Source organism: Nesterenkonia sandarakina (genome assembly GCF_013410215.1).
Lineage (GTDB): Bacteria > Actinomycetota > Actinomycetes > Actinomycetales > Micrococcaceae > Nesterenkonia > Nesterenkonia sandarakina.
Window position 1 is genome coordinate 1,074,959 of the sequence record NZ_JACCFQ010000001.1, and the last position, 56,912, is coordinate 1,131,870.

At 67.9% G+C, this 56,912-nt stretch carries 51 protein-coding genes (2 of these 51 running past the window's edge); 31 read left to right on the top strand and 20 right to left on the bottom strand.

Going from position 1 to position 56,912, the window contains the following annotated elements; all coding sequences use genetic code 11:
* The 5 genes in view from HNR11_RS05105 to HNR11_RS05120 are tightly spaced (at most 16 nt apart) and all read left to right on the top strand, a layout consistent with a single transcriptional unit that may run on beyond the window.
* On the top strand, positions 1-817 hold the 3' portion of the coding sequence (locus tag HNR11_RS05105) for an HAD family hydrolase (protein WP_179441404.1). Its footprint begins 140 nt before the window's first position; the window shows 817 of its 957 coding nt (coding positions 141-957); the start codon falls outside the window, past its left edge; it ends in the stop codon at positions 815-817.
* Positions 818-1,408, top strand: coding sequence for a glycerophosphodiester phosphodiesterase (locus HNR11_RS05110; RefSeq protein WP_343050591.1), 591 nt, complete (start codon positions 818-820; stop codon positions 1,406-1,408). It begins immediately after the preceding gene.
* A complete protein-coding gene (locus tag HNR11_RS14250) occupies positions 1,405-1,584 on the top strand; it encodes a glycerophosphodiester phosphodiesterase family protein (RefSeq protein ID WP_343050592.1) in 180 nt (59 codons plus the stop codon). Before HNR11_RS05110 ends, HNR11_RS14250 begins: the two co-directional genes overlap by 4 nt.
* A gap of 16 nt (positions 1,585-1,600) precedes the next feature.
* Entirely contained in the window at positions 1,601-2,149 is a 549-nt protein-coding gene (locus tag HNR11_RS05115; protein WP_343050593.1) for an AbrB family transcriptional regulator, read from the top strand.
* Positions 2,150-2,162: 13 nt separating this feature from the next.
* The gene (locus tag HNR11_RS05120; protein WP_179441405.1) at positions 2,163-2,711 is read left to right on the top strand and encodes an AbrB family transcriptional regulator; all 549 of its coding nucleotides are present in this window, start codon (positions 2,163-2,165) and stop codon (positions 2,709-2,711) included.
* A gap of 9 nt (positions 2,712-2,720) precedes the next feature.
* Here the strand turns inward: HNR11_RS05120 and tctA are convergent, their stop codons facing one another.
* The 3 genes from tctA to HNR11_RS05135 are packed head-to-tail and all read right to left on the bottom strand — an operon-like array spanning position 2,721 to position 5,837.
* Positions 2,721-4,226 carry a tripartite tricarboxylate transporter permease TctA gene (gene tctA / locus HNR11_RS05125; RefSeq protein WP_179441406.1) on the bottom strand — a complete coding sequence of 502 codons (1,506 nt, stop codon included), beginning with the start codon at positions 4,224-4,226 and terminating at the stop codon, positions 2,721-2,723.
* Position 4,227: 1 nt separating this feature from the next.
* Positions 4,228-4,812: a tripartite tricarboxylate transporter TctB family protein gene (locus tag HNR11_RS05130; RefSeq protein WP_179441407.1), complete on the bottom strand. Its 585-nt coding sequence runs from the start codon at positions 4,810-4,812 to the stop codon at positions 4,228-4,230.
* Positions 4,813-4,820: 8 nt separating this feature from the next.
* Complete coding sequence (locus HNR11_RS05135) at positions 4,821-5,837, bottom strand: tripartite tricarboxylate transporter substrate binding protein (RefSeq protein ID WP_179441408.1); 1,017 nt, start codon at positions 5,835-5,837, stop codon at positions 4,821-4,823.
* A 264-nt stretch (positions 5,838-6,101) separates the two neighbouring features.
* Between HNR11_RS05135 and HNR11_RS05140 the strand changes: the two genes are divergently transcribed.
* Positions 6,102-6,467 (top strand): universal stress protein, encoded by a 366-nt coding sequence (locus HNR11_RS05140; RefSeq protein ID WP_179441409.1) that lies wholly within the window; start codon positions 6,102-6,104, stop codon positions 6,465-6,467.
* Positions 6,468-6,470: 3 nt separating this feature from the next.
* On the opposite strand, the gene HNR11_RS05145 is transcribed toward HNR11_RS05140, so the two are convergent.
* Positions 6,471-8,228: an alpha/beta-hydrolase family protein gene (locus HNR11_RS05145; protein WP_179441410.1), complete on the bottom strand. Its 1,758-nt coding sequence runs from the start codon at positions 8,226-8,228 to the stop codon at positions 6,471-6,473.
* 224 nt (positions 8,229-8,452) lie between these two features.
* On the opposite strand from HNR11_RS05145, the gene HNR11_RS05150 reads away from it, so the two are divergent.
* The 5 genes from HNR11_RS05150 (at position 8,453) to HNR11_RS05170 (ending at position 14,348) form a co-directional block, all read left to right on the top strand.
* On the top strand, positions 8,453-8,869 hold the full coding sequence (locus tag HNR11_RS05150) for a PLDc N-terminal domain-containing protein (RefSeq protein ID WP_179441411.1): 417 nt from the start codon (positions 8,453-8,455) through the stop codon (positions 8,867-8,869).
* Positions 8,844-10,172 (top strand): sensor histidine kinase, encoded by a 1,329-nt coding sequence (locus tag HNR11_RS05155; protein WP_179441412.1) that lies wholly within the window; start codon positions 8,844-8,846, stop codon positions 10,170-10,172. The genes HNR11_RS05150 and HNR11_RS05155 overlap by 26 nt, the downstream gene beginning before the upstream one ends.
* Positions 10,169-10,849, top strand: coding sequence for a response regulator (locus HNR11_RS05160; protein ID WP_179441413.1), 681 nt, complete (start codon positions 10,169-10,171; stop codon positions 10,847-10,849). Before HNR11_RS05155 ends, HNR11_RS05160 begins: the two co-directional genes overlap by 4 nt.
* Before the next feature lie 116 nt (positions 10,850-10,965).
* Positions 10,966-11,715, top strand: coding sequence for an ABC transporter ATP-binding protein (locus tag HNR11_RS05165; RefSeq protein WP_179441414.1), 750 nt, complete (start codon positions 10,966-10,968; stop codon positions 11,713-11,715).
* The gene (locus tag HNR11_RS05170) at positions 11,712-14,348 is read left to right on the top strand and encodes an FtsX-like permease family protein (RefSeq protein ID WP_179441415.1); all 2,637 of its coding nucleotides are present in this window, start codon (positions 11,712-11,714) and stop codon (positions 14,346-14,348) included. Before HNR11_RS05165 ends, HNR11_RS05170 begins: the two co-directional genes overlap by 4 nt.
* 246 nt (positions 14,349-14,594) lie before the next feature.
* Here the strand turns inward: HNR11_RS05170 and HNR11_RS05175 are convergent, their stop codons facing one another.
* The 5 genes from HNR11_RS05175 to ectA form a co-directional block, all read right to left on the bottom strand.
* Positions 14,595-14,765 (bottom strand): hypothetical protein, encoded by a 171-nt coding sequence (locus HNR11_RS05175; protein ID WP_179441416.1) that lies wholly within the window; start codon positions 14,763-14,765, stop codon positions 14,595-14,597.
* Between the two features lie 101 nt (positions 14,766-14,866).
* Entirely contained in the window at positions 14,867-16,015 is a 1,149-nt protein-coding gene (locus HNR11_RS05180; RefSeq protein WP_179441417.1) for an ABC transporter ATP-binding protein, read from the bottom strand.
* A 305-nt stretch (positions 16,016-16,320) separates the two neighbouring features.
* Entirely contained in the window at positions 16,321-16,719 is a 399-nt protein-coding gene (locus HNR11_RS05185) for an ectoine synthase (RefSeq protein WP_058887964.1), read from the bottom strand.
* A gap of 56 nt (positions 16,720-16,775) precedes the next feature.
* Positions 16,776-18,062 carry a diaminobutyrate--2-oxoglutarate transaminase gene (ectB, locus tag HNR11_RS05190; RefSeq protein ID WP_179441418.1) on the bottom strand — a complete coding sequence of 429 codons (1,287 nt, stop codon included), beginning with the start codon at positions 18,060-18,062 and terminating at the stop codon, positions 16,776-16,778.
* Between the two features lie 121 nt (positions 18,063-18,183).
* Positions 18,184-18,729 (bottom strand): diaminobutyrate acetyltransferase, encoded by a 546-nt coding sequence (gene ectA, locus HNR11_RS05195; RefSeq protein WP_179441419.1) that lies wholly within the window; start codon positions 18,727-18,729, stop codon positions 18,184-18,186.
* A 287-nt stretch (positions 18,730-19,016) separates the two neighbouring features.
* On the opposite strand from ectA, the gene HNR11_RS05200 reads away from it, so the two are divergent.
* Positions 19,017-20,438, top strand: coding sequence for a uracil-xanthine permease family protein (locus HNR11_RS05200; RefSeq protein ID WP_179441420.1), 1,422 nt, complete (start codon positions 19,017-19,019; stop codon positions 20,436-20,438).
* 101 nt (positions 20,439-20,539) lie between these two features.
* A complete protein-coding gene (locus HNR11_RS05205; RefSeq protein ID WP_246310323.1) occupies positions 20,540-20,755 on the top strand; it encodes a CsbD family protein in 216 nt (71 codons plus the stop codon).
* A gap of 133 nt (positions 20,756-20,888) precedes the next feature.
* Here the strand turns inward: HNR11_RS05205 and HNR11_RS05210 are convergent, their stop codons facing one another.
* Positions 20,889-22,415, bottom strand: coding sequence for an amidase (locus HNR11_RS05210; RefSeq protein WP_246310324.1), 1,527 nt, complete (start codon positions 22,413-22,415; stop codon positions 20,889-20,891).
* 87 nt (positions 22,416-22,502) lie between these two features.
* Between HNR11_RS05210 and HNR11_RS05215 the strand changes: the two genes are divergently transcribed.
* From HNR11_RS05215 to HNR11_RS05225, 3 genes are all read left to right on the top strand, one after another.
* Positions 22,503-22,832 carry a rhodanese-like domain-containing protein gene (locus tag HNR11_RS05215; RefSeq protein ID WP_179441421.1) on the top strand — a complete coding sequence of 110 codons (330 nt, stop codon included), beginning with the start codon at positions 22,503-22,505 and terminating at the stop codon, positions 22,830-22,832.
* Positions 22,833-22,840: 8 nt separating this feature from the next.
* On the top strand, positions 22,841-23,779 hold the full coding sequence (gene pheA / locus HNR11_RS05220; RefSeq protein ID WP_179441422.1) for a prephenate dehydratase: 939 nt from the start codon (positions 22,841-22,843) through the stop codon (positions 23,777-23,779).
* Positions 23,780-24,084: 305 nt separating this feature from the next.
* Positions 24,085-25,569 (top strand): endo-1,4-beta-xylanase, encoded by a 1,485-nt coding sequence (locus HNR11_RS05225; RefSeq protein ID WP_179441423.1) that lies wholly within the window; start codon positions 24,085-24,087, stop codon positions 25,567-25,569.
* 51 nt (positions 25,570-25,620) lie between these two features.
* On the opposite strand, the gene HNR11_RS05230 is transcribed toward HNR11_RS05225, so the two are convergent.
* Positions 25,621-26,826: a diacylglycerol/lipid kinase family protein gene (locus tag HNR11_RS05230; RefSeq protein ID WP_179441424.1), complete on the bottom strand. Its 1,206-nt coding sequence runs from the start codon at positions 26,824-26,826 to the stop codon at positions 25,621-25,623.
* Positions 26,827-26,951: 125 nt separating this feature from the next.
* Here HNR11_RS05230 and serS point away from each other — a divergent pair, with 125 nt between their 5' ends.
* From serS to HNR11_RS05245, 3 genes are all read left to right on the top strand, one after another.
* Positions 26,952-28,241, top strand: a complete 1,290-nt coding sequence (serS, locus tag HNR11_RS05235) for a serine--tRNA ligase (protein ID WP_179441425.1) — start codon at positions 26,952-26,954, stop codon at positions 28,239-28,241.
* A 115-nt stretch (positions 28,242-28,356) separates the two neighbouring features.
* Positions 28,357-28,860: a Dps family protein gene (locus tag HNR11_RS05240; protein ID WP_058887972.1), complete on the top strand. Its 504-nt coding sequence runs from the start codon at positions 28,357-28,359 to the stop codon at positions 28,858-28,860.
* A gap of 175 nt (positions 28,861-29,035) precedes the next feature.
* Entirely contained in the window at positions 29,036-29,512 is a 477-nt protein-coding gene (locus HNR11_RS05245) for a ribose-5-phosphate isomerase (RefSeq protein WP_058887973.1), read from the top strand.
* On the opposite strand, the gene HNR11_RS05250 is transcribed toward HNR11_RS05245, so the two are convergent.
* Positions 29,509-30,468 carry a sugar-binding transcriptional regulator gene (locus HNR11_RS05250; RefSeq protein ID WP_179441426.1) on the bottom strand — a complete coding sequence of 320 codons (960 nt, stop codon included), beginning with the start codon at positions 30,466-30,468 and terminating at the stop codon, positions 29,509-29,511. The genes HNR11_RS05245 and HNR11_RS05250 overlap by 4 nt on opposite strands.
* A 149-nt stretch (positions 30,469-30,617) precedes the next feature.
* Here HNR11_RS05250 and HNR11_RS05255 point away from each other — a divergent pair, with 149 nt between their 5' ends.
* The 10 genes from HNR11_RS05255 to HNR11_RS05300 all read left to right on the top strand — a co-directional run bounded on the left by HNR11_RS05255 (position 30,618) and on the right by HNR11_RS05300 (position 44,155).
* On the top strand, positions 30,618-32,345 hold the full coding sequence (locus tag HNR11_RS05255) for a dihydroxyacetone kinase family protein (protein ID WP_179441427.1): 1,728 nt from the start codon (positions 30,618-30,620) through the stop codon (positions 32,343-32,345).
* Complete coding sequence (locus tag HNR11_RS05260; protein WP_179441428.1) at positions 32,345-33,115, top strand: triose-phosphate isomerase; 771 nt, start codon at positions 32,345-32,347, stop codon at positions 33,113-33,115. The genes HNR11_RS05255 and HNR11_RS05260 overlap by 1 nt, the downstream gene beginning before the upstream one ends.
* 109 nt (positions 33,116-33,224) lie before the next feature.
* Entirely contained in the window at positions 33,225-34,178 is a 954-nt protein-coding gene (locus HNR11_RS05265; protein WP_179441429.1) for a sugar phosphate isomerase/epimerase family protein, read from the top strand.
* Positions 34,179-34,267: 89 nt separating this feature from the next.
* A complete protein-coding gene (locus HNR11_RS05270; RefSeq protein ID WP_179441430.1) occupies positions 34,268-35,236 on the top strand; it encodes a 3-hydroxyacyl-CoA dehydrogenase family protein in 969 nt (322 codons plus the stop codon).
* Positions 35,233-36,636, top strand: coding sequence for a GntT/GntP/DsdX family permease (locus tag HNR11_RS05275; protein WP_179441431.1), 1,404 nt, complete (start codon positions 35,233-35,235; stop codon positions 36,634-36,636). Before HNR11_RS05270 ends, HNR11_RS05275 begins: the two co-directional genes overlap by 4 nt.
* A gap of 125 nt (positions 36,637-36,761) precedes the next feature.
* Positions 36,762-38,057, top strand: coding sequence for an ABC transporter substrate-binding protein (locus tag HNR11_RS05280; RefSeq protein ID WP_179441432.1), 1,296 nt, complete (start codon positions 36,762-36,764; stop codon positions 38,055-38,057).
* 367 nt (positions 38,058-38,424) lie between these two features.
* Positions 38,425-39,714, top strand: a complete 1,290-nt coding sequence (locus tag HNR11_RS05285; RefSeq protein ID WP_179441433.1) for an extracellular solute-binding protein — start codon at positions 38,425-38,427, stop codon at positions 39,712-39,714.
* 150 nt (positions 39,715-39,864) lie between these two features.
* Positions 39,865-40,713, top strand: coding sequence for a carbohydrate ABC transporter permease (locus HNR11_RS05290; RefSeq protein WP_157075363.1), 849 nt, complete (start codon positions 39,865-39,867; stop codon positions 40,711-40,713).
* Positions 40,710-41,651 (top strand): carbohydrate ABC transporter permease, encoded by a 942-nt coding sequence (locus HNR11_RS05295; protein ID WP_375139274.1) that lies wholly within the window; start codon positions 40,710-40,712, stop codon positions 41,649-41,651. The genes HNR11_RS05290 and HNR11_RS05295 overlap by 4 nt, the downstream gene beginning before the upstream one ends.
* Positions 41,652-41,788: 137 nt before the next feature.
* A complete protein-coding gene (locus HNR11_RS05300; protein WP_179441434.1) occupies positions 41,789-44,155 on the top strand; it encodes a glycoside hydrolase family 3 N-terminal domain-containing protein in 2,367 nt (788 codons plus the stop codon).
* 139 nt (positions 44,156-44,294) lie between these two features.
* On the opposite strand, the gene HNR11_RS05305 is transcribed toward HNR11_RS05300, so the two are convergent.
* The 7 genes from HNR11_RS05305 to xylA form a co-directional block, all read right to left on the bottom strand.
* Positions 44,295-44,951 carry a hypothetical protein gene (locus HNR11_RS05305; RefSeq protein WP_179441435.1) on the bottom strand — a complete coding sequence of 219 codons (657 nt, stop codon included), beginning with the start codon at positions 44,949-44,951 and terminating at the stop codon, positions 44,295-44,297.
* A gap of 87 nt (positions 44,952-45,038) precedes the next feature.
* Positions 45,039-46,754, bottom strand: a complete 1,716-nt coding sequence (locus tag HNR11_RS05310; RefSeq protein ID WP_179441436.1) for an ABC transporter substrate-binding protein — start codon at positions 46,752-46,754, stop codon at positions 45,039-45,041.
* 91 nt (positions 46,755-46,845) lie between these two features.
* A complete protein-coding gene (locus HNR11_RS05315; RefSeq protein WP_232301721.1) occupies positions 46,846-47,745 on the bottom strand; it encodes a carbohydrate ABC transporter permease in 900 nt (299 codons plus the stop codon).
* A 44-nt stretch (positions 47,746-47,789) separates the two neighbouring features.
* A complete protein-coding gene (locus HNR11_RS05320; RefSeq protein WP_058887984.1) occupies positions 47,790-48,833 on the bottom strand; it encodes an ABC transporter permease in 1,044 nt (347 codons plus the stop codon).
* A 212-nt stretch (positions 48,834-49,045) separates the two neighbouring features.
* Positions 49,046-50,083 (bottom strand): LacI family DNA-binding transcriptional regulator, encoded by a 1,038-nt coding sequence (locus HNR11_RS05325; RefSeq protein ID WP_179441437.1) that lies wholly within the window; start codon positions 50,081-50,083, stop codon positions 49,046-49,048.
* 223 nt (positions 50,084-50,306) lie between these two features.
* Complete coding sequence (gene xylB, locus HNR11_RS05330; protein WP_179441438.1) at positions 50,307-51,752, bottom strand: xylulokinase; 1,446 nt, start codon at positions 51,750-51,752, stop codon at positions 50,307-50,309.
* A gap of 200 nt (positions 51,753-51,952) precedes the next feature.
* Positions 51,953-53,134, bottom strand: coding sequence for a xylose isomerase (gene xylA / locus HNR11_RS05335; protein ID WP_179441439.1), 1,182 nt, complete (start codon positions 53,132-53,134; stop codon positions 51,953-51,955).
* 115 nt (positions 53,135-53,249) lie between these two features.
* Between xylA and HNR11_RS05340 the strand changes: the two genes are divergently transcribed.
* Positions 53,250-54,629, top strand: a complete 1,380-nt coding sequence (locus tag HNR11_RS05340; protein ID WP_179441440.1) for an ROK family protein — start codon at positions 53,250-53,252, stop codon at positions 54,627-54,629.
* 57 nt (positions 54,630-54,686) lie between these two features.
* On the opposite strand, the gene HNR11_RS05345 is transcribed toward HNR11_RS05340, so the two are convergent.
* On the bottom strand, positions 54,687-55,970 hold the full coding sequence (locus tag HNR11_RS05345; protein WP_179441441.1) for an aldose epimerase family protein: 1,284 nt from the start codon (positions 55,968-55,970) through the stop codon (positions 54,687-54,689).
* Positions 55,971-56,216: 246 nt separating this feature from the next.
* Here HNR11_RS05345 and HNR11_RS05350 point away from each other — a divergent pair, with 246 nt between their 5' ends.
* Positions 56,217-56,912: the 5' portion of an HAD family hydrolase gene (locus tag HNR11_RS05350; RefSeq protein WP_425488256.1), read on the top strand. 168 nt of this gene lie beyond the right edge of the window; 696 of the gene's 864 nt are visible here — the first part of the coding sequence; it begins with the start codon at positions 56,217-56,219; its stop codon lies beyond the right edge, outside the window.

Consider the following 56,912-nt stretch of genomic DNA (forward strand, 5'->3'; position numbering starts at 1 on the left):
CTTCCAGGCGGCCCAGGCGGCCGGGGTCCAGGTCGTGCTGGTCACCGGCAGGCCGGTGCGCTGGCTCAAGCACATCAGCCAGACCCTCGGCGCCCTGGGCACCGTGATCGCCTCCAACGGTGCGGTGATCTATGACCTCGCCGCGGACCGGCTGATCCACGAGTCCGCGCTGAACGCCGAGGCGCTGTTCAGCGTGAAGGACATGATCGCCCAGATCGATCCGCAAGCCTCCTTCGCCGCAGAGACCCTGCAGCACCTGCACATGGAGGAGCCCTTCATCGCCGGCTCGCTGTTCTTCGAGGAGGACCGCCGCCGGGCCGCCGGCGTCACGGAGGAGGACCTGCGTCTCGGGCCCCTGGATGAGACCCTGGAACGTGACGGGCTCACCGACGCGGCGCAGACCCCGGGCAGCGATGTCACCAGCGCCCATGTCACCGACCGGGTGGTCAAACTGCTGTGCAAGACCGACACCATGGCCCCGGATGAGTTCCTCGGCCGGGTCCAGGAAAAGGTCGGCGACCTGCTCACCGTCACGCACTCGGCACCGGGGATCAGTCTGCTGGAGCTCTCCGCCCCCGGGGTGAACAAGGCCGCCGGCCTGGCCCGCTACGCCGCGTCCCTGGAGATCGAGCGGGAACGCGTGATCGCCTTCGGGGACATGCCCAATGACATCGAGATGCTGCGCTGGGCCGGGACCTCCTGGGCCGTCGGATCCGCCCATCCGCTGGCCCGTACGGCCGCGAACCACACCGCAGCCTCCTGCGACGAGGACGGCGTCGCGCAGGTGATCGAGAAGCTGCTCGCCGGGGAGCTCTAGATGACCCGGCCCTACCGTAGGCACCCCTACCGGGACGTGGCGTACCTGCTGAACACCCGCCCGGGCCCGCTGCACCACCGGCCTCTGGCCTTCGCCCACCGAGGCGCGGATCCGCGCCGGGAGAACACCATGGGCGCCTTCCGCCGGGCGGTGGAGCTGGGATACCGCTACCTCGAGGTCGACGTGCGCACCTGCGCCGACGGGACCCTGGTGGTCTTCCACGACGAAGAGCTTGATCGCACCACCACCGGCAGCGGCCCCGTGAGCGAGAAGACCTGGGAAGAGCTCGCCGGGCTGCGCGTCGGCGCCGAAGACGAGCTGGCCGAACCGATGGTGCGCTTCGAGGAGCTGCTGAGCGCCTTCGAAGACGTGCACCTCAACGTGGACCTCAAGGACGCGGCCGCGGTGGGAGAGTTCGTGCGGCTCATCGAGAAGCATCAGGCGCATGACCGGGTGCTCGCCGCGAGCTTCAACGATGCCCGCCGGCACCACGTGCAGAGTCGGCTCACCCGGCCGATCGCGACCTCGGGCGCCTCACCGAGATCGACTGTGTCCAGGTCCCGATCTCCCAGGGCAGGCTTCGCGTCGTGACGCCACGCTTCGTGCAGCGCTGTCACCGGGCGGGGCTGCAGGTCCACGTGTGGGTGGTGGACGATCCCCGTCAGATGCACGAGCTGCTGGACATGGGAGTGGACGGTCTGATGACCGACGACGCCGAGGCGCTCGCCGAGGTCATGCGAGAACGCTCCGTCTGGCCGCAGCGCTGAGCCGGGCGAGGAAGTCGTGACCGCCCGGGGTGCTCAGTCCCGGGGTGCTGAGTCCCGAGGACTGCGATTGTGGGGGGTCGTGAAGCTGCTGCTGGGCGGGGTGAGCGTCGGCTCCGCCCTCGAGCTCCTCGGGGTCCCGGCAGGGATGCTGATCGGAAGCATCATCGGATCGGCGTTGGTCAACCAACCCTGGACCCGCCGGATGAAACCGACGCGACTGCCGATCCTGGCACGCCAGATCGGTCTGGTCACCGTCGGTCTCGCCGCAGGGGTCCTGCTCACCGTGGATTCGCTGCTGAACACCGCGGCGATCGCCCTGCCCGTCGTGCTGGCCTATCTGGGTCTGACCGCGCTGAACCTGATCTTCATCACGGTGCTGATGTCGCGCTACCAGGTGGACCCGGTCACCGCAGTGCTGGCGGTGACTCCGGGAGGGCTCGCCGAGGTGACCTCGATCGCGATCGACAAGGGCGCGCAGGTCGCGGTGGTGCTCAGCGTCCACGCGGTCCGGCTCTTCTCCCTGGTGCTGGTGATCCTGCCGATCCTGCTGCTGGTGCTCTCATGAGGACGGTGACCCGATGACGGAGCTGCCCGCACTGCTCGCGGTGATCGCCGGGTCCGCCGCCGCCGCGCTGATCTTCCGCGGCTGTCGGATCCCGCTGTGGCCGATCACCGGCGGTCTGGTGGGAGCCGCTGCCGTGAACCTCGGTTTCGGCCTGGCGGTGCAGGTCCCGGATCTGATCGTGCTCTTCGCCCAGCTGCTGGTGGGCACGGCCATTGGCGCCACGATCGCCCCGGACACCTTCGCCCAGTTCAGACGCTTCCTCGCCCCCGGCACCCTGGCCGTCGCGGCCGTCCTCGCGGCGGGTGTGCTCTTCGGTTGGATGTTCGCGGTGCTAGGCATCCTCGACCCGGCGGAGGCGATGCTCTCGCTGATGCCAGGCGGTGTGGGGGAGATGGTGACCGCCGGGGTGGCACTGGGCCATGACGGCGCGGTGATCATCGGTGCTCATATGGTGCGGCTCTTCACCGTGCTGCTCAGCCTTCCCCTGGTGCTCTGGGCCGCCGTGCGGATCCAGCGACGCTGGGTCACCGGGCAGGACGGGCCCGAGCCGGACCCGTCCTAACCCACCGGTTCAGATGTCCTGGCGACTGCGCTTGCGCACCGCGGCACGCACGGTGAACGCCAGCACCAGGGCCAGCAGACCGTAGATGAACAAGGTGATCGGACTGTCGATCAGTGCCGCGTAGTCGCCGTCGGAGGACAGCAGGGCGTCTCGGATGGAGGTCTCGGCCAGGGGCCCCAGCACCATGCCGATCATCAGCGGGGCCAGGGGATAGCCGTAGCGTCGCATCCCGAAGCCGAGCACGCCGATGCCCAGCAGCAGCAGCAGGTCGAAGACCCGCCCCGAGGTGGCGAAGACCCCCAGCCCGCAGAACAAGGTGATGCCGGCGTAGAGATAGGGCTGCGGGATCAGCAGCAGCTTCGACCACAGCTGCGCGAAGGGCAGGTTGATGATCAGCAGCACCACCATGGCGATGAAGAAGCTCGCCAGCAGCGCCCACACCAGATCGGGGTTGCGGTCGAAGAGCAGCGGCCCCGGCTGCAGGCCGTACTGCCGGAAGGCGGCGAGCATGATCGCCGCGGTCGCCGAGACCGGCAGCCCCAGGGCCAGCAGCGCCCCCATGGCCATGCCGGTGGTCGAGTTCCCGGCGGCCTCCGGGGCGGCCAGGCCGCGGATGGCGCCCTTGCCGAACATCGGGAACCTACGCCGCCGGTCCAGTCGGCGCTCCACGTCGTAGGCCATGAAGGTGGGCACCTCGGAGCCGCCTACCGGGATCACGCCGAACGGCAGCCCGATCGCGGTGCCGCGGCCCCAGGCAGGAGCCGCCTCCTTGAACTCCGCCCACTTCAGCCAGGGCCGCCCGGCGGACCGGGTCTTCAGGTCCCGACGATCCCGCTGCGCCCGCGAGGCCACGTAGAACACCTCGCCCAGCGCCAGGATCGCCACCGTCACGGTGATCAGAGAGATTCCCTCGAACAGCTGCGGAGCTCCCATGGTGAAGCGCTGGGTTCCGGTGACCGCGTCGATGCCCACGGTGGAGATGCCCAGGCCCAGCACCAGCGATGCCAGACCCTTGGGCACCGAGTCGGAGACCACCGAAGAGGTCGCGATGAACGCGAACACCGCCAGCGCGAAGTACTCGGCCGGCCCGAAGTAGCGGGAGAGCTCCGCCAAGGTGGGGGCGAAGAACACCACGATCGCCGAGGCGATGATCCCGCCGATGAACGCGCCGATGGCCGCCGTGGCCAGCGCCTGGGGTGCCCGCCCGTCCATGGCCATCCGGTGGCCCTCGAAGGTCGAGGCGATCGCGGAGGCCTGCCCCGGGGTGTTCATCAGGATCGCCATCGTCGAGTCGCCGAAGAGCCCACCGAAGTAGACCCCGGCGAAGAGGATGAACGCCGCCGTCGGGTCCAGGGCGAAGGTCATCGGCAGCAGCAGCGCCACCGCCATCGAGGAGCCCAGGCCGGGCATCACGCCCACGGCGGTGCCCAGCAGACACCCCACCACGACCCAGAGCAGATTCATGGGGGTCAGCGCACCGGCGAACCCCTCCATCAACAGTGACAGTGATTCCATCTCAGAAACCGCCTCCCAGGATGCCCGAGGGCAGGTTCAGACCCAGCGCGACCCCGAAGGCCAGGTACACCACGGAGCTCATGAACAGCCCCACCAGCACGTCGAAGAGCGGCCGGCGGGACCCGAAGCCGCGCGCGGCGCACCAGAACAGCAGCCCGCCGGCGAGGATCCAGCCCAGCCAGGGCAGCAGCACGGCGAAGGCGAGGAAGCCCCCGACCGTCCAGCCCAGCGCTGTGAAGTCGGAGTGGAACCGCCAGGACCGCCCGGACGCGTTCTCTGGGTGCTCAGGGTGCCGCAGCACCCCCAGGGCGATGATCCCGGCCAGCACCAGTCCCAGCACCCCGAGGATGCCGGGGAAGAACTGCGGACCCGGGAAATCGGCGTCGCCGGCGTCCATTCTCGCCACCCCGATGAGGATGTAGAGGCTGAACCCGGCGATCACGGCGGGCATGATCAGCCCGGAGCGCCCGTACCAGAAGGTGCCTTCCCCGGCGGGGGCCGGGCCTGGCAGGTCGGACTTCTCGGCAGGCGCGCCGGAGCCGACCGAGGCCGAGGGCTCCTCGTGCGCCGCAGCGGACGCTGGCATCGAGCCGCTCACTGTTCCATCTCCTCGAACAGGCCGCCGATGCGCTCGGTCTCCTCGGCGATGTACTGATCCAGCTCCTCGCCCTGCAGGGGTGCCTCGCGCCAGTAGTTCCGTTCCACGGTGGCCTTCCATTCCGGGGTCTCAACGGCCTCGTCGATCACCTCGGTCAGGGCCTGGACCTCCTCGTCGGTGGCGCTGGGCGGGGCGAACAGCGCCCGCCAGTTGGTCAGGGTCACGTCGTAGCCCTCCTCGGCCAGGGTCGGGATGTCATCGACCCCGTCGAGGCGCTCCTCGGCGGCCACCCCGAGCACCCGCAGCCGGCCGGACTCGACCTGGGGGTACATATCAGCGAAGCCGCCCGCGGCGGCGACGGCGGTCCCGTTGAGCAGCGCCTGGATCGCTTCGCCGCCACCGTCGGAGGGGATGTAGGTGGTCTCGCTGGGCGCGATGTCCGAGACCAGAGCGATCTCGGTCATCACCAGCTGGTCGAAGGAGCCGCCGCCGGTCCACGGCGTGCCGCTGGGGTCCTGCTGCCACGCCTCGACCAGGTCTCCCATGGTCTCGTGGGGTGAATCGGCCGGAACCACGACGATGTCGTACTCCTCGAGCACCTTGGCCACCGGGGTGACGTCCTGGAGCCGGGAGGGGGTGTCGAACTGGATCTGGGCCGCGATCTGCCCGGTGCCGCCGACCATCAGGTTGTTCGCCTCGGGCAGCTGTGCGACGTTGCCGATGGCGATGGTGCCACCAGCCCCGGGCACGTTGATGACCTGGACGTTGCTGACCAGATCGTTGGTCTGCAGGCTCTGCTGCAGCTCCCGCTGGAAGGTGTCCCAGCCGCCGCCGGCCGCCGCCGGTGCGATCAGCGTCATGTTCCCGCGCACATCGGTGCCCCCGGAGGCGGACTGGATGGAGAAGAACGAGGCGGCCGCCACGCAGCCCACTGCGACGACGGCGAATGCTCCGGTGAGGATCTTCTTGGTGCGCGATGGCGGTGCGGCATCTGGTATGGCCTGCTGGGTCATCAGTTCCCTTCGGCGCCGATCAGCGTCACTGCGGATCGGACTCTCTCGTGTAGTGCGGCGCGCACCGGATCGTCAGTGACCGGTGTCACGCCATAGGGCGGTATCCTACACAGGTCGCGCAGCGCTCTTGCAGTCCCGAGGTCAGACTTCCACTTCGTGGTCGCTGCAGCGGATCGCGCGGATCTTCGACACCGCATTCGCGCCCTCTCAGACACCCCCTCGACCCACGCTTCGACCCCACCTTCGATCTCCAAGGAGCACCTGATGACCGTTCTCGTCGCCGGCACCGACACCGCCGAGGGGCAGGCCGCCTACGCCTACGCGCTCCAGGAGGCGGCGCGACGCGGTGAAGAGCTGCTCTACTTCGGGCTCAGCGGAGAGCAGCCCTCCCCGCAGACTGCCGCCGAGGCCGGAGTCCAGCAGAGCTACGCGCAGCCGGACGCGCGCGGCAAGGACGGCATCGGGGACCTCCTGGACACCGCCGAGCGCACCGGGGCCTCGGTGATCGTGGTCGGGATCCGGCAGCGCACCCCGGCGAGCAAGTTCATCATGGGCTCCGCGGCGCAGCAGATCATCCTGCAGGCCAACACCCCGGTGCTCTGCGTGAAACCCGGCATGAAACCCCGCTGAGCCTCACTCCCAGGACGGGTTCTGGGTGTCGATCTGCTCGACGACGGTCTGGACCGCGTCCAGCTCAGCCTGGCTGCGCCCATGTCCGGGGAGCACCTGCGCCCACCCGTCCACGGCGACGTCGCCGAAGTTATGGCCGTGGCTCGGCGGGACCGCCTCGCTGACCAGCATGTCCGCCACCAGGTGCGCGAAGGTGACCCCCGGGATCCAGCGCATCGAATCGCTGACGTCGGGGCCGCGGCCCCCGGCGGCTGAAGGCCCCTGGAGCCATTCCGGGGACCTCAGGATCACCGCAGGGTCCAACCAGGTGATCGGATCGGTGGCGTGCTGGAGGTAGCCCAGGCGCGGCTGTTGCCAGGCCCCGCCGAGCGCGGCGAAGTCACCGGGCTTGGACTGCCAGCGCACCTGCTCGCCCTCCCGGTAGACGGGCTGCCAGACCGGGCTGCCCGGGTCCCGGTTCGCCTGCAGGGTGGCCCAGGGCTCGGTGTTCGACGGAGGCCCGGTGAACAGGGCCGCGTCGGTGCGGGCCAGCAGGTCATCGAGGTCCTCGAAGCTGCCGGACATGCCCAGCGCCCCGAGGCTCAGCCCGTAGACCACCAGTCTGGGCCGCTCCGCCTCGGGCAGCTCCCGCCAGCGCTCGTGCACGGCCTCGAAGAGCGCCCGGCTGGAGTCTTCCGGGAGCTCGGGATCGAACAGGAAGGAGACCCAGCTGGGCTGGGTCGAGTACTGCATCGACGCGCTGGCGACGTCCCCGGCGTAGAGGTACTCCAGGGCCGCGATCGCCTGCGGCTCGAGCCAGCCCGAGCCGGTGGGTGTGGCCAGAAGCAGCACCTCGCGGTCGAACCCGCCGTGGCGCTCGAGCTCCGCCACGACCAGCTCGGCGCGGGCGTGGAGGTCCGCACCTTGGGAGAGTCCCGCGTAGACCCGCACCGGCTCCTGGGCAGCGGTCCCGGTCACGGCGCTGATCTGCGCCGCGCTGGGGCCACCGCCGGCGAAGGCTCGTCCCTGCCGGCCCAACCCGTCCCAGGCCAGAGCGGAGTCCGGGCCCCCGGAGCGGCCGGGGAGCACCGGGGCGGTGATGCCTTCGGGGGTCGCCGCATCACGGTCCTGATAGACCTCCGCGACGACGCCGAGCCCACCGCCGAGAAGTCCCAGGACCAGCGCCAGGACCGCCACCAGGCCGGTGGCATGTGAGGCCCAGCGGGCCTGCCGGAGGGATCCGCCGCGGCGAGCCACCTGAGCACCCGCCGCCTGCCGCAGCGCCCTGATCCCCCGGACGATGCCGAAGAGCAGCAGCAACGTGGTGAACATGCTGATCAGGAACGCGAGGTGTCCGGCGCCGTCGACCGGTTCCATCTCCACCAGTGCGCGGACCTCGTTCTGCCAGGACACCACGAGCGCCCCATAACCGAGCACATAGACCAAGAACCCCACCCCGATGGCAGCGGCCAGGCCCGCCGCGCGAAGCGGCGACCGGCTGCTCTGCGCAGCCGGGCTGGTCCCGGCAGGTGGATCCGTTGCCGCCCCGGAGGCTGACCGCCCACCGTGCACACGCCGGGCGAGGATCCGCGCTGCGGCACGCACCGCGAACCCGAGCTGGAAGCCGATCATGAACCACAGCCCCGCCATGACCCCCTGGAAGACCGTGGGGCGGGGCACCAGGGAGGGGGTCAGCGCGAGGGACGCCAGGGCCAGGGCAAGGATCAGGTTGATCAGGTGCGCTCGCAGAAACTCAGCGCCGCGCGCGGAGAACCCCGCCATGTCGTCCCGCCTCTCGTGAACCACCTCGGCGCGGCCCTGGACCAGGAGCTTCCAGCCCAGCAGGTCGATCCGTGAGCGAAGTCTAGGCCTGTCGGGCCCGTTGCGGCAGTGCCCGCTTCAACCCCGGTGAGCCTCACCCGCCCCGGGTCTGCTTCCTCTCACCCGGTCCTGATCTGGTCCTGCAGTATGAGGACCCGCCCAGGCACGGCTTCTAGACTGAGACGGTGAATCCTCCCGTCTCCGCCGTTGCCGCGCGCCTGCTCGCCCAGAGCAATCCGGTCTGGTCCTGGGCGCTCGGTGTCGCCGCAGTGGGACTGATGGTGGCGGCGCTGATGGTGCTCATCCAGGAGCCGCGGCCGAGGGGCCGGAGAGTCGCGATCTGGGCCCTGCTGATCTTTGCGCTGCCCATCCTGGGGCCTGCGACCTATCTGATCGTCGAGACCATCCGGTACCGAAGACAGCATGGCCGCCCAGAGAAGGGCCTGGTCGAGAAGTACGCGCCCGAAGAGGCGGCGCAGCGCCGCGCGCAGGCTCGGCGGGAAGCGGCCCGGCCGGAAGGCTCGTACTTCGAGGAGGGCCGCAGCGAGGAGGACCGGCGAGCGAGGGAACGAGGTGATGACCGTGGCGCCGCTGCTGACTGATACCCAGGAGGCCAAGACCCGCACCCGGCAGCGTCTGATCGATGCGCTGGTCAAGGTGCTTCCAGTGCTGGTGCTGCTGCTCCTGTCCCACTCCGGCGGCATACGCTCCTTCAACGAGATCGGGATCGAGGTCCCCTGGTACGCCGGGATCCTCATCGAGATCCTGTGCATCCTTCCGCTGGCGTTCTCGCGCACCAATCCCGGGGCCGCCGCCGGGTTCATGGCGGTCTTCTGCGCGGCGCAGCTGCTGATCGGCGCGGCACCGAGCGTCTCTGCCCTGGCGGTGCCGTTGATCCTCTATGCCTGCGCGAAATACGGCACTCCCCGCGTGTCTTGGAGCTATCTGGCAGTGGCCCTGCTCGGTGCGGCAGCCCTGGCGGCCTATGTCATGTACGTCGACATGTACTACATGCAGCAGTACGAGTACTACCGGGACTGGTCCGATTCGCTGGCCAGCGCGGCGCTCTTTGCAGGCTTCGCCGCTGCTGTGTCCCTGGTCTTCTGGCTGGCCGGGCACCTGGCGGGGCGCCGTCGTCGTGAGCTCGGCGCCATCTCCGAGCGCAACCAGCTGCTGATCCGGGAGCGGGACCAGGAGGCCCGACTGGCCGCCGATGCCGAGCGGATGCGGATCGCCCGAGAGATGCATGACGTGGTCTCTCATTCGATGTCGGTGATGATCGCCCAGGCCGACGGCGGCCGCTACGTCCTGGCGCAGAGCCCGGAGCGCGCCGAGCAGGCGTTCACCACGATCAGCCAGACCGGGCGGGAGGCGCTCACCGAGATGCGCCGGATGCTCGGGGTGCTGCGCGAGGAGGACGGTGCGCTGCAGAAGCGGCCGGCCCCCGGGGTCCAGGACCTGCCGCAGCTGATCGACGACGTCGCCGCCTCGGGGCTGCCGGTCCGGTTGCACATGCTCAGCGAATCCATCCCGCAGCTGCCCGAAGGGGTGGGGCTGGCGGCCTACCGGATCGTGCAGGAGGCGCTGACGAACACGCTGAAACACGCAGGCCCGCAGGCTCAGGCGGAGGTCTGGGTGGCGACGGCGGCGCAGCCTTCGCCGGCGCTGATGCTGGAGGTCCGCGACTCCGGCCGGGGCTCGGCCGCGACCGACGACGGCGCGGGCTCCGGGCTGCTCGGAATGACCGAGCGCGCCCGGCTCTACGGCGGCACCGTGACCACCCGCGCCCACGCCGGCGGCTTCGACGTGCTGGCCCGGTTCCCGCTGACCCGTGGAGCCGGTGAGGCGACAGCCAGAACCACTGCCGAGGCGGCGCCGCCGAACCGCACCGAGGAGACCCGATGACCGGCCCGGAACCGATCACGGTGCTGCTCGCCGATGACCAGGCGCTGCTGCGCGCCGGATTCGCCATGGTGATCGACTCCCAGTCGGATCTGAAGGTGGTGGAGCAGGCCGGCAACGGTCAGGATGCTGTGGCGGCCGCCGGCGCGCACCGCCCTGACGTGGTGCTCATGGACATCCGGATGCCGATCATGGACGGGCTGGAAGCCACCCGCAGGATCACCGAGGACCCGGCGCTCTCGAAGACCCGAGTGATCGTGCTGACCACCTTCGACACCGACGAGTACGCGCTGCAGGCGCTGCGCGCCGGCGCCTCCGGCTTCCTGCTCAAGGATGTGCTGCCGGAGTCCCTGCTGGAGGCGATCCGCACCGTCACCGCCGGTGGGGCCGTCATCGCCCCGACCACGACGCGCCGGCTCCTGGACGCCACGCTGCGGGAGCCGCACCACCGTCGCAGTCCCGACGCCGAGCAGCAGCTCCGGCTGGACCGGCTGACCAACCGGGAGCGGGAGATCCTGCTGGAACTCGCCACCGGGGACTCCAACACCGAGATCGCGCACCGGCTCTTCGTCTCCGAGGCCACGGTGAAGACCCACGTCGGGCAGGTGCTGGCCAAGCTGGAGGTCCGGGACCGGGTGCAGGCCGTGGTCTTCGCCTATGAGACCGGGCTGGTCGCCTGAGGTCATCCTGGCGGTGCCTCGTCACTGCTGGCGATGGTCCTCATCCTGCAGGATGAGACCCAGACCGGCCTGTGGTCCGATGTGGGAGCATACCGCTGGTTCCTAGTGTGGAGAGCATGATCACCACACTGACACCAGCCCTGCGCGCCAGGGCGCTGAAGAAGACCTACGGCTCCGAGGACGCGGCGGTCCACCCGCTGCGCGAGCTCTCCATCGAGTTCCCTGCCGCGAAGTTCACCGCGGTGATGGGCCCCTCCGGCTCCGGGAAGTCCACCCTGCTCCACGTGCTGGCCGGGCTGGACACCGCCGACGACGGCGAGGTGATCCTCTCCTCAGCGCGGGGGGAGACCACCCTGACCGGGCTCAGCGAGAAACAGCTGACCCGGGTCCGCCGCGAGAGCATCGGCTTCATCTTCCAGGCCTATAACCTGGTCCCGGCGATGACCGCGGAGGAGAACATCCTGCTGCCGATCAACCTGGGCGGCGGATCCGTGGACCAGGACTTCTACCGCCAGGTCATCGACCGGCTGGGACTTGGTGACCGGCTGGGACACCGTCCCTTCGAGCTCTCCGGCGGACAGCAGCAGCGCGTGGCCGTGGCCCGCGCCCTGGTGGGCCGACCCGCGGTGATCTTCGCCGACGAGCCCACCGGCAACCTGGACCAGAGCGCCGGGGCCGAGGTGCTGGGCCTGCTGCGCACCGCGGTGGATGAGTTCGGTCAGACCGTCATCATGGTCACCCATGATGCCAACGCCGCGGCACAGGCCGATCGCACCGTCCTCCTGGCGGACGGCCGGGTGGCCGGGACGCTGGAGAAGCCCACGCCCGAGCAGCTCGCCGCCGCCCTGATCGAGGCTGGACGATGAGCCGGAATCCGGTGCTGCAGGTGAATCTGCGCTCGGCCGGGAAGAAGCTGTTCGCGGCCGGCGCCGCCGTCGCCATCTCGGTGGCGTTCATCGTGGCGGGGATCCTGATGGTGGGCGCCTTCAACAGCAGCCTGACTCAGCAGCTCGAGGCTGAGGCCGCCGGAAGCGATCTGATCATCGAGACCGTCGGGCTCTCCGCCTGGGACGAGGAGACCGACGAGCCGCTCCGGGACGACGTGCCGCTCGCCGAGGCGATCGGAGAGCTCGACGGGGTCGCGATCGCCGATGCGATCGGATCCGGATACATCAGCGAGGTCGCCGCCGACGGCAGCGCCAGGACCGGCTTCCAGGTGGGTGAGCAGTCTCAGACCCGCGAGGGTGAGATCATCCAGGGTCGGGAGGCTCAGGCCGAGGATGAGATCGTGATCAGCTCCGCCGCGGTCGAGGGCCCAGGTCTCGAACTCGGCGACACCCTGAGCGCGCAGGACTTCGTCTACGCCGAGGATGCCCCGGAGGACGCAGAGCCCACGGTGGTGCAGGAGGACTACACCGTGGTCGGCGTGCTGGACACCCAGGGCTCGCCCCGCGGCTACCTCACTGCCGAGGGGATGGATCGGATGCCCTTCAGCCCCGGCCCGGAGGAGATCCGAGTGCAGCTCGACGCCGAGGGCGACGTCCTAGCGGTCCAGGCTCAGATCCAGGACCTCATCACCGAGCAGGCCGCGGGCCTGGATGAGGACCGAGCCGCCAGCCTCGCCGCGCTCGAGGCGCAGACCACCGAGGAGATCGTAGATGCTCGCATGGCCCAGCAGGCCGGGAGCGCCAGTCTGCTGGCCTACCTCGCCATCGGCTTCGGCAGCATCTCGGTCTTCGTCTCCGGGCTTGTCATCTCCAACACCTTCCAGGTGCTCGTCACCTCCCGAGTGCGCACGCTGGCTCTGCTGCGTGCCATCGGTGCCACCACCGGGCAGCTCAAGCGCGCCACCCTGCTCGAAGGCGGACTGCTGGGACTGCTCGGCGGTGCGGCCGGGGTCGTGCTGGGCGCCGGGGCGGCGCTGGGCTTCTCGGCCATCGCCCGCGCCAGCTTCGCTCCGGAGCTGCCGCTGGCCACCCCGACGCTGCTCGCCGCCCTGATCGGGCTCGGACTGGGCGCCACGGTCACCGTGCTCTCGGCCCTGCTGCCCGCGATCAAGGCCGGACGCGTCCCCCCGATGGCCGCGCTGCGCCCGGTCGGTCTGACCCCGGGAGCCCGACGGCCCTCAGCGGTGCGCATCGTGATCGGACTCATCCTCACGCTGGGAGGCTTCGCCGCAGTGCTGGCCGCCGCCCTGCTCGCCGCAGGGGAGAACGTCCCGCTGGGCCTGCCCGCACCGCTGGTCGGTGTCGCCGGCGCCATGATCGGCTTCTCGGGAGTGCTGGTCCTGGCCCGCCTGGTGGTGCCGCCTCTGGTGGCGCATGCCGGTGCGCTTCTGGGCAGGGTGCCCGGGCTGCGGGTCAACGCGCCGCTGGCCGGGCAGAACGCCCGGCAGGTGCCAGGCCGGACGACGGCGACCGCCTCGGCCCTGCTGGTCGGGGTCACCCTGGTGGGCACCATGATGGTGGGCGCCTCGACGGCGCAGACGGTGCTCTACGACGAGCTCGCCGAGAGCTACCCGGTGGAGGCGTCAGCCGCTGCTGTGGACGGCGAGCTGGCCGCGGACCTGACTGAGAGCGACCTCGTCGAGTCGTTCACCAGCGCCCAGGGTGCTGCGGCCACCGTGTCGGGGGAGCTTGGCAGCGCAGAGGGCCGAGTGGTCCTCGTGACGGAGGAGACCTTCTCCGGAGTGGCCCGCACCGAGGGCCTCGCCCCCGCAGTCGGGGAGGCGCTCGTTGCTCCACAGCTCAACGGCGAGGTCCTCTCCGGCGACGGCGCGGAGCTGGAACTCACCCCGCACGGCACGGGTTCCTCAGGTGCCGCAGAGCAGGCCATCACGGTGGAAGGCACCGTCACCTCATGGCTTCCAGGGGGCACGGTGCTGATCACCGAGAGAACCCTGGCCGAGGTCACCTCCGCGCACGACGGGTCCGCCTGGACATTCGAAGATGCGCAGGGCCTGACTCTGATCCGGTTGGCCCAGGGCGTCGGACCGGAGGAGTCCTATGGTCTGTCGGGGCTGCTGGGAGACCATGCCGAGGAGTTCAACGACGTCGGGGCGCTGATGCGAGCCAGCTTCGCCCAGGTCATCGACACCGTGCTGCTGATCGTGCTGGTCCTGCTCGGCGCCTCGGTGCTGGTCGCGGTGATCGGGGTCAGCAACACGCTCTCGCTCTCGGTGTTGGAGCGTCGTCGGGAGGCGGCCCTGCTGCGCGCTCTCGGCATGAATCGCCGCTCGGTGGGACAGATGATCAGCATCGAGGCGCTGCTGCTGGCTTCCGCTGCGCTGCTGATCGGCACGGTCCTCGCGGTGTTCCTCGGCTGGGCCGGTGTGGCCTCGATGGTCGCGCGGTCGGACTGGACCGTGATGGTCGATGTGCCATGGCTGCGACTGGCGATGCTCTGGGGAATCACGCTGCTGGCCGCCGCGCTCGCAGCGCTGCTCCCGGCACGGACGCTCTCTAAGGTGGAGCCCGCGGCGGGACTCAGCGAGGACTGAGCCGCCACCGCTCACGACCCGGGGCTCCGGTGCGGTGGGGGCGCAGCGCACTCGACACAGCAAGAGGGCGGGATCCGATCATCGGATCCCGCCCTCTCGAGGTCTTGCTCGGCTCAGTGGATCAGGTCAGCAGGATGACGATGATCACGATGAGCAGGATGCCGGTCAGGCTGATCGGAAGAATGCGTCCCATGGTTTTCTTGCCTTTCGATAGTGGTGCGTCTGGTCGGTCTTGAATGCTCTGCGCTAACGTCTGCGCACTGCCCCGATGATGAAGAGGACTCCCACCACCACCAGGATCGCGAGCACGATGTTGGCCACAAGGCTCAGGATCACGCCAAACAGCCAGAGGGCGATCCGGAGGACCACCAGCACCAGCACAATGGAAATGACAATAGATAACGCTCTATTGGCCATGACCCCCACCCTACGTGTGCTCACCTGTGCAATTGCTGGGCGCCACGGCCGGTCCAGGGATCAGATTCATCCCAGCCTGCCGCGGCATCCCTCTGGGCCGCTCAGTCCTCGGCGTCCGCCAGGGCCTCCACGTCGGAGATCGAGGCGTGGGGAGTGCCCTCCGGGACGTGGCCGTTCAGGCGCAGGCCGGTCTCGTTGTCGAAGAGATGCACATGGTGCGGGTTCGGCTTGATCGTGACCCGCTCCCCGCGCATGGGAGGACGGCGCCCGTCCACCCGGACGATGAAGGGCTGGAAGCTGCTGATGCCGTCGGGGGTGCCGAAGATGTAGGCGTCGGCGCCGAGCTCCTCGACCAGGTCCACCGTCATCGGAAGACCGGAGCCGTCGCTGGTCAGCTCCATGTCCTCGGGGCGCACACCCAGGGTGACGTGATCACCGTGGGCCTTCTCCAGGTGGCCGTCCGGGATCGGCAGGATGTCATTGCCCAGCACCACGCCCTGGCCCTGGATCTTGACCTGGAACAGGTTCATCGCGGGGGAGCCGATGAAGCCGGCGACGAAGACGTTGGCGGGCGTGTCGTAGAGGTTGCGCGGCGAGTCGACCTGCTGGAGCACCCCGTCCTTGAGCACGCAGACGCGGTCGCCCATGGTCATGGCCTCGACCTGGTCGTGGGTGACGTAGACGGTCGTGGTCTGCAGCTCGCGGGTCAGTGCGGCGATCTGGGTGCGGGTCTGCACACGCAGCTTGGCATCGAGGTTCGAGAGCGGCTCATCCATCAGGAAGACCTTGGGAGAGCGCACGATCGCACGGCCCATGGCCACGCGCTGCCGCTGACCGCCGGAGAGCGCCTTCGGCTTGCGCTCAAGGTAGGGGACCAGGTCCAGGATCTCGGCAGCCTTCTTGACCCGCTCGGCGCGCTCCTCCTTGGAGACCCCGGCGATCTTCAGCGCGAAGCCCATGTTCTCGGCCACCGACATGTGCGGGTAGAGGGCGTAGTTCTGGAAGACCATCGCGATGTCGCGGTCCTTGGGCGAGACGTGGGAGACGTCCTCACCACCGATCATGATGGCTCCCTCGTTGACCTCCTCGAGGCCGGCCAGCATGCGCAGTGCGGTGGACTTGCCGCAGCCGGAGGGTCCCACCAGGACCAGGAACTCGCCGTCGGCGATCTCGAGCTGGAGCTGGTTGATGGCCGGCCGGGCGCCTGGGGTGTAGATGCGGCTGGCGGAGGCATAGGTGACAGAAGCCATGGTGATATGTCCCTTTCACGGGCAGGTACGTGCCCGACGATCCGTTGTGAAGGTGATTGTGGTGACGCAGGACTCACGTGTGGTGGGTCACATGTCTTGTGCATCACATCACAGCTTCAGACAGAAGTCCAAAACCCCCGCACCCCGTCTGGCGGTCGACGCCGGGCTGCCGCGCGGCCTGAGATCCAGGCCAGACACGACGACGGCGCCCGCCCACCTGCTCCACGGTGTCTTCCGTGGTGCAGGCGGACGGGCGCCGTCGGATGCTGCGGCTCAGCGCCGCTGCGGCTCAGTCCTCGAGCTGATCAGGCAGTCTCATCCTCGAGGATCAGCGGGTAGACGCCGTTCTCATCGTGGACCTCGCGACCGGTGACCGGCGGGTTGAAGACGCAGACCACGCGGATCTCCTCCTCCACCTCGACCCGGTGCTTCTCCTGCCCGTCGAGCATGTAGAGGAAGCCATCGGTGATGGTGTACTTCTCTCCGGTCTCCAGGTCGGTCAGGGTGCCCTTGCCGCCCACGCAGTAGACGGCTTCCACGTGGTTGGCGTACCAGAACTCATTGGTGGTCCCGGCGTAGAGGGTGGTCTCATGCAGCGAGAAGCCCACTTTCTCCTTGGCCAGGACCATGCGCCGGGAGCGCCAGTTCTCCTGCTGGATGTCGCGGTCGGTGCCGTTGAGGGCGTCGATGTTCAAGGTGTACACGCGGATCTCCGATCAGTGGCTGTTGCGGACTAGGGGCGGGATGCCCGAGAGCAGGTTCAGCGAGGTGCGCGCAGCCGCGAGGGCTCGCCGAGGTTGCCGGTGGCAGCCAGGACGGACTCCTCGACGATGGCGAGGCCCTTCTGCAGATCCTCGGACTCGATGTTCAGCGCTGGCATGAGCTTGAGCACCTCATCCTGCGGTCCGGAGGTCTCCACCAGCAGGTTGCGCTTATACGCCTCCGCTGCGGTCTTCCCGGCGGTGTCCGGGTTGGGGAAGTGGATGCCGGTGAGGAATCCGCGGCCGCGGATCGACGCGCCGGGGACGTGCTCGGCGATCTTCTCGAGTCCGTCGTGGAGCTCCTTGATGCGCTCACCCAGCTGGTTCTGGAAGCTGTCATCTGACCAGAAGAGCTCCAGGGCGCGTGCCGCGGTGACGAAGGCGAGGTTGTTCCCGCGGAAGGTGCCGTTGTGCTCGCCGCCCTCCCAGACGTCCAGCTCCGGCTTGAACAGGGTCAGCGCCATGGCCAGGCCGTAGCCGGAGATCGACTTGGACACGCAGACGATGTCTGGGTAGAGGCCTGCCTCCTCGAAGGAGAAGAAGCGGCCGGTGCGCCCGCAGCCTGCCTGGACGTCGTCGACGATCAGCAGGATCTTGTGCCGGCGCAGCAGGTCCGCGAGGGACTTCAGCCAGTCCATGCGGGCGGCGTTGAGGCCGCCTTCGCCCTGGACGGTCTCCACGATCACTGCGGCGGGCTTGTCCACGCCGGAGCCGGAGTCCTCGAGGATCTTCTCCAGCCACAGGAAGTCGGGCATGTCGCCGTCGAAGTAGTCGTCGTAGGGGATCTTCGAGGAGTTGGTCAGCGGGATCCCGGCGCCGCGGCGCTTCATCGAGTTGCCGGTGACCGAGAGCGCGCCCAGCGTCATTCCGTGGAAGGCGTTGGTGAAGGAGAGGATGTGCTGGCGTCCGGTGACCTTGCGGGCCAGCTTCAGCGCGGCCTCAACGGTGTTGGTGCCGGTGGGACCCGGGAACATCACCTTGTAGTCCATCTTGCGGGGCTCCAGGATGACCCGCTCGAAGGTCTCCAGGAAGCGGCGCTTAGCGGGGGTCTTCATGTCCATGGAATGGGTGACGCCGTCGTTGGCGAGGTAGTCCACGACCAGGTCACGCAGCTCGGGGTGGTTGTGCCCATAGTTCAGGGCGCCGGCGCCGGAGAAGAAGTCCAGGTAGCGGGTGCCGTCCTCGGTCCACTGGTAGGGCCCGGAGGCCTTGGCGAAGGTGGCGGGCCAGTTCATGCAGTAGCTGCGGACCTGGGACTCTCGCGTCTCAAAGATATCTGTAGCCATGATGCTCATCTGTCCTTACGTTCTGGGGAAGTCGGGTGAATATTCACTCAGAGCGACGGCGTGGCCGCGTTGGGCCGCTCGGGGGAGCGGGTGCGCCGTCGGGTGGGTTTCGGAGGCCGGTTCAGTTCAGCGGGGCCACCGTGTAGAGGTCTTCGGCGGCGTGGACCTCGCCGGATTCATCGGCCGAGGGGAAGACCGCCTCGGAGAAGAATCCGGTGGTGGTGATCTCCGCGCCCCGGTCCCGCGCCAGACCGGTGAACAGCGCGATCGAGGCCGCATTGTCGGAGGTGATGGTGGTCTCCAGCCGGTGCGGGGAGGTGGAGTCCACCAGGGTGCTCAGCATCCGGGAGGCGAGCCGACGTCCGCGGAAGCGGGAGTCCACGGCGACCTGCCAGATGAAGAGAGTCTCAGGGGAGCTGGGGCGTCGGTACCCGGAGATGAACCCTGCGGGCTCGCCGTCGACCTCGGCGATCACCGAGGTCTCTGCGAAGTCCCGCGCCCACAACAGGTAGGCATAGGGGGTGTTCACGTCCAGGACCCCGGTTCCGGCGGCGAGCCTCCACAGGGAGGTGCCATCGGCCACGGTGGGCATGCGGATCTCAACTCGCTCCGGACCCGTGGAGGCCTCGGTGGAGTTCTGGGCAGGACTATCTGCGGTATCAGGCATCGGAGTCCACAGTAGTGAGCCGATATGGAGATTCAACCGCGAAACCCGCGAATCGGCGGCGAAAACCAGGTCCCGGAGCCCGAGAAAAGTATTGTCTCGGGGTTATTCGTGGCGCTGCACCCCAGCCCTGGCAAGGGTATCGAGGGATCGGCGTGTTCTTCGCGGAGAAATTCGTCGAATGTAATCATCGTGTGATTGAAATAGATGTTTCCGAAATGGATCGGGGTGACGCGTCCCATGCTCAGGCTCTGCCGCGACCCCGCTCAGGTGGAGTTAGGGTTGCTGTGATGACTACGCAGAAGAAGCGGCGCCTCCCTGGTTTCGGATGGACGCTCCACGGTGACGGCAAGACGGTCCGACCCGGCGAGGTCGTGACCCCCGACGAGCGGCTGGGCTGGCTGCAGACCACCGGCGTGGGCATGCAGCATGTGGTCGCCATGTTCGGCGCCACCTTCCTGGTACCGCTGATCACCGGCTTCCCGCCATCGACCACGCTGTTCTTCTCCGGGATCGGCACCATCGCGTTTCTGATCATCACCGCAGGCCGGATTCCCAGCTATCTGGGCTCCTCGTTCGCCTTCCTGGCCCCGGTGGGTGCCGCCACGGCCCAGTACGGGATGTCCGGGGCCCTCGGTGGGATCTTCCTGGCCGGGCTCGGGCTCGTCGTCGTCGGCCTGGTGGTGCACTTCGCCGGCAGCCACTGGATCCAACGACTGATGCCTCCGGTGGTCACCGGCGCGATCGTGGCGCTGATCGGTCTGAACCTGGCACCGGCGGCCTGGAACAACGTCAATGAGGCCCCGGTGACCGCGAGCGTGACCATCGTGTCCATGCTGCTGGCGGGGGTGCTCTTCCGTGGGCTGCTGGGTCGGCTCTCGATCCTGCTCGGCGTGGTCGTCGGCTACGTGGTCGCCGTGGTGCGCGGGGAAGTGGACTTCTCCGGGATCGGCGGCGCGGGCTGGGTCGGCCTGCCGGAGTTCACCACTCCGAGCTTCCACCTCGGCGTGCTGGGGCTCTTCATCCCGGTGGTGCTGGTCCTGGTGGCCGAGAACGTGGGCCATGTGAAGTCCGTGGCCCTGATGACCCGGCGAGACCTGGACCCGCTGACCGGCCGCGCGCTGATGGCCGATGGCGCCGCGACCATGCTGGCCGGCACCGGAGGCGGCTCGGGCACCACGACCTATGCCGAGAACATCGGAGTCATGGCCTCCTCCCGGGTCTACTCCACGGCGGCCTACTGGGTGGCAGGACTGTTCGCGATCGCCCTGGCGCTGCTGCCGAAGTTCGGGGCGCTGATCGCCACCGTCCCGGTCGGTGTGCTCGGCGGGGCCGGGACCGTGCTCTACGGCATGATCGGTGTGCTCGGCGTCCGCATCTGGGTGCAGAATCGGGTGAACTTCGCCAACCCGATCAACCTCGCCGTGGCGGGAGTGCCGCTGATCATCGCCATCGCGAACTTCACCATGGTCTTCGGCGAGATCGTCTTCGAGGGCATCGCCCTGGGCAGTTTCGCGGCGTTGGCCATTCATCACGTGCTCAGCGCGATCGCGCGCTGGCGGGGCACCGACGTCGGCTTCGCCACGGACGACGACGACGCCCTGGCCACCCCCTTCAACGCCGAGGACCTGGCCGTCCAAGACACCGCGGCCCAAGACACGGCCGCTCAGGACACGGAGCGCCCATCGGATCCGAGCTCGGGCAGCCGTTGATTGCGGTGCGGCATCGGTTCGCTGTGAGTTCCCTGGAAATGGCGCTCTGCGAGTGACAGTGCCGAATGTCCTCGGTAGCGTGACGAGGGACTTGTCCGCCGATGAAAGGGGTCACTATGGGACTCGATGACAAGACGAGCAACAAGACCGAAGAAGCCACCGGCTCCGCCAAGGAAGGCTTCGGCAAGCTGACCGGCGACAAGGAAGCTCGGGCCGAGGGCAACAGCCAGAAGAATCAGGCCAAGGCCAAGGATGCCGCCCAGGACGTGAAGGACAGCGTCAAGGGCTTCGCCGAAGGCCTGAAGAAGAACAACTGAATCTGATCTCGCCGCGGCTGGGCTGCTGCCGCGGTCGCAGCGAGTGATTCCCAGCGCCGGGTCCGAGTCATCGGGCCCGGCGCTGTTGTGTGTTCCAGCCCCCCCCCGGCGGCGTTCAGTTCTGGGTGAGCGTTCAGTCCTGGGCGAGCGTCGCGGCCAGGGCGAGCAGCTGCTCTTCGGATCCGTGGCGGCCGATCAGCTGGATCGACCAGCTCAGGCCCTGGGCGTCGGTATAGGTGGGCACGTTGATCGCTGGAAGTCCCATCACGTTGACCACCGAGCTGTAGGGGGTGAACCGGCACTGCGCCCGGTAGTTCTCCTCGGGCTCCAGGCCTGCGAACCACCCGATCTCCGGCGGGGCGAAGGCCAGCATCGGCGTGGCCAGCACATCCCAGGGGCCCATGAAGGCCTCGGCGTCTGCGGCGAACTCCTCCAGGGCGGCGATGGATTCGCGCGTCTGCGCCTCGGGTCTGTTCCGCGCGAGCTCGATGAAGTACCGGGTCAGCGGTGCCATCGCGGCCAGCTGATCCGCCGGCGGGTCGAGTTCGCCCAGCGGAGCGGTCCACAGCGCCTGGAAATGCCGATGATAGTCCGCGGGCCAGAACGCCTCCGCGCCGGTGCAGTGGCTGCTGCCCTGCAGGATGTGACCGCGCTGCTCCAACCGGGAGAGTCCCCGCTCCAGGGCCAGGACCGCCGATTCGGCAAGCACGACGTCGAGCTCCGGGGAGAACGGTGACTCGGTGATCACCCCGATGCGCAGCTGCTCCACGCCGTGTTCCAGCGCCTCGTGGACCCGACGCAGCGCGGGCCCTGCAGGGAGTCGGTCAGCGGAGCCGGACCGGTGGAAGCGGTGACCAGCCATCACATCGAATAGCAGGGCGGCGTCTTCGGCGGTGTGGGCGATCGGCCCCGCCACGGCGAGGTTGCGCACGCTGCGGCGCGGGTCGTCGTCGGGAAGCCGGCCGCGTCCGGGCTTCAGGCCGATCAGGCCGCAGGCCGCGGCCGGGATCCGGACCGAGCCGCCGCCGTCGCTGCCAGGGGCCAGAGGCAGCATTCCGGCCGCGACCGCAGCTGCACCACCTCCGGTGGATCCACCGGCCGTCCGTTCCGGGGCCAGCGGGTTCCGCGCCGCGGGTGCCAGCTCGTTCTCCGAGTAGCAGGGCAGCCCGAACTCGGGGACCTGGGTCTTGCCGAGGCTGATCGCCCCTGAGGCGTGGACACGCCGGGCCAGGCGATGATCGTGGGCCGGCATCGTCGCCGGCAGCGCGTTCGTTCCCCGGGTGGTGGGCATTCCTGCCACATCCACCAGGTCCTTGAAGGCAGTCGGCATCCCCAGCAGCGGCGCCCGTCCTGCGAGTTCTCCCATCGCGGCGCTGCGGGAGCCACTGGCGCGGGAGTCCAGCACCGCGCGGCGGACCTCGTCGATCTCAGCGGCACGCAGCAGTGCCGACGCCGGGTCCAGGTGCAGGAAGGCGCCCAGCTGTGACTGATTGCTGGCGGCAGTGATGGCGGTGGTGACCAGGTCCACTGCGGAGACCTCTCCGGAGGCGAGTTCGCGGCGCCACTGCACGGCGCTGACTGCCCGGAAGTCCAGCATCGGCGACGCCGCGCCGGAGGAGGACGCTTCCAGGAGCGGGGCGGGATCTACGGGATGCACCATGGGCTCACTCTATGCCGACCGATCCTGGCAGGGGATAGTCTTGACAGCGCACCAGAGATGTTCCGTCCGTGTTGAAGGAGGCTGCAGGTGGCAGATTTCGAGACCGTCCGCGCCGCAGATGTTCCAGTCGAAGCGAGCCTGTTGGACGTGCGGGAGGGCTACGAGTTCGCCGAGGGCCACGCCCCGGGGGCGCTGCACATCCCGGTCGACGAGATTCCTGCGCGGTTCGAGGCGGAGCTGGATCCCGACGAGGACTATTACGTCATCTGCCGCACCGGCGGGCGCGCCGTGCAGATCACCGCGTGGCTGACCGGCCAGGGCTACTCCGCGGTGTTCGTCGGTGACGGCATGGGGGGCTGGCTCGAGGCGGGGCGTCCCATGGAGTCCTCCACCGGGGAAGATCCCCAGGTCCGTTGAGTCAGCAGATGCCGCCTCAGACCCCCGCCCGGAGGTATTCCTTCCTGGGCCCCGCCGGGACCTTCACCGAGGCTGCGCTGCTTCAGGTGCCTGGCGCCCAGCAGGCGGACCGAGTGCCGGTGGGCTCGGTGCTCACGGCGTTGAACCTGGTGCAGTCCGGCGAGGTCGACGCCGCGATGGTCCCGATCGAGAATTCAGTGGAGGGCGGGGTCACCGCGACTCTGGATGCCATCTCGGTGGCCCATGAGCTGCACATCCTGCGCGAGGAGCTGATCAACATCAGCTTCGTGCTCGCCTCTGCGGAGCCGCTGGCCCTTGATCAGATCCGCACCGTGGCCACGCACACCCACGCCTGGGCTCAGGTGCGGCGCTGGGCGGAGTCCGCCCTCCCGGAGGCTGAGTTCATTCCGGCATCATCCACCGCTGCGGCTGCCCGTGGCCTGCAGGCCGATCCACCCCTGGCCGATGCGGCAGTCTGCTCCCCTCTGGTGGCCCAGCAGCTGGGTCTGCATGTGGTTCAGCGCGGCATCGAAGACGTCACGGGTGCGGTCACGAGGTTCGTGCTGGTCTCCCAGCCCGGGGTCATTCCTCCGATGACCGGAGCGGACAAGACCACCATCATGATCCCGCTGCCGCAGGACCGTGCTGGCGCTCTGATGGAGCTCCTGGAGCACTTCGCGACCCGCGGGGTCAACCTGTGCCGCATCGAGTCCAGGCCCACCGGGGATGGTCTGGGGCAGTATTACTTCTCGATCGACCTGGAAGGTCACATCGATGAGGCGCGCGTCGCTGACGCGCTCGCCGGGATCCACCGGTTCGCCCCGGGCATCCGCTTCCTGGGCTCGTATCCGCGCGCCGACCGCAAGCCCCAGCAGCCCACCCCGGAGGTCTCCGACGAAGCCTTCACCGCCGCCTCCGCGTGGATCAGCTCGCTGAGACACGCGTAAGAGAGCCCGGCGCGGGCCCCGCACTCGGCGCAGCCGAGGGTGGGAGCCGGGGGAGCGGGATCAGCCGTCTCCGACATGTGCCTAAAGGTCTCCACTCCTGACCATATGCGGTGTGAGCCTTGACACTCCTGTGACCACTTTTTAGTCTCTTGGTAATACAAAATGGTGTTCCAGGTCACATCGTGAGGCTCTCGAGTCCGCAGCAATCGGTCGGTGCGTCTCCGAAGACGAATCACTGGGTCACCTCCTGTATAGCGGCTCACGCCGCCGTGAACGCACGTCAATGGCGATAACGAGGAGAATGCATGTTCACCCGATCCAACAGACGAACATTGACCGCCGCGGTGGTCTGTGCCGGCGCCTTGGCGCTCGGCACCCCCACCATGGCAGGGGCAGTCCCTGTTTCGGCACAGTCCGCCCCGGGCACGGAGGCGAGTATCAACGCAGCCGCCGAGAAGCCGGGCCAGAAGTCGCAGGGGCGTCCCGACCATGCCGGGAAGCCCGGCAAGCCCGATCACGCCGGCCAGCCCGGGCCTCCGAACCACGCCAACGGCAAAGGCAAGGGCGGCGACAAGGGTCATGGCAAGGGCAACGGAAAAGGCAATGGCAAGGGCAACGGAAATGGCAACGGCGGGGGAGAGGAAGCGCCCGGGCAGACGCAGTGCCAGTTCACCCCGGAGAGCGGCGCGGTCGAGGGCTCCTGGGATCGTGATTCACTCGCCGGCGTCGCACCGGATGATCTGCGAATCGGCAATATCGCGGCCGGCGGCGGGCACCACACAGACGCCGACTATCCCGACCCGTTCCCCTCGGATCCGCAGTACCGGGAGCACCTGGGCCAGGAGTACTCGTCTCTGACCCACGAGAACTTCCTGAAATGGGAGTTCGTCCAGCCCGAGCAGGGGGTCTATGACTTCGAACAGGCCGACGCCGTCGTCGCCTTCGCCGAGGCCAACGGAATGGACCTGCGCGGACACGCACTGTCCTGGCATTCGCAGAATCCGGACTGGCTGGAGGAAGGGGACTTCACCGAGGCTGAGCTGCGCGAGATCCTTGAGGACCACGTCCGCACGGTGGTCTCCCGCTATGCCGGGTGCATCGACCAGTGGGACGTGGCCAATGAGATCTTCCAGGACGACGAGGCCGCCAGCATCCGGGACAGCGAGAACATCTGGATCCGCGAGCTGGGCCCGGAGATCCTGGACGACGTCTTCGCCTGGGCGCACGAAGAGGACCCCGAGGCGCTGCTGTTCTACAACGACTACAACGTCGATGGCCTCAACGCCAAGGCCGATGCGTACTACGACCTGATCAGCGAGCAGCTCGAGCGCGGTGTGCCGGTGCACGGCTTCGGTGCCCAGACCCACCTGTCCATGCAGTACGGCTTCGACGACAGCTACCAGGAGAACCTGCAGCGCTTCGATGATCTGGGCATCCACACCGCGGTGACCGAGATCGATGTGCGTGGTGAGGTCGATGAGAACGACATGATGTCCCCGGAGGATCGTGCCGGCGCCGCGGAACGCTACGCCACGGTGCTGCAGGCCTGCCTGGACGTGAGCCTGTGCAACTCCTTCACCATCTGGGGAACCCTGGACGCGCAGAGCTGGGTCCCCAACACCTTCCCCGGTGAGGGCGACGCCACGCTGCATGAGGGTGACTACGAGCGCAAGCCCACCTACTGCATCCTCCAGCGCACGCTGGTGGAGCATGAGGAGGGAGCCGCCGCCTGGGAGGCGGACGCCAGCTTCGAGGAATGCCGCGGCATTCTTGAAGCAGCGGGCATCTGATCCGCCCAGGTCAGCGGAGGTGACCGCCCGACCGGGGCCCCGGGGAGCCGATCAGGCCCCCTGGGGCTCCTTGGTGATCCGGCCCTCGGTGAACTGCGGGCCGCCGTCCTGATCTCTCCGCTGGTCCGCCTCGGTGTCTTCGTCCGTGGCCTCCAGATCCGCGAGGCCACGGACGGAGACCCCGTTGACCACCAGGGCATGCGGGCGGACACGCGCAGAGACGCTGACGACCTCGCCGACCGCGTCGCCGTCGATCTGGAAGGGCATCGGCTCGTCCATCGTCACGGTGACGCGTTTGGCCTGACGCACGGTCATCACCGGGATGTCCGCGGCGAAGCGGGTCACGGTCTTCGCCATGATCCTCGCCCAGTCCCATGCATGTCGGGGACTGAAGAGGACCGCGTCCATATGGCCGTCGTCGAACTTTGCAGAGGGCACCAGCACCATGCCGGCCTGCAGCGACCCGCAGTTGGCCAGCAGCACCGAGCGCACCCGGTGAGGCTGCGCCTCGCCGTCGTCGACCGTGATGGTGATGCTGGAGCGCGAGCCCATGATGTGGCGCAGCCCGGCCTCGCCGTAGGCCAGCCAGCCGGCTCGCTGCTTCAGGGCATCCCGGGTGTCGCCCATGACTTCCGCATCCAGACCACCGCCGGCGATCACCAGCGAGATCTCCTCGTCGATGCGTCCATCGGCGCGCTCCAGGCTCAGATCCAGGCTGTCCACGCGGTGGCTTCGGCCATGCAGGGCCTCATCCACGCAGGCTCGCAGATCTTGATACGGCAGCCCCACGTTGCGGGCGAAGAGGTTCCCGGTGCCCAGCGGCACGATGCCCAGCGCGGTCTCCGAGCCGGTGAGCTCGGCCGCCACGGCGCGCACGGTGCCGTCGCCGCCGACTGCGATGACCAAGCCCGCGCCGGCCTGCAGCGCCCTGCGGGTCATCTCATGGCCGGGGTCCTCGGCGCTGGAGGCCATCACCAGCGGTGCCGGCATGCCTGCGCGGGAGCAGGCGGAGTGGATCTGGCGCACCACGTCGTCGGAGGAGTCCTTGGTGGGGTTCACGACCACGGCCACCACGCGCCCCGAGGCATCGGCTGACAACGCCCGGTCGGCGGGCTTGGTCTCGAGCTGCTGGGTCAGTTCTGCGGTGTGGCGGCGCAGCCGCTGGTGGGCGACGCCCAGCCAGACCACGGCGACCAACAAGATCGCGGCGAGAGCGAGCGTGGTCCAGAGGAGGGCGCTGAGCGCTTCAGTAGTCATCGTCCTCAGTCTACTGCGGCGGGGTCCCGGGGCCGCTGGTCCCCGTCGGGAGGGCAACGCGCCCCGCTCGGGCGCGATCTGAACCCCGAGTTTTGCTCAGAGCAGGTGGCGATAGGCTAAGGGGCGTGATCGACATCAAGGACCTCATCGAGAATCCCGAGAAGTACCGGGCCAGCCAGCGCGCACGTCAGGCGGAGGAGTCCGCCGTGGACTCTCTCATCGCCGCGGCGCAGACCCGCAGTGCGGCCATCACGCGCTTCGAGACGCTGCGCGCGGAGCAGAAGTCCTTCGGCAAGAAGGTCGCTCAGGCCGCTGGTGAGGAGAAGCAGCAGCTCCTCGCCGAGGTCAAGGAGCTCTCGAATCAGGTCAAGGCCGCCGAGGCCGAGTCTGCGCAGGCCGAGGAGCAGCTTCGAGGACTCCAGGGCGCCTTCCCCAATCTGATCCACGAAGGGGTTCCCGCCGGCGGTGAAGACGACTTCGTGGTGCTCCGGGAAGAAGGAGCGGTCCGCGACTTCGCCGCAGAGGGCTTCGCGCCCAAGGATCACCTCGAGCTCGCCGAGTCCTTCGCGGCTCTGGACATGGAGCGCGGCGCGAAGGTCTCCGGTTCGCGCTTCTACTTCCTCAAGGGCATCGGAGCGCGCCTGGAGCTGGCGATGATGCAGATGGGCATGGACCAGGCGATCGAAGCCGGCTTCACCCCGATGATCACGCCCACTCTGGTCCGCCCGGAGACCATGGCCGGCACCGGATTCGACGTGGAGCACGACGACGAGATCTACCGGCTCGAACGCGACGACCTCTACCTGGTGGGGACCTCGGAGGTGGCCATCGCGGGGTATCACTCCGATGAGATCCTCGACCTCGCGCAGGGACCGGAGCGGATCGCCGGCTGGTCCACCTGCTACCGCCGGGAGGCCGGCTCCCACGGCCGAGACACCCGCGGGATCCTGCGCGTGCACCAGTTCAACAAGCTGGAGATGTTCGTCTTCTGCACCGAGGAAGAGTCTGCCGCCGAGCACGCCAAGCTGCTGGCTTGGGAGGAGCAGATGCTGCAGAAGATGGAGCTGCCCTACCGGGTGGTCGACATCGCCGCCGGAGATCTCGGCCTCTCTGCCGCCCGGAAGTACGACTGTGAGGCGTGGGTGCCCTCGCAGCAGACCTACCGTGAACTGACCTCCACCTCGGACTGCACCACCTTCCAGGCCCGCCGACTGAACATCCGGGAGCGCACGCTGAAGGATGATGGCCGCAAGGGCCCGACGACGCCGCTGGCCACGCTGAACGGCACCCTGGCGACCACACGCTGGCTGGTGGCCATCCTGGAGAACCATCAGCAGGCCGATGGCACCGTGCGGGTCCCCGCCGCGCTGCGCCCCTACCTCGGTGGGCTTGAGGTCATCGAGCCCAGCACGTGAGCGAGCTCAACTGAGGCTAGGCTCATCTGCCTAGCCAGCGCTTTTCTGAATCATTAGTATCAACAGGGTCGGCGCCGAACAGCGCCCGTTGCCGCAACAGCACAAGGAGTGTCACATGACTCAGAAGTACTCCGACTACACCGCACCAGGTCTTGCCCAGGAGAACGGCCACGAGATCGCCGGACTGCTGCAGTCCCGCCTGTATGCGCTCAACGATCTCCACCTCGTGCTCAAGCACGTGCACTGGAACGTGGTGGGCCCGAACTTCATCGCCATCCACGAGATGCTCGACCCGCAGACCGAGGTCGTGCGCGGCTTCGCCGACGAGGTCGCCGAGCGCATCGCCACCCTCGGCGGGTCCCCCTCCGGACTCAGCGGGGAGCTGGTCTCCAAGCGTCACTGGGAGGACTACCCGCTGTTCAAGGCCGATGGTTCGACCCACCTGGCCGAGCTGGAGAAGGTCTACGACGGCGTCATCGGAGACCACCGCGATGTGCTCAACAAGGTCGGCGAGCTGGACCCGATCACTGAGGACCTGCTCATCGGGCAGGCCAAGGAGCTCGAGCTGTTCCAGTGGTTCATCCGCTCCCACCTCGACAAGGCCGGCGCGGTCTCCTAAGCCAGCATCATCAGCCCTGACATTCAGGGCATGCGAGAGCCCCCCGGCAGCATCTTCCAGGTGCCGCCGGGGGGCTCTCGCATGCCCGGGGCACGTATCTGAACAGATGTATTTGACGTTTGTTCGGCGGCACGTAGCATGGAGGCAGACCCCAGGTACCAGTCGAGGAGACATCATGAAGCGTCAGTTCCGCATCGTCATCGGCAGCGATGAAGCCGGCTACTCCTATAAGGCGGCGTTGAAGGCCGATCTGGAGGCAGACCCTCGGGTGGCCTCGGTGATCGACGTCGGCGTCGGCGATGACTCCGACAAGACCGCGTACCCCAACATCGCGGTGGCCGCGGCAGAGCAGGTCGCCGCAGGCCAGGCGGACCGGGCGCTGCTGATCTGCGGCACCGGACTGGGTGTGGCGATCTCGGCCAATAAGGTCAAGGGAGTCCGCGCCGTGACGGCCCACGACGCCTACTCGGTGGAGCGCGCGGTGCTCTCGAACAATGCCCAGGTGCTGTGCATGGGTGAACGCGTGATCGGCAAGGAGCTGGCCCGGAAGCTGGTGACCGAGTGGCTGAGCCACGAGTTCGACGCCTCGAGCGCCTCGGCGGAGAAGGTCGCAGCGATCACCCGCTACGAGGGCACCGGCAGCTGCAGCTAGGGCTGGCGGTCCACTGCACGAGCGGTGGCCTCGTCGGTCACCAGGATGTTGAACCACCCTGCGTTGGCCGCTGCAATGATGCTCGGCGCCTTATGGGCGCCGACCGCTGCCGCGATCCGGGTCGGCACGGCCCGCAGGGTCTCTCCGGGGATCCGCACCATGCGCTCATTGCCTGGGAAGGTGATCTCATTGCCCTGCGGGTCATAGAACGCCAGGCACACATCCCCGATTGACTTCGCCAGGTTCGGGTGGTGCCGAGGCACCGACTGGGCGATCGAGCTGCGCGAGAGCGGCGCGGCGCCGATGCCCACCAGCGCCACCTTGGCCGAATTCCAGTCGGCGATCACCTGGCGGTACCCGGGGTCATCCTGCAGGGCTGAGAGCAGGGCCTCGGAGGGCATCGAGGGGGCGAAGAGGTAGTGCGGGTAGCCGCCCGAGGTGGCGGCGAAGGCGCGCACCACCTCGTTGGTCTGGTGCCACGGGTCCGGCTCGGCCTGCCCGCCCACCGTCGGCGCCACCACGACCCCGGAGAAGTTCCCCAGCCGCTGCTGCGCCAGTGCGTAGGTCGTTTCCCCGGAGGCGAGCAGCAGCACATCGCCCGCGCGGAGGTTCGCGGCGGCCAGAGCCTGCCGGGTCACCGGGCCCAGCCCGAGGCCGACCCGCTCCGACTGGTCCCCCGGAGCCAGGTGCACGCCGTCGAGTCCGAGGCGGGTCCTGAGCCGTTCGCTGAGCTCATCCATGCCTGTCGAGGTCGGACGATGCACGCGGATCTCGACGATCCCCTGCGCCCGCGCCTCGGCAAGCATCCGGCTCACCGAAGGCCGTGAGATCTTCAGCTGCTCGGCCACCTCAGCCTGCGTGGCGCCCTGCTCGTAATAGAGCTGGGCGGCGCGGTAGAGCCGTTCGAGCTCGGACGTGCTCGCCGCTGCCTCCTTCATGACCTCAGTTGCCTCCATCGGGACATCGTATCTTCCATGCCGCGGCGAATCCGCCGCAGGAGTGGTGCCGATCACGCCATCTGCTCTAGTGTGGCCTCAGCACATATGTCAGTGAACATCTGTACTGCCGGTCTCGGGAGTGCGGATCCGGGACCACAAGGACAGCCATGACCTACCTGCTCAATTCAGCATCCACCTTCTCTCAGGAGGCCGTGCTTGGCTTCGCGGCAGCACACTCCGAGTATGTCACCGCCGTCCATGGCGGCGTCGTGCGGTCCACCGAGACTCCTGCGGGCCAGCCCGCCCTGGTGATCGGCGGCGGATCCGGGCACTACCCGGCCTTCGCCGGCTGGGTCGGACCCGGCATGGGACACGGCGCTCCCTGCGGGAACATCTTCTCCTCGCCCTCGGCCTCCCAGGTCTACTCGGTGGCCCGCAATGCCGAGAACGGCGGCGGGGTGATCATGGGATTCGGCAACTACGCCGGAGATGTCCTGCACTTCGGCGCCGCGGCGGAGAAGCTGCGCGCCGAGGGCGTGGATGTCCGGATCATCCGGGTCAGCGATGACATCGCCTCCAACACCCGGGAGAACCACCGGGACCGCCGAGGCATCGCCGGAGACCTTCCGGTCTTCAAGATCGCCGGTGCCGCCATCGAGGCCGGGGCCGAGATCGACGAGGCGGAGCGCATCGCCTGGAAGGCCAATGACGCGACGCGCTCCTTCGGCGTCGCCTTCGACGGCTGCACGCTGCCCGGCGCCGAGGAGCCGCTGTTCCACGTCCCCGACGGAACCATGGGGGTGGGCCTCGGCATCCACGGTGAACCCGGGATCCGCGAGATCCCGATGGGCACCGCAGCGGAGGTCGCTGACCTGCTCTTCGAAGGCATCATGGAGGACGCTCCCGAGGCCGGCTCCGGCCGGGTCGCGGTGCTGCTCAATGGGCTGGGCCGGGTCAAGTACGAAGAGCTCTTCGTCGTCTACCACCGCATCGCCGAGCGACTCTCCGAGGCTGGGCTCACCGCCGTGCAGCCCGAGGTCGGGGAGTTCGTCACCAGCCTCGACATGGCCGGACTCTCGCTGACCCTGGTCTTCCTCGACGAAGAGCTGGAGCAGCACTGGACCGCGGCCGTGGACACCCCTGCCTACCGGCGCGGTGAGCCCCGCGGGCTCCCGGCCCACGCAGAGCGTGCCCCGCGCACCGAGTTCTACACGCCCGGTGAGGAGAGCGTGCCTGAGGCCACGGCAGACTCCCAGCGCGGCGCCGAGTCGGTCCAGGAGATCCTTGAGCTCTTCGCCGAGGTCTGCGCCACCCATGAGGCCGAGCTGGGCCAGCTCGACGCCGTCGCCGGGGACGGCGATCACGGCCAGGGGATGGTGCTGGGCAGCCGCGGGGCTGTGGAGGCCGGGCGCAAGGCGCGTGAGCGCGGCGCCGGAGCCCGTACGCTCCTCATCCACGCCGGCACCGCCTGGGCCGAATCCGCAGGCGGCACCTCCGGGGCCCTGTGGGGCTCGGCGCTGACCGCCGCCGGACGTGCCCTCGCCGATGACGCCGCCCCGGACTCCTCCGCCGGGGTCGAGGCGCTGCTCAACGCCGTGGAGGCGGTCCAGCGGCTGGGCGGCGCCCAGCCAGGGGACAAGACCATGGTCGATGCCGCCGCGCCCTTCGCGCAGACGCTGGACAAGCAGTTCCAGGCCCAGGAGTCGCTCTCCGCCGCTCTGGCCGCGGCCGCCTCCGTGGCGACCGAGGCTGCGGCGTCGACCGCAGAGCTCAAGGCCCGGCTCGGTCGCTCCCGGGTGCTGGGGGAGAAGTCCCTGGGCACCCCGGACCCAGGGGCCACGTCCTTCGCGCTGCTGATGACCGCCCTTGCCGAGCGGCTGAAGTCGGTCTCCTGATGACCCGCTGGATCGGCACCAGCTGGAAGATGAACAAGACCGTCTCCGAGGCGCGAAGCTACGCCCATGACCTGCGCTCGGCCCTCGAGCAGCGGCCGGAGCTGCTGGAGCGGGTCCAGCCCTTCATCATCCCGCCCTACACCGCGCTGACCACTGTGGCCCAGGAACTCGGCCCGAGCTCCACCCGGACGGTGCGCCTGGGCGCGCAGAACGCCCACTGGGAGGACAGCGGAGCCTGGACCGGGGAGATCTCGGTCCCGCAGGCCGCCGATGCCGGCGCCACGATGGTGGAGATCGGGCACTCGGAACGTCGAGAGCACTTCGGGGAGACCGTCGAGACCACGCGGCTGAAGGTGGCGAGCACGCTGCGCCACGGCCTGGTTCCCCTGCTGTGCATCGGGGAGCCTGCTGAGGTCCAGGAGCGCGGTGGGACCTCTGAGTATCTCTTGGACCAGGCCCGAGGCGCCCTGCGCGGGCTTCCGGAGGATCAGCTGGGCCGAGTGCTCATCGCCTACGAGCCCATCTGGGCGATCGGGGCCCAGGGCCGGCCGGCGAAGGTCGCGGAGCTGCGCGAACCCTTCGAGGTGCTCTCCGAAGAGTTCTCCGGAAAGGTCCAGGCCCTGCTCTATGGGGGATCCGTCTCCGCAGACAACGCCGCGGAGCTCTTGGGCATCCCGGGGGTCGAGGGGCTCTTCGTCGGCCGCGCGGCCTGGAGGCTCGAGGGTTATCTGAATCTTCTCGAGATCGCCGCCGAGACCGCAAAACCCTAGGTCAGCGGCCCCCTGAGCGCTCATCTGCATGCCGGTCCACCGGTGTGACGCTTGACACAGCACCAGAACTGACCAAAGATGAATCCGCACGCACGTTTGAAGGGAACAAATGTTCACAGCAGCCTCATGGCCCATCGCCGGCAACATGCTCGCCTTTGGAGGCAAGACCTCTGAGGGCGTTCCGGTCTGGCAGGCGTCGACGACCTACTGGTCCGACTGCCTGCGTCAGATGCGCGAACTCGGGTTCGATCACATCGACCCCACCGATGCATGGCTGCCGCTGCAGAAGCTCTCGCCAGCACGACTGGAGGAGTTCAAGAAGGTCCTCTCCGACGAAGGGCTGAAGATCTCGTCCATCTCGATGACCCGGAACTCGGTCATCGACCGCGAGCACGGAGAGACCAACCTCGCCGATGCCCACCGGCTGATCGACATCGCCCCGGAGTTCGGGGCCACGATCGTGAACACCGGCTTCATGCAGGCGCTGACGCCGGCGCAGGAGAAGGCACTCTGGTTCTGGCTCGCCGAGGGGCACCAGGACGATCCCGCGCTGCGGCCCCTGGCCGTGGAGCGAGTGCGCGAACTCGGTGACCACGCCCAGGCCAACGGCATCGAACTGAGCCTGGAGATGTATGAGGACACCTTCCTGGGCACGGCCGACGAGGCGGTCGCCTTCCACGCCGATGTGAACCACCCCGCAGTGGGGCTGAACCCGGATCTGGGCAACTTCATCCGGCTGCACCGCCCGATGCCGGGCTACGAGGAGATGTTCGAGAAGGTGCTGCCGCATGCGAACTTCTGGCACATCAAGAACTACACCCGGGATGAGGATCCGGCGGTCGGAGGCTACTCCTCGGCCCCCATGCCGCTGAAGTATGGACTGATCAACTACCGCAAGATCATTCGCCGCGCCCTGGAGCTCGGCTACAGCGGCCCATTCTGCTGCGAGCACTACGGCTCCGATTCCATCGGCGTCTGCGCTGAGAACCGCGACTACATCCGTCAGGTCCTCACCTCGGCGGAGAACTCCCTGCTGCGCGCGGCCGCCGCCGAAGGCGCCTAGAGACCCGCGGACCCGTCGGTCCGCCCACCCGTTGCGCCACCAGAGCACGGTGGTGCCCGAAACCCCATGACGAAAGAGATCTGAGACCCATGGCTAGAACCATCAACACTGTCACCGTCGTCGGCGCCGGCTACATGGGCGGCGGGATCGCCCAGTCCCTGGCGCTCGCCGACCTGCAGGTGGAGATCGTCGACGTCGACGTCGACGCCGCGCGCAAGGGCCTCGCCCGCCTCCTGACCGAGGCCCAGGAGTTCGAGGACCAGGGTCTCTACACCGCCGGCTCCACCGAGCGCATCAAGGCCAACCTCAGCGCCGGGCGCACCCTGGAGGAGGCTGTCGCCGAGGCGGACTTCATCGAGGAGGCGGTGTTCGAGTCCCCCGAGGTCAAGCGGGAGGTGCTGGGCAAGATCTCGGCACACGCCCGGCCGGACGCGATCATCGGGACCAACACCTCCACGATCCCAGTCCACGTCCTGGTCTCAGCGGTCAAACACCCCGAGCGCTTCCTCACCGTGCACTTCTCCAACCCCGCGCCCTTCATCCCAGGCGTGGAGCTGGTCTCCGGCGAGGCCACCACGCCCGACGTCGTCGACGCGGTGAAGGACCTGCTGGCCCGGGCCGGCCGCGAGGGCGCCGAGGTCGCCGACACTCCCGGCATGGTGCTCAACCGGCTGCAGTACGCGCTGCTCAAGGAGGCCGCCTCGGTGGTGGAGGAGGGCATCGCCACCGCCGAGGACGTGGACACCGTGGTGCGCACGACCTTCGGCTTCCGGCTGGGCTTCTTCGGCCCGTTCGCGATCGCGGACCAGGCCGGGCTGGACGTCTACGGGCTCGGATTCAATACGCTCTCCGAAGCCTACGGCGAGCGGCTTGCCGCCCCGGCGCTGCTGACGGAGAACGTCGAGGCCGGTCGGCACGGGGTCAAGAACGGCAAGGGCTGGACCGGAGACTTCGACGAGGCCACCAAGGCTGAGCTCATCGCCTACCGCAACAAGGCCTACGCCCGCATGGGTGAGCTCGTCCGTGAGCTCGGTCCCGCTCCGAAGGGCAAGAAGTGAACGAGGAACTCACCCTCGCCTTCGAGCTGCCCACGGCGGCACTGCTGACCCTGGCGCTGGGCTCGATCGTCCTGCTGCTGGTGCTGATCGTGAAGGTCAAGCTCCATGCCTTCTTCTCGCTGATCATCGTCTCGCTGGTCACGGCTCTGGCGGCGGGCATCGCCGTGGGCGACGTGCTCTCCGTGGTCGTCGGCGGCTTCTCCACCACCGTGGGCAACGTGGCGCTGCTCATCGGCTTCGGTGCCGTGCTCGGCCGCCTGGTCGAGGTCTCCGGCGGCGCCCAGGTCCTCGCGGACAAGATGCTGAAGACCTTCGGGGAGAAGCGGGCGCCGCTGGCCCTGGCCGTGGCCTCGCTGTTCTACGCCTTCCCGATCTTCCTGGATGCCGGCTTCATCGTGATGCTTCCGGTGATCTACACGGTGGCGCGACGGCTCGGGGGCAGCTTCATGCTCTACGTGCTGCCCTCCATCGGTGCCTTCCTGATGATGCATGCGCTGACCCCGCCGCACCCGGGACCGACGGCGGCGGCCACGGTCATGGGCGCCGACATCGGGCTGGTGCTGATCGTGGCCCTGATGGTCGGGCTTCCGACCTGGTACCTGGCCGGCTACCGGCTGGGACTGGTCATGGCCAAGGGCTACCCGAACTTCCCGGTGCCGAACCTCTTCGGCGAGTCCCGGGTCACCGAGGAGCACGAGCGCCCGGCCTTCGGCACCGTCATCCTGGTGCTGCTGCTGCCACTGGCGCTGATCTTCTACAACGCGCTCTCCAACACGCTGGCAGCGGACGGGCGGATCAGCGAGGACAGCTTCGGGTACGCGCTCTCCCAGCTGATCGGCCCCACCCCGGTGGCGCTGCTGATCTCCACCCTCATCGCGATGTACCTGCTCTTCATCAGGCCGCGCAAGGGCTCGGGCAAGCTCGGCGACGCGCTCTCTGACCTGATCGACAACGCGCTGGCTCCGGTCTGCTCGATCATCCTGATCACCGGCGCCGGCGGCGCCTTCGGCGCGGTGCTCACCGCCACCGGGATCGGCGGATCCATCGCCGAAGGCCTGGACGCGATGGGACTCCCGGTGATCCTCGCCGGATTCCTGGTCGCCGTGGTCATCCGCGTCGCGCAGGGATCGGCCACCGTGGCTGCGACCACCGCGGGCGGGATCATGGCCCCCGGCGTCATGGAACTGGGACTCGACGGCTTCGCCCTGGCGGCCCTGGTGGTCGCCATCGTGGCGGGATCGATCACGTTCTCGCACTTCAACGACTCCGGCTTCTGGCTGGTGGGCCGCTTCTGCGGCTTCGACACGATCACCACCTTGAAGACCTGGTCCGTGATGGCCACCGCCATCGGGTTCATGGCCTTCTTCCTCAGCTGGGGCTTCTACGCACTCGTCGCCTGAGGAAACGCCTGCCACGGCTGACCCGCCCAGGCGCAGGCATCGCGCTGCAGATGCAGGACCGCGCGTGCTGCAACGCATCTATCAGAAGATCACTCGCACTTTGATGAGACAGGGAATTGATTTCTATGTGGGGAAGAAAAGCAAAGCTGAGCACCGCCGTCCTGGCCGCGGGGTCCCTTCTCGGGCTCTCCGCCTGCGGCGGCGGTGACGCCGGGAGCACCGAGCCCGACGCCTGGGTGCTCAACGGCGGAGTCTGGACCGTGGTGGAAGAGGACTTCGAGGCCTGGAACGAGGAAAACCCGGAGCAGACCTTCACGGTGGAGAGCTTCGCCAACGACATCTATAAGGAGCGGATCCGCACCGCGGTGGGCTCCGGCGAGGCTCCCACGCTGATCGTCGGCTGGACCGGTGGTGGGCTGCTGGAGTACGTCGAGGGCGACTATGTCACCGACATCACCGAACCGACCGCAGATCTCCGCGAGAGGCTCATCGATTCAGTGGTGGCCAACGGCGAGGTCGACGGCGCCACCTATGCGGTGCCGATGAACAATGTGCAGCCCGTGATGATGTATTACAACCAGGAGCTCTTCGACGAGGCCGGCATCGAGGTGCCCACCGACTGGGACGAGATGCTCGAGGCCGTCGAGGTCTTCCAGGACCAGGGTGTGCACCCGTTCTCACTGGCCGGCGGCTCGCTCTGGCCGATGCTGATGTGGGCCTCCTACCTCACCGATCGGATCGGTGGCCCCGAAGCCTTCGAAGCCGTGGTGGCAGGGGAGCCCGATGCCTGGTCGCATCCAGCGATCATCGAAGCCATGGAGCGGATCCAGGAACTCGTGGAGGCGGGTGCCTTCGATCCCGGCTTCGCCTCTGTGGTGGCAGACAACAATGAGGATGCCCACCTGGTGGCAGACGGGCTCTCGGCCATGGTGCTCCAGGGGTCCTGGGTGTACTCGCGGCTGCTCGAGGAGGCCCCGGAATTCATGGAGTCCGGCAATCTCGGGGTGACCACCTTCCCGTCGATCCCCGGCGGCGAGGGTGACCCGAACAGCATCGTGGGCAACCCTGCCAACTTCTGGTCCGTCTCGGCGAACGCCACGGAGGAAGAGCAGCAGGCCGGCATCGATTACCTCTCGGAATGGCTGTTCAACGACGACTACGTCGACGGCATGCTCGAGACCGGAAACATCCCACCGCTGACCGGGCTCGAGGACAAGATCGCCGAGACCGAGGACCCGGAGTTCCTGGACTTCGCCTACGGCATGGTCACCGAGGCGCCGAACTTCCAGCTCTCCTGGGATCAGGCGGTGGACCCCAGTCAGGAGCGCGCGCTGCTGGAGAACCTGGGTCAGGTCTTCGATGGAAGCCTCACCCCCGAGGAGTTCGCCGAGAACATGAACGCCACGCAGCCCACCGACTGAGACCGGAGCTTCGTCTCCCGGGAGCTGCTCGCTGTTGATCCAGCGAGCCTCGACAGGTTCCCGGGCGGCGAAGCTCCTGGGCTGGAGTGCTCGCCGAAGACGCCGCCCGATCATGTTGCGCCAGTGTGACCTCGGTCATCTGCTGTGTCTTGACACACACCTGCCAGCTATTTAGTCTTACGGCAAGACGAAATCCAGATCACAGTCTGCGAGGAGTCCGTCTCTGGCACCAGAGGCGCTCCTGGTCCGGACTGTGGCGCTGTACTGCTGAGTCACCCGTCCGGCCGATCCGGAGAGCCGGGAAGACCTCGGCGATGTATCGGTACACGGCTGGGGCTCGCATGCATTGATGAGAAAGGACGCGACGATGCGTAGAACAACTCGAGTGGCCGCTGCAGGCCTCGGCGTGACATCCCTGATGGCACTCTCCGCCTGTGGCGGGGGAGGCGAGAACGGCGGGGGCGATGCCAATGCTGACGCATGGATCCTCACCGGCGGCGGCTGGCCAGCCATCCAGGAAGACTTTGACCGCTGGAACGAAGCCAACGAAGACGCTCAGATCGACACCGAAGCCATCGAGAACGACTCCTATAAGGGTCAGATCCGCACCGCGGTCGGCTCCGGCGAGGCGCCCACGCTGATCATGTCCTGGACCGGCGGCGCGCTGCTGGAGTACGCCGAGGAAGAGCGCATCGTCGACCTCAGCGAGCACACCGGAGACCTCGAGTCCCGGGTCTTCGACTCGGTCTGGCAGAACGGCCAGATCGACGGCAGCACCTACGCGGTGCCGCTGAACGATGTGCAGCCAGTGGTCATGTACTACAACCAGGCCGTCTTCGATGAGGCCGGCGTGGAGATCCCTGAGACCTGGGAAGACGTCGAGGCAGCCATCGACACGTTCAATGAGAACGATGTCGCTCCCTTCTCGCTCGCCGGTGGCTCCGTCTGGCCGGCGCTGATGTGGCTGCAGTACCTCACCGACCGCCACGGCGGCGAAGAGGTCTTCCAGGCAGTCGTCGAAGGTGAAGAGGGCGCATGGGACAACGAGTCCATCCTCTTCGCACTGGAGACCATGCAGGATCTCGGTGAGAACGGCGGCTACATCGACACCTACAACTCGGTGACCGCGGACCAGAACGAGGATGCCCAGCTGCTGGCTGACGGCCAGGCCGCGATGCTGCTGCAGGGCTCCTGGGTCTACTCCACGATCCACCAGGACTTCCCGGAGTTCGCGGAGTCCGGTGACTTCGGCTTCACCTCCTTCCCGACCCTGGAGGACGGCGCCGGTGACCCCTCGAACATTGTGGGCAACCCTGCCAACTTCTGGTCGGTCTCAGCGGATGCCTCGGAGGAGGAGCAGCAGATCGCCTTCGACTACATCAGCGAGAACCTCTACAACGAGGAGACCGTGACCGCCATGCTGGAGGCCGGCTCGCTGCCGCCGCTGGCTGACATCGAGGACCAGATCGCAGAGACCGAGGACGCCGATTTCCTCGACTTCTCCTCCAACCTGGTCGGCGAGGCCAACCACTTCCAGCTCTCCTGGGATCAGGCAGTTGCTCCCGAGGTGGCTCAGCCGCTGACGGACAACCTCTCGCAGATCCTCCGCGGGGACATGACTCCCCAGGAGTTCGTCGACGCGATGAACTCTCTCTGATAGATCCAACAATCGGTTCGGGGTGGCCTGCATCGGCCGCCCCGAACCGATTGCCTTGCACCGACAACCAGAATCTGAATCGAGCTCATGACTGAAACCGCCGCTCGAAGCAGGACGACCGGATCGGGTCATAAGGGACCTTCATTCCTCATGGCCCTGCCTGCCGTCTTGTTCTTCGGAATATTCGCCTTGATACCGCTCTTCGGGGTGGTCGTGATCTCCTTCATGGAGTGGAACGTTCTGGGCTCCCCCGAATGGGTGGGCCTGACCAACTGGCAGGCGGTGCTCTTCGACCGGCCCTTCACCTGGACCGCACTGGGCCTGACGATCACCTTCGTCGTCGGCTCCTACCTCTTCCAGGCGCCCGTGGCCCTGCTGCTCGGAGTCTTCATGGCGGGCCAGCAGCGCTATCGCGCCCTGCTCGCAGTCCTGTACTTCCTGCCGCTGCTCTTCTCCTCGGTGGCCGTGGGCCTGACCTTCCAGTCGCTGTTCTCCCCGAACTACGGCCTCTCCGCCGCACTGCCCTTTGACTGGCTGCCCAATGACTGGCTGTCGAACTCCGACCTGGTCATGTGGGTGATGATCTTCGTGGTCGGCTGGTGCTTCGTGCCCTTCCACGGTCTGCTCTACCAGGCCGGGGTCCGCCAGATCCCGCAGTCCATGTATGAAGCAGCCACCATCGACGGCGCCGGACGTGTCCGACAGTTCTTCTCGATCACGATCCCGCAGCTGCGCTACACGATCATCACCTCCTCGACGCTGATGCTCGTCGGATCACTGACCTACTTCGACCTGATCTTCGTGCTCACCGGCGGCCAGCCCGCCAACGCAGTGCGGATCCTGCCGCTGGACATGTACGTGACCGGCTTCAGCTCATACAACCTCGGCTACGCCTCGGTCATCGCGGTGATCCTGGTAGCCATCGGACTGACCCTCTCCCTCTTGCTGAACATCATCTCCGGTTCATCGAAGATGGAGAGCGACAAGGCAGGCGCATGATGACTCACACCGCAAGCACCCAATCCGCGACCCCCGACGCCGGCAAAGCGCTGAACCCCGAGGTGCCCGGGTTCCAGCAGCGCGAGATGAAGCAGAACAAGGTCCGCCGCACCGGCGCCCCGGGGGAGAAGCCGAACATTCTCGGCGGCCTCGGCGGCTGGCTCTGGCTGGCCGTCATCATCCTGCCGATCTACTACATCGTCATCACCTCGTTCCGCACCAGCGAGGACCTGCGGTCCTCGAACCAGCTGCTGCCCACCACGAACCCCACGCTGGCACCGTTCATCCGGGTGATCCAGAACGACTTCCTGCACTACTTCACCAACTCGCTGATCGTGACGCTCTCCACCGTCGCCGTCGTGCTGGCGGTCTCGGTGATGGCCGCGTACTACATCGCTCGGTCCACAACCCTGGGCGGGCGGCGGCTGTTCCAGGTCATCCTGCTGGGCATCGCGATCCCGGTGCAGGCCACGATCATCCCGGTGTACTACCTGATCCAGCAGCTGGGTCTCTATGACACCCTCTGGGCGCTGATCCTGCCGCAGATCGCCTTCGCGATCCCGCTGAGCGTGTTGATCATCGTGAACTTCGTCCGCGACATCCCCATGGAGCTCTTCGAGTCGATGAAGGTGGACGGCGCCGGGGAGTGGAAGATCCTCACCGCGCTGGTGCTGCCGATGGCCAAGCCGGCGCTGATGACCGTGGGCATCTACCAGGCGCTGCAGGTCTGGAACGGATTCCTGTTCCCGCTGGTGCTCACCCAGAGCAGCGACGTCCGGGTGCTGCCGCTCTCACTGTGGGAGTACAGCGGCCAGTTCGGCATCGACGTGCCGGCCACGCTGGCCGCCGTCGTGCTCTCCGCGCTGCCGCTGCTGGTGGTCTACATGCTCGCCCGCCGCCACATCGTGGCCGGGCTGACCGCAGGCTTCGGCAAGTGAGCTTGAGCCCCACCGATTGATCCCTCAGCGAAGCTGCCGGTCCTTCCCGACCGGCAGCTTCGCTGTTCCCCGACCGACCGCGACCACTGCGCTGCACCGACCACGACGGCTGCGCCGAACATCCAAGGAGTTCACAGATGAGCAACCAGACCCCCGACCGGATCACCGGCCCCTGGAACGATGCCTCGCTCTCGGCGGCCGAGCGCGCGGAGGCGCTGCTGGCGCAGATGACGCTGGAGGAGAAGGTCTCCCAGCTCGGCTCGCACTGGGAGATGCGCGAGGATCCGGACACCCAGGGGGAGGTCGCGCCGATGGAGGACGCCATGTCCTCGGGCAAGCTGCCCTTCGAATCCGAGATCCTCGACGGCGAGGGCCACCTGACCCGCACCTACGGCACGGTGGCGCTCTCGGTGCCCGAGGGTGCTGCGGACCTGCGCCAGCGCCAGGCCGCGGTGATCGCCGCGAACCGGTTCGGGATTCCCGCGATCGCCCACGAGGAGTGCCTCACCGGCTACACCGCCTACCAGGCCACGGTCTACCCGACCTCGCTGGCCTGGGGCGCCACCTTCGACCCGGAGCTCATCGAAGAGATGGCGGCCGCAATCGGTGCAGACATGGCCGCCACCGGAGTCCAGCAGGGACTCTCCCCGGTCCTCGACGTGGTCCGCGACGCCCGCTGGGGTCGCGTGGAGGAGACCATCGGGGAGGACCCCTATGTGATCGGCACCCTGGCCACCGCCTATGTGAAGGGTCTGCAGTCGGCCGGGATCATCGCCACCCTGAAGCACTTCGCCGGCTATGCCGCCTCCCGTGCGGCGCGCAACCACGCCCCGGTGCACATGGGCAGGCGCGAACTCATCGACATGATCTTCTACCCCTTCGAGCTCGCCGTCCGGGAGGGCAAGGTCGGCTCGGTGATGAACTCCTATGCAGACATCGACGGCGAAGCCCCCGCAGCCTCACACTGGCTGCTCACCGAGGTGCTGCGCGAGCAGTGGGGCTTCGAGGGCACCGTGGTCGCGGACTACTGGTCGGTGGCATTCCTGGAGAAGATGCACCATGTGGCCGCTGACCAGGCCGAGGCCGCCCGGCTGGCCATCTCGGCCGGTCTTGACGTGGAGCTGCCGCATACCGGCGGCTACCGCACGCTGGCCCAGCAGGTCCGCGACGGCCTGCTCGAGGAATCCGTTCTGGACGCCTCGGTGCGCCGGGTGCTGCGGCAGAAGGCCGAGCTCCGCCTGCTCGACCGCGGTGCGGACGACGCCGACTGGGAGCCTCGCATCGACGAGTCGGTGGACCTGGACTCGGCGAGCAACCGCGCCCTGGCCCGCAAGGTGGCGGCGAAGTCGCTGGTGCTGCTGAAGAACGACGGCGTCCTGCCGGCCACCGCTGAATCGCTGGCGGGCAAGCGGATCGCCGTGGTGGGGCCCTCCGCCGATGAGCCGCGCACCATGATGGGCTGCTACTCCTTCCCGAACCATGTGCTGGCCAAGTACCCCGCCGGGACCTTCCCGCATAAGGGGATCGGCGTGCCGATGCCCTCGATGCTGGAGTCCCTGCGCGAGGCCTACCCCGAGTCGGAGGTCAGCTACAGCTATGGCTCACCGATCGTGAACTACGACGACTCGCAGATCGCGGCGGCGGCTGAGTCCGCTGCGGCTGCCGACCTGGCCGTGGTGACCGTCGGGGACCTCGCCGGCATGTTCGGCGCCGGCACCTCCGGTGAGGGCTGTGACGTCGCGGACCTCAAGCTTCCCGGCGCCCAGCAGGAGCTGGTCGAAGCCGTGCTGGCCACCGGCACCCCCGTGGTGCTCGTGGTCATCTCCGGGCGCCCCTACGCCCTGGGTGACGTCGCGGAGCGCTGCGCGGCGATCGTGCAGGGCTTCTTCCCCGGCGAGGAGGGCGGCGGCGCCCTCGCAGATCTGCTCCGCGGCGCCATCGAGCCCACCGGCCGGCTTCCGATCGGGGTCCCGGTGCACCCGGGCGGCCAGCCCTCCGGCTACATCGCAGCCCCGCTGGGCCTGAACAGCCAGGGCGTCTCGAACCTCGATCCCACCCCGCTCTACCCCTTCGGCCACGGACTCAGCTACACCTCCGTGGAGTACTCCGAGCTCACCGTCTCGGATGCGGAGCTCGCCGTGGACGGCGCCACGGAGGTCTCGGTGAAGATCACCAACACCGGTGAGCGCCCCACCGAAGAGGTCGCCCAGCTCTACTTCGGCGATCGGGTGGCCTCCGTGGCCCGCCCGGTGCGTCAGCTGCTGGGCTACGCGAAGGTGGAGCTGGCGCCGGGTCAGAGCCGCACGGTGACCTTCCAGGTGCACGCCGACCGGTTCTCCTTCACCGGAGTGGACTACCGCCGGATCGTGGAGCCCGGGGCCATCGACCTCTACGCCGGGCCCTCCGCGGGGGAGCTGCCGCTGCAGACGCAGCTGGAGCTCACCGGGGCGGTGCGGGAGATCACGGGTCAGCGCGTGCTGACCACCCCGGCCCGGATCAGCTAAGGCTGGGCCCTCCCGCTCCCACCGCAGGTCCGCAGCGGGCACAGGGAAGCCCCCGATGCATCAGCGTCGGGGGCTTCCCTGTGCCCGGCTGGGGTTGAACCGGGTCTGCGTGGGCCCAGGGGCGTCCGGGGCCGCCGGGTCAGTTCTGCTGGATCACCAGGTCGGTGCGGATCTGGTGCAGCATCGGGGCCACTGTGCGGGTCAGCAGCAGCAGCAGGAACGAGGCCAGCAGCACCGGAAGCCAGTCGGAGACCACCACGATGAGCCCGGCGGTGATCACCAGCAGCGAGACGATCCCCAGTGCGGCCAGCGGAGCCGACGCCGCCCCGTAGAGCGCGACCTTGAACAGGTCCCGGGCGCGGAAGGAGAAGTTCGCGATCACCACCAGCGCGGCGACGGCGGCGATCACCCCGGCGACGCCGATCACGATGCCTGCCACGATGAAGCCGAGACCCACCTGGGCGTAGGCGGCGTTGAAGGCTGCCAGCGCCAGCAGCGCCACGGCGGGGACCCAGATCAGCAGCGACTGGGCGAGGCCCTCGATCCAGCCCTTCCAGAAGCGCAGCCAGGGCACGACGTCGTGATCGGTGCGCCAGGCATAGATTCCGGCGGTGATCGCGGGCCCGAAGAGCAGCGCGCACACCGCGTAGAGCGGGATGTTGCTGGCGTCGGGCTCGAGCAGGAAGATGCCGATCAGCGCGGGTGCTGTGGCCAGCACGAAGCCGAGCTCGATGATCAGCAGCCGGTACACGAAGTTCGTGACGCGGCTGAGCGGGCCGTTGCGATCGATATCCATAGAGCTCCAAGATAGTGCGCCCCGGCCCGTGAGGGGGCCGGGGCGCATGGGTGGTTCGTCAGGTCCAGTCCTGCAGCACCTTCAGGCTTAGTCTTCAAGCACGTCAGTCTCGATGTTCTCCTGTGCTCGCTGATAGGCCTCGTTGTGCAGGTCCACGAACTCGGCCATGCCGGAGGACTCCAGCTCTGCGACGAAGGCGTCCCATTCCTCCATATCGCGCTGACCCAGGATGAACTGGGCGGTCGCGGTGCGGACCTGGTCGGTCAGCTGGGTCTGGTTGATCGAGGCGCGCTCGCGCTCGAGCTCATCCAGCGGACGGGCCGGTGCCGGCGGCACGAGCTCCTTGTCGTCCATGGACTCGCGGAACTCGATGACCTCGTCGCGGAGCATGGACTGCACCAGCTCCGTGGAGGAGCCGTGGGCGAGCAGGAACACGCCGTTGTGGTACCCGTAGTCGACGTTGAGCTCTTCCTCCGCATCCGGATTCAACCCGTGCATGTTCACGTTCTCAGCCAGTTCGCGCGTGCCGTCCTCGGACTTGGTGTAGGTCTCACCCTCCACGCCCCACTTCGCGAACTCCATGCCCTCGTCGGAGTAGTAGAGCCAGTCGATGAACTGCATCAGCGCAACGAAGTCCTCCTCCTCTGCGACCGGGGCGGACAGCGCGATCCCTGATTCGAAGCGGCTTCCCGCCACCTTGTCGCCATCTGGGCCGGCCGGCACCCTGATCTGCCGGACTTCCATGCCCTCGTCGCCGACCTCCTCGATTGAGGTGCGGTATTCCAGCACGGTCTGGTCATTGGCACCGATCACTGCCGAACGACCGGAGGCGAACTTCTGGACCGCCTGGTCGTCGTCCTGGGTCAGTGACTCGGAGTCCATCAGGCCCTCGTCGACCAGATCCGCGAAGTATCCGACCAGGTCGCGGTATTCGTCCATCGCACCGGCATAGACGAACTCATCGGCCTCGGCGTCGTAGTGCATGCCGTCGCCGTAGCCCCAACCGGCGCTGGTGCCGAAGTTCGGGGCCGCTGTGGTCAGAGTCGCTTCCAGCGGGCCGTTCTCCGACCAGCGGTCTGAGAACGGAATCATATCGGGGTAGGCCTCCTGGACCTGGCGCAGCTGGTCGGCAAACTCATCGAAGCTCTCCGGGTCCTCCAGGCCCAGCTCATCCCAGATGTCGCCGCGCACCGCGAAGGAGTACTGGGCCTGAGGTGCCTCGTGAAGGCCTGGGAGGACGTAGAACTTCCCGTCCTCCTGGTACAGCGAGGCGAGGTCCTCCTCGAGTCCCCATTCCTCGACCTTCTCAAGGAAGTTAGGCATCAGATCCACGTAGTCGCTCACCGGCAGCAGCGCCCCGCCGGCGATGAACTGGGTCTCGTCCCCGGGGTAGGTGATCGGGATGAAGTCCGGGGCGTCGCCGGCGCCGATGACCAGTGCTCGGCGTTCCGCCCAGTCCGAGAGCGGAGCGTTGCTGGTCTCAAGCGTCACCCCGTGCTCCTCCTCAAGCTGGGTGAAGAAGTCCCAGTCACCCTCGATCGGATAGTTCGGGTGATCGCGATAGAGCAACGAGAACTCCACCGGTTCGGTGGCCACGAAGGTGTCGCCGGCGGCGAAGTCCTCCATGGCCCCGGCGCCGGAGGCTTCCATATCGACCTCGGCGGCCGCGTCGCCTTCTCCCTCGGCGTCGCCGCCGCAGGAGACCAGCAGCAGCGCCGAGGCGGCCAGGACGGAGGTGATGGGCCAGGTGCGCCGGAAGCGTCGACGTCGTCCCTCAGGGGTGCCGGTGACTGGAGTGTTCATGTGCGAGTGATCCTTTCGTGCCTGTCCGGGTCATCCATTGATCCGGTGCGAGGTCTGATGCCGCGGGAGAGCTGCGACGCAGCGGGGGGGGTCAAGCCTTGACGGAGCCGAGCATGATGCCGCGGACGAAGTACTTCTGCAGGAACGGGTAGAGGCAGATGATCGGCAGCGTGGTCAGCAGCATCGTGACCGACTGCACGTTGGAGGCGATCTGTGTGCTCTCACCGGCCGCCCCGCCCATCTGCTCGGTGCCGGTGGCACCGGCGAGCAGGTTCCGCAGGTACACGGTGACCGGGTAGAGCTCCCTGCGGTCCAGATAGAGGAAGGCCTGGAACCAGGCGTTCCAGAAGCTCACCGCGTAGAACAGGATCATGGTCGCCATGACGGCCTTCGAGAGCGGGATCACGATCCGCCACAGGATGCCGTAGGTGGTGAGCCCGTCGATCTCGGCTGCCTCCTCCAGCTCCTCGGAGAAGTTCTCGAAGAAGGCCTTCATCACCAGCAGGTTGAACACGCTGATCGCGTTGGGCAGCACGATCGCCCAGATCGTGTTGGTGAAGCCGATCGCGTTGATCAGCACGTAGTTCGGGATCAGGCCGCCGTTGAAGAACATCGTGAACACCGCGACTCCGATGAAGAAGCTGCGTCCCTTCAGGTGCCGCTTGCTCAGCGCGTAGGCGAAGCAGGTGGTCAGCACCATGGCGATGGCGGTGGCCACCACGGTGTAGATCACGGTGTTCGCGTAGTTGCGCCAGAACATCGAATCGCTCATCACCACCTCGAAGGTGGTGACGTTGAATCCGCGCGGGATCAGGTTGACTTCGCCGGCATTGATGTAGCCCTCCGAGGAGAAGGACTGGGCGATGATGTTCATGAAGGGATACAGCGTCACCGCGCAGATCACGATGATCGCGATCCCATTGAAGACTCGGAACGCGGAGTAGGACTTCGAGTCCTTGATCTTGATGGTCTGAGTCGGGCGGGAGCCGATGCGCGGGTCCTTCTCGACCTTGGTGCCGGGTTCGGCGGGAATGGTCACCACAGCGAGTTACCTCCGAGCTTGCGGGCGATGCCGTTGGCGGACAGGATCAGGACCAGGCCGATGAGCGCCTCGAACAGGCCGATGGCGGCCGCGTAGGAGAAGTTCGACGAGGTGATTCCCACCCGGTAGACGTAGGTGGCGATGATGTCGGCTGTCTCATAGATCAGCGGGTTGTACAGCAGCAGGACCTTCTCGAAGCCCACCGCCATGAAGGTGCCGACGTTGAGGATCAGCAGCACGATCATGGTCGGGGTGATTCCAGGGATGGTCACGTGCCACATCTGCTTCCAGCGGTTGGCGCCGTCGATCCGGGCCGCCTCATAGAGCTGGGGGTCGATCGTGGTCAGCGCGGCCAGGTAGAGGATGGTTCCCCAGCCCACGGTCTGCCAGACCTCGGAGGAGACATAGACCGTGCGGAACCATTCCGGAAGCTGCATGAACGGCATGGTCTCCCCGCCGAGGGAGCCGATGATCTGGTTGATGGTGCCGTTGACGCTGGTCAGCTGCAGGACCATGCCAGCGACGATCACGATGGACATGAAGTGCGGCAGGTAGGAGATCGATTGCGCGATCCGCTTGAACTTGTTGCTGCGCAGCTCGTTGAACATCAGTGCGAGCACGATCGGCAGCGGGAAGCAGATCGCCAGGGTCAGCGCCCCCAGGATGATGGTGTTCCAGAAGACCCGCCAGAAGGTCGGGTCCTGGATGAACATCTCGATGTAGTGCATCCCGACCCACTCATCGCCGAAGATCGAGGATCCCGGGCGGAACCGGCGGAACGCGATGACGTTGCCGGCCATGGGCAGGTAGCGGAAGATCAGCAGGAACAGCAGCGGCAGGATCAGCAGCGTGTAGAGCCGCCAGTCGGTCTTCAGCGCGTGCTTCCAGGTGTTGGTGTTGTTGGTCCCGGCGTAGCCCTTGCGGCTGTTTCGACGCTTCTTCTGCGGCTTGTCGTTCGGGTCGGTGAACTCCGGCACGACGCCGGCTTCACGCAGCGCCGGCTGGCTGCTCCCCTCGGTGACACCGATGGCGCTCATGCAGCTCCCCTCAGAGTGATTCGGCTACCCTGCAGCGAGAAGATGCGACGTGATTCAGGTCACAAGGTAAGCGGTTTCCTAGAACTTAGTTGCATGGCGCACACTAAGTCAAGCCAAACCGTGGTTTGAGTCACATCTCGCGACTATGGTCGCCTGGGGATAGAACCGCGTTGGGGCCGGGGTGCCGACGGGATGCGGTCAAGCCGGGGCGGTCAGCGCTGCGGGGTGCTCGCCCGCAGCACCACCCGGGTCTGGATCTTCAGCCGCACCGGCTCCGCGCCGGAGCCCAGGGCCAGGCGCACCGCGCTCTGGCCCAGCTCGTGCAGCGGGATCTCCACCGAGGTCATCGCCGGGTTCATGTCCTCGGTGAGCCCGACGTTGTCGAAGCCGGCCAGCGAGATGTCAGTCCCCACACGGAGCCCGTGGTCGCGGATTGCCGTCGCCGCGCCGAAGGCCATCATGTCCGAGGTGGCGAAGACGGTGTCCAGCGGGGCACCGAGGTCCTGCCGCCGCGCCAGCAGCTCATGCATCCCCACATAGCCGCCGTCGCGGGTGAACTCGGTCTCCACGATCGCGTGGTCGCTGAGCGAGATCCCGCGTTCGGCCAGGCCGGCGCGGAAGCCGCTGATCCGGTCGGCATTCGTCTGCAGGGTCATCCGCCCGGAGACCACGCCGAAGTCTCGGCCACCGCGATCGACCAGGGCATGGGCGAGCTTCCGGGCGCCGTCGTGGTTCTGGATGTCCACCAGATCGAAGGGGGAGGGGCCCTGGGTGATCACGACGACGCGCCCTCCGGTCTCGGCATAGGCGCGCAGCGCGGCCGTGAACTCTTGCGTGTGGGTGTTCTCCTCGTCCCGGGAGCCCGCGACGATGATGGCCTGGGGTCGCTGGCTGCGGAAGGTGCGCAGCATCTCCAGCTCGCGGACCGGGCTGCGCTCGGAGGCGGCCATGGTGACCATCAGCCCGGCCTCGCTGGCCCCGGACATGATCCCGGCCGCGATCGCGCTGAAGTAAGGGTCGGCGACGTCGCTGAGCAGCACCGCCACGGTGGGGGAGGCGCCCTTGGCCACCGTCTGGGCCGAGAGGTTCGGCAGGTAGCCCAGCTCCTCGGCGGTGCGCTTCACCCGCGCCGCGATGTCCGCGCTGACCCGACGCGAGCTGCCGTTGATCGCCCGCGAGGCGGTGGCGGTGGAGACTCCGGCCGCGCGCGCCACCTCGGTGAGAGTGATCTGGCGCTGCTGGGCTGCCATGCGGTTCCTTCCTGGCTCAACGCATCAGGGCAGCCGCACCGTGGCGCCGGGATGTACGGCGCAGCGGCCGCAGCCGGTATGGACACCGTCCTCAGCTGGGCGGATCACAGACAGTGTGCCACGGCCTTGTGATTCAAGCCAGGGCGCGACCCCTTGCAGGCAGAAGGCCGGTCTCGCCGCGCACAGGTCTCAGTCGCAGGCAGGTCTCAGTCGCGCCGAGGTCTCAGCCGCGGGCAGCGATCAGCTCCCGACGAGCAGCATAGGCCTCCCGCACCTGCGGCGTCGGTGTCCCGGTGATCGTCTGGGTCTGCACCGTGGACCAGGCGGGGGGCGTGGTCGACCCGCTGAGCACCCAGGCCGCCTGCCTCGCGGCGCCGTCGGCCACGTACTCGCCCGGCGCCGGGACTGTGACCTCGCGGCCCAGGATCGCCGGAGCGATCTGCTGCACGGCGGCGGAGCGGGCAGCGCCGCCGATGAGCGTGATCGATTCCACCGGGACTCCCTGCGAGGTCATGGCCTCCAGGCCGTCGGCCAGACCGCAGAGCAGTCCCTCCACCGCGGCGCGGGCCACGTCCTGCGGGTTCATCGAGGCCAGGGTCAGCCCGATGAAGGACCCGGTCGCGTGCGGCAGGTTCGGGGTGCGTTCCCCCTCGAGGTAGGGCACCAGGGTCAGTCCGTTGGCTCCGGGCTCCGCGGCCAGTGCGAGCTCGGCGAGCCCGGCATGATCCACCCCGAGCATCTTCGCGGCGCCGTCGAGCACTCGGGAGCCGTTGAGCGTGACCGCCAGCGGCAGGAACTCCCCGGTGGCGTCGGCGAAGCCGGTGACCATCCCGGAGGGGTCCTGGATCGGCTTGGGCGAGACCGCCGAGACCACCCCTGAGGTGCCTATGGAGATGGCGACGTCACCGGTGCTCATCCCGAGTCCCAGGGCTGCGGCGGCATTATCGCCTGCGCCCGGGCCCAGCAGGAGATGCCCCCAGCCTCGGGAGGCGTCCCCGGAGCCCACCTGCTCGGCGGGTCCGGCCACGCGCGGCAGGGTGATGCGCCGGGCGGCGTCCTCGGTGATCCGCAGGGCACGGGCGAGCAGGTCGAAGCGATAGCTGCCCGCGGCGGTGTCGAAGTAGCCGGTCCCGGAGGCGTCGGAGCGATCGGTGGCCAGATCGCTGAGCTCGGTGGAGCCGGAGAGCTTCCAGGTCAGCCAGTCGTGGGGGAGTGCGACGGCGGCCACGCGCTCCGCGTTGTGGGGTTCTGCATCGGCGAGCCAGCGCAGCTTGGTCACGGTCAGCGAGGCCACCGGCACCGAGCCGGTCATCGCCGTCCAGGCCGCGGCACCCTCAGATCCGCCGCCGTACTCCGTGATCAGCGCGTCTGCGGCATCGGCGGAGCGGGTGTCGTTCCAGAGCAGCGCGTCGCGGATGACCGCGCCCTGAGCATCCAGGGCGACCATGCCGTGCTGCTGGCCGCCGATGGATGCGGCCGCGACGTCGTCGAGTCCGCCGGCCGCTGTGATCGCCTCGAGGAGCGCGTCCCACCACGCCGCGGGCGCGACCTCGGTGCCTTCGGGGTGCTTCGCGGAGCCGGTGCGTACCAGCTCTCCGGTGTCCGCGTCACGAATGACGACCTTGCAGGACTGGGTGGAGGAATCGATGCCTGCGACCAGAGTCGGCATGCCGTGTCCTTTCATCGCGTCAGTCCGGGCGGACTGCCCTTACGGGTCGGCCGGCGGGGCTGGCGGGTGGAGCTGGATGGATGGTGGGGAGTGCTTCTGCAGGATCTCGCGGCGGTGGCCGGTCACCCCAGAGCTCTGGGGTGACCGGCCACATGCTGCTGCTCAGTGCTTCTGCTGAGCCTGCGTCGAAAGGCTGTGGATCAGCCGATCAGGTGCTTCATGGCCAGCTGGTTGAGGTTCACGAAGCCGTAGTCGCGCTCGGCCGCCTTGTCCACGTCGAAGGACTCGTAGGTGGAGGTGTCGGCGAGGAAGTCGGTCAGCGACTCACCGGCGGCCAGGGTGGACTCGCCGAGCTCGTAGACCCCGGAGGCCTTCAGCGCGGCCTGCACCTCTGGGTCGGCGCGGAAGGCCTTGGCCTTGTCCGCGAGCATGGTGACCATCTCGACGTTGGCCTTCGCCGAGTCCCAGATGCCCTGGACGTAGTCCGTGCGGGAGGGCTTGTAGTCGAAGTGCAGCCAGCCGTCGTAGCTCGGTCCGCCACCGGGGAAGCCGTTGACCAGCAGGTCGATGGTGAAGAAGGCGGAGGCCAGCTCGCCGTGGCCGAAGACCAGGTCCTGGTCGTACTTGATGGAGCGCTGGCCGTTGAGGTCGATGTGGAAGAGCTTGCCGGCCCACAGCGCCTGGGCGATGCCGTGGGTGAAGTTCAGCCCGGCCATCTGCTCGTGGCCGGTCTCCGGGTTCAGCCCGACGATGTCGCCGTGCTCGAGCTTGGCGATGAAGCCCAGCGCGTGGCCGATGGTCGGCAGGAAGATGTCGCCGCGGGGCTCATTGGGCTTGGGCTCCAGCGCGATGCGCAGGTCATAGCCCTTGTCCTTGATGTAGCTGGCGATGGTGTCCACGCCCTCGGCGTAGCGCTCGTGCGCGGCGAAGAGGTCCTTGGAGCCGTCGTACTCCGCGCCCTCGCGCCCGCCCCACATCACAAAGGTCTCGGCGCCGAACTCGGCGGCGCGGTCCACGTTGCGCAGCAGCTTGCGCAGGCCGAAGCGGCGCACTGAGCGATCGTTGGAGGTCAGGCCGCCGTCCTTGAAAACCGGGTGGGAGAAGGTGTTCGTGGTCACCATCTCCACCTTCAGGCCGACCTCGTCGGCGACCTCCTTGAAACGGGTGAAGTACTTCTCCCGCGCGGAGTCATCGGTGCCGAAGGGGGCGACGTCGTCGTCGTGGAAGGTGACACCGGATGCGCCGGCTTCCTTCAGCTTCGGAAGGTACTCCCACGGCTCGAACTCGGGACGGGAGGCCGAGCCGAACTGGTCCTGCGCGGTCCATCCGACGGTCCAGAGACCGAAGGAAAGCTTGTAGTCAGATGCTGGCGTCGATGCCATAGGGGCCTCCTGCGAAGGAAAAGGAATGGTTCCGGGGTGCACCGGGAAGCTGTGACCCGGCACTCATTTTGTTTCTAGATGTAACCTAAATCCTATTGGGGCTAAGATCAAGTCCGTGACCCAAGACACTACCCGCAGCCTGCCAGGACCGAGATCGAGCACTGCGTTCGGCGTGACCTCCCGGGGCTCGCTGGCGCGGCTGGGCCGCAGCTCCGGAGAGGAGCGCGGCGACTTTGCGCGTGCCCCGCGCGGAGACCGGGTGGTCAGCGATCACTCCTCCCGTCCCGGGGCGCGCCAGGAGACGCTGCGGGAATCCAACCTGCTGCTGCTGACCGAGGAGATCTTCTCCGCTGTGGAGCCGCTCTCCCGGGCCGATCTTGCGATGCGCACCGGCATGACCCGCTCCACCGTCTCGCGCCTGGTGGATGACCTGCTTGCAGCGGGGATCATCCGGGAAGGTTCCCCGGCGGTGGGCGGCGGTTCCCGCGGCCGGCCTGCGGTGCCGCTGCATCCCGCCCGAGCCACCCTTGCCGGGCTCGGGGTGGAGATCAGTGTGGACTTCATGGCAGCCCGTGCCCTGGACCTGACCGGTGAGACTCTCGCGGAGGAGATCATCGACGGCGACTTCCGCGGATCGGACCCCTCAGAGGTGCTGCCCCGGGCCGGGGCGATGGCGCTGCGTGTGGCACAGCAGGCCACCGCCCGCGGTGCCCGCGTGGTGGGCACGGTCCTGGCGCTGCCCGGCCTGATCGGCGCCGACGAGCATTCCCTGGTGCTGGCTCCCAACCTCGGCTGGCGCGGCGTGGACGTGGTGCCGCTGCTGGTCGGAGAGCACCGTGATGCATTCGGTGGATTCATCCATGCCGCCAACGAGGCCAAGCTGGCCGCGCTCGCTGTGGCACAGGAGCTCGCCGCGGCTGACCAGCAGGAGCAGACCTTCCTCTATGTCTCCGCGCAGATGGGCATCGGCGCCGCCGTGGTCATCGACTCGGTGGTCGACGTCGGGCAGCACGGCTGGGCCGGAGAGATCGGCCACATCTCCGTGGAGCCCGAGGGGCCGCAGTGCGGCTGCGGGGCGCTGGGGTGCCTGGAGACCTACGCCGGCAAGCGATCGCTGCTCGCCGCAGCTGGGATGGAGCGCAGCGCCACCGCGCAGGACCTGGTCGAGCGCAGCCAGCGAGACGACGACGCCGGGCGGACCGCCTGCGAGGCGATCGACCGCGCCGGGTGGGCGCTGGGGGTGGCGCTGGCCGGGGCGATGAACCTGCTCGACGTCCACGACATCGTCCTGGGCGGGGTCTATGGACCGCTGGCAGACATGCTGCGCCCGCGCATCGAGAAGGAGCTGAACTCTCGGGTGCTCTCCGCGCAGTGGAGCACCTTCCGGGTGCGCACCGCCTCGGCCCAGTCGGCGCCCGCGGCCAGCGGCGGGGCGCTGCGCGCCATGCGCTGCGTGGTCGATGCCCCGCTGCAGTGGGTTCCCCAGCCCGCCTGACCTGGCTGGTCCGGCGCCTCGAGCCCGACCTCAAGCGGCCCTGAGTGCACCGATCATTCAGTCCATCCGGATCGCTTCGATGCTGTAGCCCACCCGGAACCATGTCCCGGGCTCGAGGTGGATCAGGTCCTCGCCGCTGTTCAGCGCGTTGGGCGGGCAGGTCATCGGTTCCACGGCGACACCTGCGCGATCGATCCGCTCCCCGGTGTAGACCTGGACCCACGGCGTGTCAGCGATCATGCGGACCACGAACCCCGAGGGTCCGTGGACAAGCTCCGCGGTCCAGCCCTCCTCGGGGAGGTCGGTGAAGGCGTGATCGATCCTGCGCCCGGCCAGCAGCGGGCCATTGGTGAGATCGAAGTCTGCAGAGACTGATTTGCGCCCCGTCACGCTGCCATCGGCCTTGGTCTTCAGCATGGTCCGGGCCGGAAGCCGCAGTCGGCATTCCTTCAGCGGCGCACCCCCGGCGGTGAGATAGGGGTGGAAGCCGGCCCCGAACGGCGCCGTCCGCGGGGGTGCGGCGTGCGCGCTCGCTGCTTCTTCGGGCTCGAGATCTGCCAGGCGCGTCTCTGACTGGTCGGTCTCTGATCGGTGAGCCTCGACGCCGGCCACGGTGGCCTCCGCCGGAGCAGTCTCGCCGTCTTCTCCGGCGGATGCGGTGAGCTCGGGCTCGAGAGTTGCGTCCTCCTCGGCCGCGCCCTGGTCTCCGTTATCGGAGTCCTCAGCCTCGGGCTGGGCAGCCTCGGTCTGGTCAGTGTCTGCTGGGTCGGCCTCGGGCTCCGCCGCCTCAGAGGTTTCCAGGTCAGCGTCACCGGCGTCGAGTTCGTCCACCTCGCGGTCGTTCGGATCGGTGGCTTCGCTCTCCGGCTCAGCGGCGTCCGTAGTCTCTTCGAGGGATGGGTCCGCGAGCTCTTCGGGCTGGTAGCGAGCCATCAGTGTCGCGGCGAGGCCCAGGTCGGCGGAGACCCGGTAGGTCAGCGCGACCTCCAGGCCGAAGGGGTAGCCCTCCGAGCTCTCCAGCCAGCCGGCCAGCTGCACCTCGGACTCCTTCTGCGAGACCACGCGCAGCGGGGTGTCGATGAGCAGCCCGTGCAGCGCTGCGCCGGTGGCCTCCTCATTGACCGGGAGCAGGTGCTCGACGCCTGCGTAGGTGTAGCTGGCGCCCTTGGTCCGGTTGGGCCAGGGTGCCAGCACGGCACCGGCGAAGGCCCCTTCGGTCTGCGCGGCGGGCACGATGAGCTCATCCTCGAGGTGCGAGAGGTTCAGCAGCTGACCGCCCAGGAGGCTGATCTGCGCGGTATACCCGCCGCCGGTGATGGAGACCGAGTTCGTCGTGTCCATTTGTGGTGCCTCCTACGAAGCGTCGCAATCCTGCGCGGTTCCCTGGTACTGCCGGCGACCCGGCTGAGGACCAGGCGGACGGCGGCAGTGAAACGCGAAGTGACAAGTATGGCAACAGTACCCAAAAGCCCATAGTTCGGCCTATTCGTGCCGAACCAGGGGTCGCGGCAGTGCGAGACTGACCCATGAGGCATAATGACCGGTTACCCCTTCTGAGCGAGTGTGATGACAGTGAATACATCGGCAATGACAACTTCTGAAGAGTTCTCGATCCCGCCGGCCGGCGCAGGTGGCAGCTTCTCCCACACGCCGGGCAAGAAGATGGTCTGCCTGGACGTGGACGGCACGATCGTCTTCCACGACGGCCGCATGTCCGAGGCCGTGAAGCAGGCCGGTCGCGCCCTGGTGGCAGATGGACACACCGTCGTGGTCTCCACGGGTCGTTCGCTTCCGGCGACGCTTCCAGTGATCGAGACCTTCGGCATCGAACACGGCTACGCGGTATGCAGCAACGGGGGAGTGACCGTGCGCATCGATGTGTCTCTGGAGGAGGGCTACGAGGTGCTGGATCGTCGGGTCTTCGATCCAGCCCCCGCGCTCGACGCGCTGGTGGATCGGCTGCCGAATGCGCGCTACGCCATCGAGACCTCGGTCGGAGACTTCCTCTCCACGGAGCGCTTCGAGGACATGTCCTTCGGCCTCGACGCCCGCGGCGTGAGCTTCCAGGAGATGAAGCAGGCCGAGGCTGTCCGACTGGTGGTCAACTCCACCGAGTCCACCGCCGAGGAGTTCGCGGTCGCGGTGCAGAGCATCGGGCTGCATGGTGTGACCTATTCGGTGGGCTGGTCGGCCTGGCTGGACATCGCCGCCGCCGGCGTCACCAAGGGCTCTTCCCTGGAGGCGCTGCGCGAGAGGCTGCAGGTGCCTTCCGAAGACACCGTG

Excerpts from the sequence above, each read along its gene's own strand:
- HNR11_RS05110 (WP_343050591.1), top strand. The coding sequence starts at position 818 with ATGACCCGGCCCTACCGTAGGCACCCCTACCGGGACGTGGCGTACCTG.
- HNR11_RS05120 (WP_179441405.1), top strand. The coding sequence starts at position 2,163 with ATGACGGAGCTGCCCGCACTGCTCGCGGTGATCGCCGGGTCCGCCGCC.
- tctA (WP_179441406.1), bottom strand. The coding sequence starts at position 4,226 with ATGGAATCACTGTCACTGTTGATGGAGGGGTTCGCCGGTGCGCTGACC.
- HNR11_RS05130 (WP_179441407.1), bottom strand. The coding sequence starts at position 4,812 with ATGCCAGCGTCCGCTGCGGCGCACGAGGAGCCCTCGGCCTCGGTCGGC.
- HNR11_RS05135 (WP_179441408.1), bottom strand. The coding sequence starts at position 5,837 with ATGACCCAGCAGGCCATACCAGATGCCGCACCGCCATCGCGCACCAAG.
- HNR11_RS05140 (WP_179441409.1), top strand. The coding sequence starts at position 6,102 with ATGACCGTTCTCGTCGCCGGCACCGACACCGCCGAGGGGCAGGCCGCC.
- HNR11_RS05145 (WP_179441410.1), bottom strand. The coding sequence starts at position 8,228 with ATGGCGGGGTTCTCCGCGCGCGGCGCTGAGTTTCTGCGAGCGCACCTG.
- HNR11_RS05155 (WP_179441412.1), top strand. The coding sequence starts at position 8,844 with ATGACCGTGGCGCCGCTGCTGACTGATACCCAGGAGGCCAAGACCCGC.
- HNR11_RS05160 (WP_179441413.1), top strand. The coding sequence starts at position 10,169 with ATGACCGGCCCGGAACCGATCACGGTGCTGCTCGCCGATGACCAGGCG.
- HNR11_RS05165 (WP_179441414.1), top strand. The coding sequence starts at position 10,966 with ATGATCACCACACTGACACCAGCCCTGCGCGCCAGGGCGCTGAAGAAG.
- HNR11_RS05170 (WP_179441415.1), top strand. The coding sequence starts at position 11,712 with ATGAGCCGGAATCCGGTGCTGCAGGTGAATCTGCGCTCGGCCGGGAAG.
- HNR11_RS05175 (WP_179441416.1), bottom strand. The coding sequence starts at position 14,765 with ATGGCCAATAGAGCGTTATCTATTGTCATTTCCATTGTGCTGGTGCTG.
- HNR11_RS05180 (WP_179441417.1), bottom strand. The coding sequence starts at position 16,015 with ATGGCTTCTGTCACCTATGCCTCCGCCAGCCGCATCTACACCCCAGGC.
- ectB (WP_179441418.1), bottom strand. The coding sequence starts at position 18,062 with ATGGCTACAGATATCTTTGAGACGCGAGAGTCCCAGGTCCGCAGCTAC.
- ectA (WP_179441419.1), bottom strand. The coding sequence starts at position 18,729 with ATGCCTGATACCGCAGATAGTCCTGCCCAGAACTCCACCGAGGCCTCC.
- HNR11_RS05200 (WP_179441420.1), top strand. The coding sequence starts at position 19,017 with ATGACTACGCAGAAGAAGCGGCGCCTCCCTGGTTTCGGATGGACGCTC.
- HNR11_RS05205 (WP_246310323.1), top strand. The coding sequence starts at position 20,540 with ATGAAAGGGGTCACTATGGGACTCGATGACAAGACGAGCAACAAGACC.
- HNR11_RS05210 (WP_246310324.1), bottom strand. The coding sequence starts at position 22,415 with ATGGTGCATCCCGTAGATCCCGCCCCGCTCCTGGAAGCGTCCTCCTCC.
- pheA (WP_179441422.1), top strand. The coding sequence starts at position 22,841 with ATGCCGCCTCAGACCCCCGCCCGGAGGTATTCCTTCCTGGGCCCCGCC.
- HNR11_RS05225 (WP_179441423.1), top strand. The coding sequence starts at position 24,085 with ATGTTCACCCGATCCAACAGACGAACATTGACCGCCGCGGTGGTCTGT.
- HNR11_RS05230 (WP_179441424.1), bottom strand. The coding sequence starts at position 26,826 with ATGACTACTGAAGCGCTCAGCGCCCTCCTCTGGACCACGCTCGCTCTC.
- HNR11_RS05240 (WP_058887972.1), top strand. The coding sequence starts at position 28,357 with ATGACTCAGAAGTACTCCGACTACACCGCACCAGGTCTTGCCCAGGAG.
- HNR11_RS05245 (WP_058887973.1), top strand. The coding sequence starts at position 29,036 with ATGAAGCGTCAGTTCCGCATCGTCATCGGCAGCGATGAAGCCGGCTAC.
- HNR11_RS05250 (WP_179441426.1), bottom strand. The coding sequence starts at position 30,468 with ATGGAGGCAACTGAGGTCATGAAGGAGGCAGCGGCGAGCACGTCCGAG.
- HNR11_RS05255 (WP_179441427.1), top strand. The coding sequence starts at position 30,618 with ATGACCTACCTGCTCAATTCAGCATCCACCTTCTCTCAGGAGGCCGTG.
- HNR11_RS05260 (WP_179441428.1), top strand. The coding sequence starts at position 32,345 with ATGACCCGCTGGATCGGCACCAGCTGGAAGATGAACAAGACCGTCTCC.
- HNR11_RS05265 (WP_179441429.1), top strand. The coding sequence starts at position 33,225 with ATGTTCACAGCAGCCTCATGGCCCATCGCCGGCAACATGCTCGCCTTT.
- HNR11_RS05270 (WP_179441430.1), top strand. The coding sequence starts at position 34,268 with ATGGCTAGAACCATCAACACTGTCACCGTCGTCGGCGCCGGCTACATG.
- HNR11_RS05280 (WP_179441432.1), top strand. The coding sequence starts at position 36,762 with ATGTGGGGAAGAAAAGCAAAGCTGAGCACCGCCGTCCTGGCCGCGGGG.
- HNR11_RS05285 (WP_179441433.1), top strand. The coding sequence starts at position 38,425 with ATGCGTAGAACAACTCGAGTGGCCGCTGCAGGCCTCGGCGTGACATCC.
- HNR11_RS05290 (WP_157075363.1), top strand. The coding sequence starts at position 39,865 with ATGGCCCTGCCTGCCGTCTTGTTCTTCGGAATATTCGCCTTGATACCG.
- HNR11_RS05295 (WP_375139274.1), top strand. The coding sequence starts at position 40,710 with ATGATGACTCACACCGCAAGCACCCAATCCGCGACCCCCGACGCCGGC.
- HNR11_RS05300 (WP_179441434.1), top strand. The coding sequence starts at position 41,789 with ATGAGCAACCAGACCCCCGACCGGATCACCGGCCCCTGGAACGATGCC.
- HNR11_RS05305 (WP_179441435.1), bottom strand. The coding sequence starts at position 44,951 with ATGGATATCGATCGCAACGGCCCGCTCAGCCGCGTCACGAACTTCGTG.
- HNR11_RS05310 (WP_179441436.1), bottom strand. The coding sequence starts at position 46,754 with ATGAACACTCCAGTCACCGGCACCCCTGAGGGACGACGTCGACGCTTC.
- HNR11_RS05320 (WP_058887984.1), bottom strand. The coding sequence starts at position 48,833 with ATGAGCGCCATCGGTGTCACCGAGGGGAGCAGCCAGCCGGCGCTGCGT.
- HNR11_RS05325 (WP_179441437.1), bottom strand. The coding sequence starts at position 50,083 with ATGGCAGCCCAGCAGCGCCAGATCACTCTCACCGAGGTGGCGCGCGCG.
- xylB (WP_179441438.1), bottom strand. The coding sequence starts at position 51,752 with ATGCCGACTCTGGTCGCAGGCATCGATTCCTCCACCCAGTCCTGCAAG.
- xylA (WP_179441439.1), bottom strand. The coding sequence starts at position 53,134 with ATGGCATCGACGCCAGCATCTGACTACAAGCTTTCCTTCGGTCTCTGG.
- HNR11_RS05345 (WP_179441441.1), bottom strand. The coding sequence starts at position 55,970 with ATGGACACGACGAACTCGGTCTCCATCACCGGCGGCGGGTATACCGCG.